The organism is Apilactobacillus kunkeei, assembly GCF_001308195.1.
Lineage (GTDB): Bacteria > Bacillota > Bacilli > Lactobacillales > Lactobacillaceae > Apilactobacillus > Apilactobacillus kunkeei_C.
In genome coordinates this window covers 1-49,621 of sequence record NZ_JXDF01000004.1, presented here as the reverse complement: position 1 = coordinate 49,621, position 49,621 = coordinate 1, and the positions used below count along the sequence as shown (strand labels likewise).

The 49,621-nt window shown below is 39.2% G+C and carries 37 protein-coding genes; 5 read left to right on the top strand and 32 right to left on the bottom strand.

The features are described 5' to 3' along the window. Positions 1–112 precede the first annotated feature (112 nt). From RZ78_RS00785 to RZ78_RS00730, 12 genes are all read right to left on the bottom strand, one after another. Positions 113–4,738 (bottom strand): LPXTG cell wall anchor domain-containing protein, encoded by a 4,626-nt coding sequence (locus RZ78_RS00785; RefSeq protein ID WP_054607802.1) that lies wholly within the window; start codon positions 4,736–4,738, stop codon positions 113–115. Between the two features lie 563 nt (positions 4,739–5,301). Beyond that, positions 5,302–6,546 carry an LPXTG cell wall anchor domain-containing protein gene (locus RZ78_RS00780; RefSeq protein WP_054607801.1) on the bottom strand — a complete coding sequence of 415 codons (1,245 nt, stop codon included), beginning with the start codon at positions 6,544–6,546 and terminating at the stop codon, positions 5,302–5,304. Between the two features lie 154 nt (positions 6,547–6,700). After that, positions 6,701–7,897, bottom strand: a complete 1,197-nt coding sequence (locus RZ78_RS00775; RefSeq protein ID WP_054607800.1) for an LPXTG cell wall anchor domain-containing protein — start codon at positions 7,895–7,897, stop codon at positions 6,701–6,703. Between the two features lie 159 nt (positions 7,898–8,056). Continuing rightward, entirely contained in the window at positions 8,057–10,081 is a 2,025-nt protein-coding gene (locus tag RZ78_RS00770) for a hypothetical protein (protein WP_054607799.1), read from the bottom strand. 154 nt (positions 10,082–10,235) lie between these two features. After that, complete coding sequence (locus tag RZ78_RS00765) at positions 10,236–12,200, bottom strand: hypothetical protein (protein WP_054607798.1); 1,965 nt, start codon at positions 12,198–12,200, stop codon at positions 10,236–10,238. Positions 12,201–12,354: 154 nt separating this feature from the next. After that, positions 12,355–14,454, bottom strand: a complete 2,100-nt coding sequence (locus RZ78_RS00760; protein ID WP_054607797.1) for an SPOR domain-containing protein — start codon at positions 14,452–14,454, stop codon at positions 12,355–12,357. Between the two features lie 150 nt (positions 14,455–14,604). Beyond that, positions 14,605–14,892, bottom strand: a complete 288-nt coding sequence (locus RZ78_RS00755; RefSeq protein ID WP_034530871.1) for a hypothetical protein — start codon at positions 14,890–14,892, stop codon at positions 14,605–14,607. Between the two features lie 89 nt (positions 14,893–14,981). Then, a complete protein-coding gene (locus RZ78_RS00750) occupies positions 14,982–15,836 on the bottom strand; it encodes a DUF4097 family beta strand repeat-containing protein (protein WP_054607796.1) in 855 nt (284 codons plus the stop codon). Further along, on the bottom strand, positions 15,823–16,431 hold the full coding sequence (locus RZ78_RS00745) for an HAAS signaling domain-containing protein (protein ID WP_054607795.1): 609 nt from the start codon (positions 16,429–16,431) through the stop codon (positions 15,823–15,825). The genes RZ78_RS00750 and RZ78_RS00745 overlap by 14 nt, the downstream gene beginning before the upstream one ends. A 2-nt stretch (positions 16,432–16,433) precedes the next feature. Next, positions 16,434–16,739, bottom strand: coding sequence for a PadR family transcriptional regulator (locus RZ78_RS00740; RefSeq protein WP_034530877.1), 306 nt, complete (start codon positions 16,737–16,739; stop codon positions 16,434–16,436). Between the two features lie 99 nt (positions 16,740–16,838). Next, positions 16,839–17,345, bottom strand: a complete 507-nt coding sequence (locus RZ78_RS00735) for a hypothetical protein (RefSeq protein WP_054607794.1) — start codon at positions 17,343–17,345, stop codon at positions 16,839–16,841. Positions 17,346–17,460: 115 nt separating this feature from the next. Beyond that, on the bottom strand, positions 17,461–18,867 hold the full coding sequence (locus RZ78_RS00730; protein ID WP_054607793.1) for a sucrose-6-phosphate hydrolase: 1,407 nt from the start codon (positions 18,865–18,867) through the stop codon (positions 17,461–17,463). Positions 18,868–19,129: 262 nt separating this feature from the next. Between RZ78_RS00730 and scrK the strand changes: the two genes are divergently transcribed. From scrK to RZ78_RS00715, 3 genes are read left to right on the top strand one after another with little or no spacing between them, the layout of a single operon-like run. Next, the gene (gene scrK / locus RZ78_RS00725; protein WP_053792353.1) at positions 19,130–20,026 is read left to right on the top strand and encodes a fructokinase ScrK; all 897 of its coding nucleotides are present in this window, start codon (positions 19,130–19,132) and stop codon (positions 20,024–20,026) included. A gap of 18 nt (positions 20,027–20,044) precedes the next feature. Further along, positions 20,045–21,400, top strand: coding sequence for a glucose-6-phosphate isomerase (locus RZ78_RS00720; RefSeq protein ID WP_054607792.1), 1,356 nt, complete (start codon positions 20,045–20,047; stop codon positions 21,398–21,400). A 15-nt stretch (positions 21,401–21,415) separates the two neighbouring features. Next, entirely contained in the window at positions 21,416–22,306 is an 891-nt protein-coding gene (locus tag RZ78_RS00715) for an ROK family protein (protein WP_053796163.1), read from the top strand. A 38-nt stretch (positions 22,307–22,344) separates the two neighbouring features. Here the strand turns inward: RZ78_RS00715 and RZ78_RS00710 are convergent, their stop codons facing one another. Continuing rightward, the gene (locus RZ78_RS00710) at positions 22,345–22,530 is read right to left on the bottom strand and encodes a CsbD family protein (protein WP_424580122.1); all 186 of its coding nucleotides are present in this window, start codon (positions 22,528–22,530) and stop codon (positions 22,345–22,347) included. Positions 22,531–22,708: 178 nt separating this feature from the next. On the opposite strand from RZ78_RS00710, the gene RZ78_RS07490 reads away from it, so the two are divergent. Then, entirely contained in the window at positions 22,709–22,879 is a 171-nt protein-coding gene (locus RZ78_RS07490; RefSeq protein WP_155451830.1) for a hypothetical protein, read from the top strand. A gap of 31 nt (positions 22,880–22,910) precedes the next feature. Here the strand turns inward: RZ78_RS07490 and RZ78_RS00705 are convergent, their stop codons facing one another. Genes RZ78_RS00705 through RZ78_RS00650 form a run of 12 tightly spaced genes read right to left on the bottom strand, consistent with a single transcriptional unit; the run spans position 22,911 to position 34,914 of the window. Continuing rightward, on the bottom strand, positions 22,911–23,891 hold the full coding sequence (locus RZ78_RS00705) for an NAD(P)H-dependent flavin oxidoreductase (protein ID WP_054607790.1): 981 nt from the start codon (positions 23,889–23,891) through the stop codon (positions 22,911–22,913). A gap of 26 nt (positions 23,892–23,917) precedes the next feature. Further along, entirely contained in the window at positions 23,918–25,204 is a 1,287-nt protein-coding gene (locus RZ78_RS00700; protein WP_054607789.1) for an NRAMP family divalent metal transporter, read from the bottom strand. 34 nt (positions 25,205–25,238) lie between these two features. After that, complete coding sequence (locus tag RZ78_RS00695; RefSeq protein WP_053791358.1) at positions 25,239–25,544, bottom strand: metal-sulfur cluster assembly factor; 306 nt, start codon at positions 25,542–25,544, stop codon at positions 25,239–25,241. Between the two features lie 9 nt (positions 25,545–25,553). Beyond that, positions 25,554–26,957, bottom strand: a complete 1,404-nt coding sequence (sufB, locus tag RZ78_RS00690) for a Fe-S cluster assembly protein SufB (RefSeq protein WP_054607788.1) — start codon at positions 26,955–26,957, stop codon at positions 25,554–25,556. Beyond that, entirely contained in the window at positions 26,950–27,408 is a 459-nt protein-coding gene (sufU, locus tag RZ78_RS00685) for a Fe-S cluster assembly sulfur transfer protein SufU (protein ID WP_054607787.1), read from the bottom strand. Before sufU ends, sufB begins: the two co-directional genes overlap by 8 nt. Continuing rightward, positions 27,377–28,627: a cysteine desulfurase gene (locus tag RZ78_RS00680; protein WP_054607786.1), complete on the bottom strand. Its 1,251-nt coding sequence runs from the start codon at positions 28,625–28,627 to the stop codon at positions 27,377–27,379. The genes sufU and RZ78_RS00680 overlap by 32 nt, the downstream gene beginning before the upstream one ends. Further along, a complete protein-coding gene (gene sufD / locus RZ78_RS00675; RefSeq protein ID WP_081006857.1) occupies positions 28,620–29,903 on the bottom strand; it encodes a Fe-S cluster assembly protein SufD in 1,284 nt (427 codons plus the stop codon). The genes RZ78_RS00680 and sufD overlap by 8 nt, the downstream gene beginning before the upstream one ends. Positions 29,904–29,923: 20 nt before the next feature. Further along, complete coding sequence (gene sufC, locus RZ78_RS00670; RefSeq protein WP_054607785.1) at positions 29,924–30,721, bottom strand: Fe-S cluster assembly ATPase SufC; 798 nt, start codon at positions 30,719–30,721, stop codon at positions 29,924–29,926. A 17-nt stretch (positions 30,722–30,738) separates the two neighbouring features. Then, positions 30,739–31,323: a 3-isopropylmalate dehydratase small subunit gene (gene leuD, locus RZ78_RS00665; protein ID WP_053791353.1), complete on the bottom strand. Its 585-nt coding sequence runs from the start codon at positions 31,321–31,323 to the stop codon at positions 30,739–30,741. Continuing rightward, positions 31,324–32,697: a 3-isopropylmalate dehydratase large subunit gene (gene leuC / locus RZ78_RS00660; RefSeq protein ID WP_054607784.1), complete on the bottom strand. Its 1,374-nt coding sequence runs from the start codon at positions 32,695–32,697 to the stop codon at positions 31,324–31,326. A 14-nt stretch (positions 32,698–32,711) separates the two neighbouring features. After that, positions 32,712–33,746, bottom strand: coding sequence for a 3-isopropylmalate dehydrogenase (gene leuB, locus RZ78_RS00655; RefSeq protein ID WP_054607783.1), 1,035 nt, complete (start codon positions 33,744–33,746; stop codon positions 32,712–32,714). Next, entirely contained in the window at positions 33,739–34,914 is a 1,176-nt protein-coding gene (locus tag RZ78_RS00650) for a 2-isopropylmalate synthase (RefSeq protein ID WP_054607782.1), read from the bottom strand. Before RZ78_RS00650 ends, leuB begins: the two co-directional genes overlap by 8 nt. A 799-nt stretch (positions 34,915–35,713) precedes the next feature. Between RZ78_RS00650 and RZ78_RS00645 the strand changes: the two genes are divergently transcribed. After that, a complete protein-coding gene (locus RZ78_RS00645) occupies positions 35,714–37,009 on the top strand; it encodes an MFS transporter (protein ID WP_191978820.1) in 1,296 nt (431 codons plus the stop codon). A 35-nt stretch (positions 37,010–37,044) separates the two neighbouring features. Here the strand turns inward: RZ78_RS00645 and RZ78_RS00640 are convergent, their stop codons facing one another. From RZ78_RS00640 to RZ78_RS07485, 7 genes are all read right to left on the bottom strand, one after another. Further along, positions 37,045–37,539, bottom strand: a complete 495-nt coding sequence (locus RZ78_RS00640) for a shikimate kinase (protein ID WP_054607780.1) — start codon at positions 37,537–37,539, stop codon at positions 37,045–37,047. A gap of 11 nt (positions 37,540–37,550) precedes the next feature. Then, positions 37,551–38,840, bottom strand: a complete 1,290-nt coding sequence (aroA, locus tag RZ78_RS00635) for a 3-phosphoshikimate 1-carboxyvinyltransferase (protein WP_054607779.1) — start codon at positions 38,838–38,840, stop codon at positions 37,551–37,553. Between the two features lie 11 nt (positions 38,841–38,851). Beyond that, on the bottom strand, positions 38,852–40,018 hold the full coding sequence (gene aroC, locus RZ78_RS00630) for a chorismate synthase (protein WP_054607778.1): 1,167 nt from the start codon (positions 40,016–40,018) through the stop codon (positions 38,852–38,854). 11 nt (positions 40,019–40,029) lie between these two features. After that, positions 40,030–40,269: a chorismate mutase gene (locus RZ78_RS00625; protein ID WP_054607777.1), complete on the bottom strand. Its 240-nt coding sequence runs from the start codon at positions 40,267–40,269 to the stop codon at positions 40,030–40,032. Positions 40,270–40,273: 4 nt separating this feature from the next. Further along, entirely contained in the window at positions 40,274–41,476 is a 1,203-nt protein-coding gene (locus tag RZ78_RS00620) for an MFS transporter (protein WP_237756968.1), read from the bottom strand. Positions 41,477–41,868: 392 nt separating this feature from the next. Next, on the bottom strand, positions 41,869–42,417 hold the full coding sequence (locus RZ78_RS00615) for a hypothetical protein (protein ID WP_155451829.1): 549 nt from the start codon (positions 42,415–42,417) through the stop codon (positions 41,869–41,871). Positions 42,418–42,562: 145 nt separating this feature from the next. Further along, positions 42,563–49,621, bottom strand: a 7,059-nt coding sequence (locus RZ78_RS07485; RefSeq protein ID WP_054607775.1) for a DUF1542 domain-containing protein, incomplete at its 5' end; no start/stop codon positions are given.

Here is a 49,621-nt window from a genome sequence, read left to right as displayed (position 1 = left end):
AATCCCCTGTAGAATACAGAAAATCAGTTGCCCAATTAAAGAGTTAGAAAGCTGCTTTTATTTATTTGTTCAAAATAATAGTTGCAGTTCCCTGGAGTCTTCTTTTTTAATGTTACTTGTTCTTTCTTCTTAATCCAAAGATTGACAAGATGAATCCTAGCACCATTGAGATTAGACCGAAACCGAATAAGTTACGTTGGTTAGTTTCATCACCAGTTTGAGGTAACTTACCTGCTTCTTTCTTGTCAGCAACTTGGCCACGATGACCATTTACTTCCTTAGCTGAAGCATTCTTTTCAGTTTCCTTGTTTGATGTCTTAGTAGTCTTCTTAGAAGCAGCCTTCTTTGCAACAACCTTGATATCGCCAAGTGACTTAGTTAGGTCAATTGTTGATGGTAATTGTGATTCGTCTGCTACCTTGTAACCCTTAGAAGCCAAGTACTTAACAAATTCTGCCTTAGTCATTGTCTTCTTTGAGCTTTCTACTTTAATAGTCTTGTTTGATCCAGCAACTTTAACGTTTTGAACGTAAACTTTGTTTGCTTGGTTCTTGTCTGCATCAGTTTTGCTTGATGCTTGGTTATTGTCAACATCAGTCTTGTTTGATGCTTGGTTCTTATCTGCATCGTTGTTGCTTGATGATTGAGTGTTGTTTGAAACGGCTTCGATGTCACTAACTGGCTTAGTTAAATCGATTGTTTCCGGTAGTTTTGATTCATCTGCTACCTTGTAACCCTTGTCATCCAATTCCTTAACAAATTCATCCTTTGTCATGGTCTTGTTTGCACTTTCAACCTTAACAACATCGTTTGAGCCAGCAACCTTAACGTCTTGTGCGTAAGTTTGTGCTGCTTGGTTCTTGTCTGCATCGCTGTTGTTTGATGCTTGGTTCTTATCAGCATCATTGTTGCTTGATGCTTGGTTCTTGTCTGCATCGCTGTTGTTTGATGATTGGTTCTTATCAGCATCATTGTTGTTTTCTGATTGATCCTTGTTTGATACCAATTCGATGTCACTAAGTGGCTCAGTTAGGTCGATTGTTTCTGGTAGTTTTGATTCGTCTGCTACCTTGTAACCCTTGTCGTTCAAGTATTTAACAAATTCGTCTTTTGTCATAGTCTCGTTTTGACTTTCAACCTTAATGGTATCGTTTGAACCGGCAACCTTAAAATCTTGTGCATAAGTTATGCTTGCTTGCCCCTTGTCCGCATCGTTGTCGTTAGATGCTTGGTTCTTATCAGCATCATTGTTGCTTGATGATTGATCCTTGTTTGATACAAGTTCAATGTCGCTAAGTGGCTTAGTTAGGTCGATTGTTTCTGGTAGTTTTGATTCGTCTGCTACCTTGTAGCCCTTAGCATCCAAGTACTTAACAAATTCGTCTTTTGTCATAGTCTTGTTTTGACTTTCAACCTTAACAGTATCGTTTGAACCGGCAATCTTAACATCTTGTGAGTAGCTAGTGTTGCTTTCATTCCTATTGCCTTCAACGTTTCCGGCTTTAGCAATGATTAGTCCCTTGAAATCGTCTGGGTTAGTCAAGTCTAGGGTATCATTCAAAGCATCTGGGTTCATTAGCTTGTAACCATCTGCTTCAACCCTGTTGATGAAGTCTTGTTTTGAGATAGTCTTGCTGTTTCCGCTCACTGAAATAGTGTCACCAGTACCAACAACACCGACGTTCATCTTGTAAGTTGTAAAACCTTCGATTAATGAAGCAACCTTCTTCATGTCATCTGAGTTAGTTAAGTTCAATACATCGTTTAACTTATCAGTATCAGAAACGTTTAGTCCTTGATCCTTTAATTGCTTGATTAAATCTTGCTTAGTGATAAGTGGAGTATCGTGTTTAACTACTGGTGACTTATTACCGTCACTACTGTTTAGTGTGTTAGTGTAGCTTGATGCATTTGGTGTAGCATCGTAAGCCTTACCAGCACTTAGGTCAACTGATGCTGGTAGTGAATCCATATCTGAAATTGTGTAACCTTGTGCTGAAACAGCGTTAACAAAGTCAGACTTGTTTAGGTATGAATTTTGTGAACCAACGTTTACAGTGATTTCCTTAGTAGTACCGTCACTTTGTTTAACGTTTAGTTGAACAGCATGAGCAGAAGCATTTGGAATAACCACTGGGTTAACGTTATCAACTGCAACACTTAAAGGATCGCTTAATGCTGATGGGTTCGCAACAGTGTAACCATTGTCTAGCATTGCCTTTACATATTCTGATGCTGAAAGTGAACCGTTAGCTGAAGGAACGTATACAGTCTTGTTAGTGAATGTACCGTCTTCGTTAGCTACCTTCACAGTTTGTGGGTAGTTAGTAACAGCTTGCGCATTTGGTTTTACATTAATTGAGTTGTCCTTAGTTAAATCAAGTGGGTAAGTCACACCAGCGTTATCAGCTAAAGCGTAACCTTGGGCAGCTAATTCCTTAGCTAGGTCGTCTTTATCGATAGTTGATGACTTAGAGTTGATGTTAACCTTAGAATTTGTACCATCTGGAAGTACAACTGTTAGTTGGTAACTAGTTGGTGCATTAGGGTTAGCAATTACTAATGGAGTAGTAATTGCACTCAAGTCGACTGAATCTGATAGCTTGTTCTTTTGGTCATCAGTTAGTTTGTAGCCCTTGTCTTCTAATGCCTTGATGTAGTCATCTTTAGACATAGTTGGTGTCTTGCTGTTGATGCTTACTGATACATCATGAGTTTGGCCATTGCCATCAGTGTAGGTTAATGATTGTGGATAGCTCTTAGTTTTTGTTGCGTCAGCATTTGGAGTAACTTCAATTGGATCAGTTGAATTTAAGTCAGTGTTTTGACCTAATTTAGCTTTTTCAGCATCTGTCAAAGTGTAACCTTGATCTGCTAAAGCTTTAGCTAAAGCGTTAGTATCCATGCTAGGATTGTCACTCTTAATATTTACAATAGCAGTCTTAGTTGTTCCATCGGCATCTACAAAACTAACAGTCTTAGGATATACGCTGTTTGAGTTAGCGTTAGGAGCAATTGTCAAACCAGTGTCACCATTGTTCTTGGTTAAATCAACCAGAGTGTCACCTAACTTGTTAATATCATCTTGTGATAGTGTGTAACCTTGATCTGCTAAAGCCTTTTGTAGTTCTTTAGGAGCAATTGTTGGGTTAGCACTATTAACAGTTAATGCGATTGGGTTACCGTTAGCATCCTTGAACTTCATTGCGTATCCTTCACCAGTCTTGTTAGTGTTAGAAGGTGTTGCAACTGTGCTATCAACGTAGATTGTAGCAACGTGATTACCGTTACCTTCATCTTTAATAGCTGGGTTTAACACGTATTGTGCTTGGAAGTTATCGTAAGTTTGTGAGTTAAATTGACTTGATAATGATGAAAGCTCTGGAGCATAATTTTGGCTCTTTAATGAGTTAACCTTGTCAGCGATTGAGATGTTGTCAAAATCAGTCACACTATCTTTTTGAAGTGAGTCAACAATCTTACCAGTACTCTTATCAACAAAGTTAATTGTTAAGTTTGAAACTGGAGCATTAACGTTAATCTTAACTGATTGATCCTTGTAGAATGCTGGAACAGCTTGGTTTGATACGATTGAGTTATTTGAATCTGGAGTAACACCCTTCTTAGTTACAGTGTTCAAAACATCCTTAATTGAAACCGGTTGGTTAATTGCTGAAGATGGTAGGTTTGTTGAGTACACAACGTTTCCGTGCTGGTCAATAAATGAAATTGGTAGAGAGTTCTTGATTAACTTGATTGCATAACTATCACTGTTTGCAAAATTAATAGGGTCCGGAAGGTCATTTGGATTTACAACTTGGAAACCTTGACCAGCTAGTCTTGCCTTGAATTGATCAGCAGTCAATGTTGATGAATTACTTGTGAATCTGGCTTTCATTCCGGTAGGATTGTTATTATCGTCGTCGATAGATAAAGTTTTTTGATAGTTAACATTGATAGTGTATGTTTCTGGTGCTGATTCTTGAGCTCTAAATGAATGAGTTTTAACCATGTCATTTGTAGGATCTAGTACTAAATAGCTAGGAACTGAATTAAGCACATCTGAAATATCGTATGGCGCATCATTATTAGCCTGAATTGTTTTAGAATATGCAACATTTTGATTTGAATCGACAAAGTTAAATGTTTTATCTGTTTTGATGTGGTAATCAGAGAATCTAGCACTGTAGTTACCATTACCATCGTCTTCAATGGTTGGATTGGTTGAAATACTTTCTGGATCAACACCCCAGTTGCTAATCATGAAATCATAGATACTTGAGTTACCAGAGTTTTGATTAGGGTAAGGGATTTTCTTTAAATCCAAGACAGTACTATCATAAGGAACTGTGACATCAAAAGGAACATAATCTGATGGGTTCATCACATTGTACACAACTACCTTAACTGTTTTAGTTGCGTTTGCATCATTACTTGAAGTTGAATTTGATGAACCACTGTTAGAGGTGCTACCTTGAGCAGTTGAGTTACTGCTTGCACTTGATGTTCCATTGTCGGAACTCGTTGTACTACTTTGTGAAGCTGAGTTGTTGCTTGTGTTTGATGTATTGTTATTATTGTTCGTTGTTGCGGCCTTTACATCGATAGGTCTATTGTCAGTATTTTGTGCTGCTTTAGCACCAGTGATTAACACACCGGTAACTGCTGCTGCGTAGATCCACTTTTTAGAAATCTTAGATCTATTTGAATTTTTATTATTGTCAAAAGATTGTTTCATAATTCTCCACATCCTCTTTCCGAAATCAAAATTTAAACTATCTGTCTTATTACGAATTAGATTATAAGGCTAAAAAATTTTAATTTGTACCCGATTTGATTGATTTTAAACCATTCTTAACTAACTTAATATTTAGCTAATCATTTTAATCTTTTTATAAGAAAATTAAGGAAAAATTTAGAAAAATTAAAAAACTGCTTTTAATGGCTTTTATATCAATGATTTCAAGGTGTTTTTGCAAAAGAACTCTTTAAAAGCTATAAGATACAAAAGCTGTTATATCAACGTTTTAAATATAAAGTGCAATTAAGCTTGTTGATCGATTTTCTTGCATAAAATTTTAAATATTTTTAGCAATTTACGGCTAAAAACGTCACTTTTTACTGACTAAAAATAAGTTTATGGTTAGGTTTTTTGGATAAAAAGTACAATTAATTAAACGAATTTAATGTCAATTTTAGATAATTGTTAAACGTTTTTTGCCAAAAAAATGCAAAAAAGACGACGAAATTACATACGTAATTTCATCGTCTTAATATTTATATAAAATTGAAACGTTTAACCTATTTGTTCTTTCTTCTTAGACCGAAATAAACAAAACCTAGACCTAGTGCAATGGTAGCAACGCCTAATGCGATTGCTCTAGCTTGGTTAGTGTTATCGCCAGTTTGTGGTAATTTAGCACGAACGTCCTTCTTTTCTGCAACTGGAGTTTGTTTAGTTTCCTTTGCAGCAGCCTTCTTTGCTTCACCCTTGTTTGCAGGATCAACAATCACCATTGTCTTTTCATCACTCTTTGGAGCTTGTGATGCAGATGATGAAGCGGTTGATGATTGTGCTGAACTTTCAGTTGAAGTAGCTGTAGTTGATGATGCATTTTCTGATGTAGCAACTGAAGAAGCAGCTTCTGATTTTACGTTTTGAGTTGCTGCGCTTGACTGCTCAGTTGAGTCACTTGATTGTGATGATTGGGTAACTTCACCTGATTGCTGAACAGTGGTTGTTGCCGCACTTGATTGTTCAACCGTTTTAGTAGATTCACTTACTGAAGCACTTTCCTTTTTGTCATCACTTGATGAAGATGATTGAGCTGATGAACTTGATTGACCTTGTGTGCTTGAAGCATCGGAAGTCGGTTGAGTGTTAGTTGTGGTTGTTGGCTTTGTATTTGATTCTGAAGTAGAGATATTCTGTTGTTCAGCCTTTTGAACTGTTGTTGGTGCAATTACGGAAATATTAAAAGTCGTTAATCCATTATCAACAGTTGCTGGGAAGTCTGTGTATGAATATCTATTTGATTGGGCCCATTCACTTAATTCCTTTGTACTAGTTCGAGTGTACTGAGTTACTTCTGGTTTAACTTCTGTATAAACAATATTACCGTTTTGATCAACTAAGTTGATTGTTAGTTTATGAGCAGGTTGCGTCAAATGGAAAGTATAATTTCCAGGTTTACTCATATCTAAAGCATCTGGAACATCATTTGTATCCTTACTAATACCAGGAAAGCTTGCTAAAGTTGAAAGAATTTGGTCTCTATTAACTTTTACGGGTTGAACTTGATAAGCATAACTAGCTAACGAAAATTCGTTACCATCAGCTGGCTTCTCAATTTGAGAGCCGAATTGGTTAACAAATGTAATTACTACTTTTGACGTTTGCCCAGTTTCATCCGCATGCACTGAGTATGTTGGCGCAAATTGGCCTACTTGTGTTCCAGTCAACAATACCCCTGTAATTGCTGAAACGTAAACGACCTTTTTAGTGTTCTTTAATAGTTTTGAACCTTTCTTATCGAACTTCATCATGCAACATCTCTCTTCTGTATAAAAATTTAATTACAATAGAATTAACTTTCTTTAATCATTATATATTCTTTTTGACTTTTTTATGTACTTTTTGTCTTATTTTAAATAAAAAAAGAAGACCCAACCGGGTCTTCTTTTCGTATTTATAGATAGATTATCTATTCTTTCTTCTTAATCCAAAGAATCCAAGAACAGCACCAACAATCATTGCGATGATACCAACACCGGCAATTGCTTGTTGGTTAGTCTTGTCACCAGTTTGTGGCAACTTGTTTGCTTCAGCCTTTGCAGGTTCACCAGCATTGTTACCAGCCTTTTCTGCACCTGGGTTTACAGGATCATAAATGACTGATGTCTTTTCATTTTCATTGTTAGCTTCTGACTTCTTTTCAGCCATTGATGACGCTACAGATGAAGCAACAGATGATTCAGCTGATGATGTGTTTGCGGCTTCAGAACTTTGGTTTTCAGCTTGTGATGAGGTAGTTGCTTCACTTGAAGCTTCTTCACTGCTTTGGCTAGCCTTTGAAGATTCAGCTGAGCTTTGTGTTGAGCTTTCTGCGCTTGATGCGTTTGAACTTTCAGCACTTGAAGATTCGCTGGATTGACTTGAACTAGCGGCGCTTGATGTTTCAGCTGATGAACTTTCACTTGAAGTAGAGCTTTCATTAGTGTTAGTTCCAGTTGAAGCAGCAGCTGATGATGTAGTGGTTGAAGCACTTTGTTTGCCTTCGTTATCGTAAGATGCGGAAGTTTGACCATGAATAGTAGTACCACTAGCGCTTGATACGTTAGCCTTTGATACTTCAACGTTGTATTGGTATTCATAGTTAAATGGATCTGTGTAACTGTAGCTGTAGTCGTTTGAGAATGGCTCAACTAAGTTTTTGATGTCAGTTGTACCAAAGTCAGTTACAGTGTATCCCTTGGTGGCAAGAACGGCACCGGTATCCTTATCAATGACGTTAACTGTCAAAGTGTGAGTTGGTTGATTCAAGGTGTAGTTGTATTCTGACTTGCTTAAATCAATGGTGTCAGGGATATCCTTGTCGTTCTTGATTTGGTCAGTGAAGTCATATGTCTTGTTGTTGTAGTGCAAAGTGTATGAAAGACGTGACTTTTGGAAGTTGTTGCTATCACTTGAAGCAGTTACGCCACCAAGTGAGTTCTTGTTTTGATCTTGGAAGTTAATTGTTGAATTGTATTTGTATTGATGTTGAGACGTATTGTTTGTGGTATCCGCCTTAGCTAAATAGTTACTGGATGAATTAGCATATTGGGCTCCAGCAAATAATACCCCAGTCATGGCTGCGGCATATACCCATTTCTTAGTATTATTGAATTTAGTCATAATACACAGCTTCTTTCCTATTTCTTTTTACAATTCTATTCTAGGAGCTTTTTGAACAAAGTGTATATTAATGCAGTGATTTTTACTCTTTTTTAAAAAAGGTTACAAAGTTTTTAAGGGCAAACTAAAAAGCAGGCCTATTCAGGTCTGCTTTAATTATTACTTATATTTCTTTACAAACTTAGTAGCTGCTTTCAATGAATTGTTAGCTTTCTTTAAAGCTTTTTGAACTTTAGCGGCTTTCTTCTTGTTGGCCTTTGAATGATTCTTCTTTAGTTTCTTCAATTGAGCAGTTAATGACTTAATTTGTTTGCTATCGTGATTGATAGTTGAAACGCTCTTGAAGTACTTAGTAACCTTTTCTTCCTTTACTTTTACTGATTTAAGTACTTTCTTTTCAATGGCTAATTTTGTTTGAAGTTTCTTGTAAGTCGTCTTTTGTTCTTTGGTAGCATGTTTTTTCATCTTTTTCTTCAAAGATTTCAATTTAGCTGTATCAGTCTTAACAGCATGTTCACTTTGTTTGTATGTCTTAGTAATCGTTTTTAGTTGTTCTTTGGTTGGTTTGGCATTTTCAGTCTTAGCTTTCACAACTGGTTTGGCAGTTTGTGGAGCGGGTTTTACTACCGGTTTTGGTGCTGGAGCCGGTGTTTTCTTTGTTTCGGGCGCTGGTGTTGATTTCGCTGTAGAAACAACTGGAGAAGCGGTTGAGTGTGATTGAACAGCTGGGGCAGCAGGTTGTTCGGCTGGCACAGATGATGGTTGTGCACTACTTTTTGCTGGTTCAATTGATGGTTGTGATGCAGATGAAACTACTGCGCTGCTCTTTGCAGATTCTACAGCTGGTTGTGATGCAGATGATTGCGGAGCTGCTTGTTGTGGTTGATTTGATTGTGAAGACTGAGCAGATGAAGATGCTTGTTGTTCTGCAGCTGCTTGACTCTTTGCTGCTGCACTTGATGCTTGTAGACCTGATAATGTATCCGTACTGTGGAATGTGTATGGACCCTTGGTTAGATCAATAAATGATGGCAAGTCTTTAACGTTATTAAAATTAACAAGTGAAGTATAGTCTTGATTTTCAGGGCCTAAGTTATTTGTGCTAACCAATTGTGATTCTGAACTACCTACAAGTAAAGATACAATATTATTACCGTCCGCTCCTACGACATTAACGGTAGTGTAGTACCCATCACTAGGGATCGTTTGTGAGGCATCTGAAACGTCTGGACTTGCATAGCCGTAGTCATATGTTTTAACATCACTTGGATTTGTTGGGGCAACGAATGTACTATCAGTAGTCACATTAATGGTTGCTGTATCTTGGTTATTTGATACATATTGTTGTCCTGGGTTAATAGAAATTCCATTGTCGTTAAACTTAGATGCATCGTCATAAAAATTAGTATGTCCATAGTTTGTGACTTGTCTAATCGTCTTAAAAACCGTTACATTATTTTGATTAACATAATTAATAGTTAAAGCATGGGTTGGTGCTACTACAAAAATGTAAAAAACATTATCCCCCTTATGTAACTCAGTAGGAGCTCCAATATTCGTGTTGATTGTTGAATCATAGGTCATTGGTGCACCATTACTTACAATGTTTAATTTGTACTTAGTTTGTTCTTGATTTAAATCATTCATAATTTTTTGATAGTCTGGATTATTGCTAGTATTAAAATCATACTTGTTACTATCAGTGCTGGAATACTTAGACTCAATATAGTTATAATTTTGATCCTTAATTTCAAAAATAAGCTTATTACTACCATTCAAGTCATTAGGTTCTTGTTCTGCCCCCGTTAAATTAACATAAAAAGTATTTGCGTCTGGATTTTGGGCATTTTCTTGCGTTGTCGGTGTATATGTATCTGAAATATTTGAGACATCATATCCTAGATCTTGAAGTTTTGTTTTGTAGTAAACAAGATTTATTGGTTTTCCAATATTCCCATTTACAAAGTCTGGAATAGCTTCACTATGGTCTTCTGCGTTGACAAATAAGATACTAACTTGATCTGATTGACTTGAGCTTTGTGTATCAGAAACTGTGTCTGCCTTTGTTTGAACTGATTCTACATATTGTCCCCCGATAAAAATTGCACCAAGTAAAATAGATGAGTACAATGCTTTTTTCCAATATCTAGAAACCTTCAAATTATTATCATTTGATTCCTTCATACAATATCTCCCCTAAATATAAATTGTTAAGAATTTATTAAATTATAACTGTATTATAATATATTTAATCAGAATTTAAAAATCGGATTATGTCGAGATTATTAATATCGTAAAAGCAAATTAAAAAGCAGACCTATTTAGATCTGCTTTTTTATTACTTGTAGTTCTTTACAAACTTAGTAGCTGCTTTCAATGAATTATTTGCTTTCTTTAAAGCCTTTTTGTCCTTGGAATATTTCTTCTTACTTGCCTTAGAATGCTTTTTCTTTAGTTTCTTCATTTGGGCAGTTAATGACTTAATTTGCTTATTATCACGACCGATGGTTGCAACACTCTTGAAGTACTTAGATAGTTTTCCTTCTTGAGTTTTTACTGAATTAAATGCTTTCTTTTCTGCAGCTAATTTTGTTTGAAGTTTCTTATAAGCTGCCTTTTGTTTCTTTGTGGCATGCTTCTTCATCTTTTTCTTCATAGCTTTAAGTTTGGCGGTGTCACTCTTAACTGCATGCTTAGCTTGCTTGAAAGATTTAGTAATTGCTTTTAATTGAGTCTTAGTTGGTTTTGCTTTAGCAACCGGCTTAGCAGGCTGTGGAGTCGGTTTGACTACTGGTTTTGGTGCTGGAGCTGGTGTTGGCTTTGGTGCAGGTGCTGGTGTTGATTTTGCTGTAGAAGCAACAGGTGCAGCGCTTGAATGTGATTGAACAACTGGAGCTGGTGTTGGTGCTGGTTGTGCACTACTCTTTGCAGGTTCAACGGTTTGTTGTGGTGCACTACTTTGGGATGATTGTGCCGATGGGACAGGTTTTGGAGTTGCAGAAGCTGAAGTTGGTTGTGCAGATGATTGTTGAACAACTGGAACTGAGGATGAAGTTGATTGAGAAGCTTGAGCTGATGAAGCTGCTTGTTGCTCAGCAGCTGCTTGACTTTGTGCTGCTGCACTAGATTGAGCGGCTTGTAGCCCTGATAATGTATCTGTACTGTGGAAAGTATATGGACCTTTGGTCAAATCAATGTTTGCAGGTAGGTCTGTTACATTATCAAAATCGATAAGTGAATCGTAATCACTGTCATCTGGATCTAAGTTTTCAGTCCTTACAGTTTGAGATTGATTGCTACCTACAATTAAGGATACGATGTTCTTTCCATCCGCACCTACAAAGCTTACAGTTGTGTAATACGCATCCCCATTTGGATTTTGTGAACCGTTTGCATCACTTACAGTAGTAACATCATCTGGATCTGGAAAAGCATAATTATATGAACCAACTTGAGTTGGGTCAGTAGGAATTTGGAATGCTTGATTTGTTGTTACATTAACAGTTGCCGTTGATTGATCATTTGCAACATAAGGTTGATCAGAGTTGATTTGAATTCCTGCGTTATCTTCACCAAAGTTTTTTTGGTCGTCATAAAAGTTAGTGTGACCATAGTTAGTAACTTGTCTAGTAGTCTTAAAAACAGTCACATTGTTTTGGTTAACATAGTTAATTGATAATGTATGGGTTGGTGCAGTTACACTAACCGTAATAACGTTATCTCCTGTTTGAAGACTTGGTGTATCAATCTTTCCATTATCAGTACTATTGCCATTAAGCGTAAACTTATCTTTTTCTTGTTTTAATTCATTAACAATTGCAGTTGAATCATAATTATCACTATTGTTTGTACTATCGTACTTAGATTCAATGTAATTACCGTTTTGATCCTTAATTTCGAAGATTAGTTTGTATTGACCACTAAGGGTGCTGGGTTCATTTTTAACGCCGATTGGTGTAACAGAATAAATCTTCGCATCAGAACCTGTGGGAGTATATGTATCTGGAATGTTTGATACATCATATCCTAAATCTTGAAGTCTGATTTTAGCATTTACTAAGCTTGATTGTTGTCCAACATAGCCTTTAACAATAGGATGTTGAAGATTGTTGTTGTTAGCTACATCATCAAAAATAACTTTTGATGGAACTGGTTGATTGGCTTTTTGAGTAGTATCTGCACTTGCGTGAACTGTACTTACATATTGTCCACCAACAAAAAACGCACCCAGTACAACTGATGAGTACAACGCTTTCTTCCAATAGTTAGAAACTTTTAAACTATTATCATTTGATTCCTTCATACAATATCTCCCCTAAATATAAAATATTAAGAATTTATTAAACTATAATCTCATTATAATACTTTTAATCAAAATTTAACAATCAGATTACATAGGGTTATTATTTTTCGTATAAACATACAAAAAAGCAGACCTATTTAGATCTGCTTTTTTATTATTTGTAGTTCTTTACAAATTTAGTTGCTGCTTTCAATGTTTTGTTAGCTTTCTTTAAGGCTTTCAAGTCTTTTTTGTACAATTTCTTACTTGTCTTAGAATGCTTTTTCTTTAGCTTTTTAATTTGAGCAGTTAATGACTTAATTTGTTTACTTTCGTGATTGATAGTTGAAACACTCTTGAAGTACTTAGTAATTTTTCCTTCTCGAGTTTTTACTGAATTAAATGCTTTCTTTTCAGCGGCTAATTTTGTTTGAAGTTTCTTGTAAGTCGCTTTTTGTTTCTTTGTGGCATGCTTCTTCATCTTTTTCTTCAAAGCTTTAAGTTTTGAAGTATCAGTTTTAACAACATGTTCACTTTTTTTGTATGTTTTAGTAATAGCTTTTAATTGTACTTTAGTTGGTTTTGAACTATCAGCCTTAGCTTTAACAACCGGCTTAGCAGATTGTGAAGTTGTTTTAACTGCTGGTTGTGGTGCTGGAGATTGTGTTTGCTTTGGTGCTTGTGCAGGTTCTGGTGTTGCTTTCTCTGTAGAAGTTACTGGTGCAGCAGTTGCGTGTGATTGAACAACCGGAGCTGGTGTTGGTGCTGGTTGTGTACTACTCTTAGCAGGTTCAGCAGCTGATTGTTGTTGATTACTTTGAGCCGGTTGAGAAGAATTCACATCACTCTTAGTAGTTTGAGGTTCAGTTTGTTGTGAATTGTTTTGGGCTTGTTGTTGATTTGAGTTTGAAGGTGTTGAAGTTGATTGTGAAGAATCTGTATCACCTTTAGTAGTTTGAGATGTTGATTGTTGTGTATCATTGCCATTTGTTTGTGATGAATTACCAGAGTCTGATGCACCTGGAAATAGATCTCTATATGTTAGGTTCGTATATGCTGTATAAGGACCCTTCGTTAAGTCCATAAGTTTAGGTAGTCCTGTGATTGTATAGTTATTTCTATTTTGATTTTCAAAAAATGCTTCAAAGAAATTTTTAGAATCAACTATTTGAGATTGTGAGCTACCAGCTATCTCCGATAAAATGTTCTGGCCATCGCTTCCGATTAAATCAACTTCTGTATGATATCCCGTCCTTAATGGATTATCATGACCTACTCCAAGATCATAGACTGGCTGTGGGTATCCATAGTCATAAAATGAGTCATAGCCACTTTTCCCAGATGAGGTTACATTAATATTTGCTGTTGTATCAGTGTTAGGAATGAATGTTTGTCCATCGTTTATGGTAATTCCGTTTTTATTTAACAAAGATTCATCGCTATAAAAACTTGTATGACCATAAGATGTAACTTGTCTTTGAGTGGAGAAAACAATATTGTTGTTTTGATCAATATAGTTTATTTTCAAAGTGTGTGTGGGAACTACTACGTTAGCGTAGGTTACTTCATAATCCTGAGAATATTGTGGAATATTACCTTCGCCGTAACCATTGTCATAATCATAATCATTGGATGTTGGAATTTCTATTTCTGGAATCTCATCACCATCAAGATACATAAGTGGATTTAATAAATACCCATCATTCTTTATCCATGGCCAACTTTTAGAGCTACTTTCTGTATCATTATTACTATATTCTGTATAGCTTTTAACCAAGTTATAGTTTTGGTCGATAGCAGTGAATAGGTATTTAAACTTAGTTGATTTGTCTGCTTCCATTTGTTTAAATCCGATTGGCTCTACATTAAATGTATAACTATCACCTGTTGGTGTATAGGTATCAGGAATAGATGATGAATCAAACCCAAGATCTGATAATTTAATTTTTGCATTTCTCATATCAATTGGTCTGTTTTTATATCCCTTAATAACTAAATCATTAATATGCGGATTAGCCCCCGAAACATATTGCCCCTGTGATGGAGTGATATCGTTAAAGTGAACTTCAGCATTATAATCGTTATGTTCACTAGAATTCAAATAAAAGGTTTGATTAATAGGATACTCATCCACATTACCTGTAGATGTCTCATCTACTCCGTCCGCATGAACATGTACCGAGTTTGCAAACTGCATACTAACGGATACACTTAACAAAAGAACAGGCATAAACAGTGCTTTCTTTAATAAATTGCTAATATTACTTCCCTTCATACAAAAAATCCCCCTAAAAAATAAATTAATTTTTCATTATAATATAATTATATTATATTTATTAATTTTTTAATAGATTATTAATAGGTATTATCATCACCTATACATACGCACAAAAAAAGACCGACTCAATCGAGTCGGTCTTATTCTTTAAATATTCCACTTACCGTCTACCTTTTTGAACTTAGGTGCACGGTGCTTTTTAATATCTTCTTCAGCTTCACTTACAGCTTGTTCACGAATGTCTTCTGAGTATTCGGAAATCATATCAATGAAGTCGTCGTCGGTGATATTTTGATCATTTTGGCTGTTGTATTCTTCCTTACTATTCTTTAATAGCACTTGGCCAATCTCTTCGACGTCAGCGTCACTTAAGTCTGAGTAGACAGCTACCCATAAATTATACATGTAATTAAAAACGATTTTATCGTTAAACACGTTATTGTCCCTCCTGATATGATTTACATTATTATACTTATAATTTTACTATATTTGCTAATAAATTTATATGCTATATCGTAAAATGATTATTCTAACACCGTAATTGTCCCTGTATTGGACTTGAATTGGTATTGCTTGTCGGTATTAACCGCCTTTACCGCTGTTTTCACAGTTGGTTTAGGACCTGATGTATTCACATCTAGTCTGGCATCTTCAGATTTCTTTAGCTGTGCAAAGATGTTACCAGTGTCGGTATTAACTGAAAGATGGCTTTCAATTGTTGGTCTGTCGATATTGACATCCCCTGTAGTTGACTTGATTGCTAATGATTTAAAACTACTATTGTGTAGATCAACGTAGTTGTCTCCGGCATCAATTTGGCTAGCATCCCCATTGAATGTACTATCGGCGATTGAGACACGGTCTTCAATGCCGCGTACGCGAATGGATTTAGCATTAACGTCCTTGATTTTGACGTTCCCCCATCCGGTAACATCCAATGGTGACTTATTACTGTAGTGTTTTAGTTTTAGACTGAAACGATTATCTAAACCATCAACCTTAGTCAATTGGTGACTAGGCACAGTCACTGTCACAAACGATAGTCTTGATAGTTCACCCATTTGAAAGTTGGTTGAGAAGCTACTTTCGTTATTGTCCTGGCGTAATTCCAAAGTCCCATTTTGCACCTTATATACTAGTGGATGATCCTTTGAATCAGTGGATGTGATGGTAAACTCACTACCGGATTTTATTGTTAGGTTGATGTTTCCATACGCGCTAATCTTATCGTATGCCTTCACCGGTTTGGTGTATGTCTTATCCATATTACGACTAAAGAAAATATCGGTGATACTTTGGTCGGACTTAGCGTATCCGATTGAAAAGACGATTCCTCCAGCAACGATTAGACCTAATCCGATTAGACTAAATTTCTTCATTGTTGACTCTCCCTTCATCATTGCCATATCTTAGGCACTTCTTGTATGTCCAGATTGTGACGTGTTGAATCCAGTTGGCCAATCTTTTCACTAACCATTTTGATAATGGATATAATTCCATGGATAGACCAAGGGAGAATAGTGCCATCCCTAATACCATGATGCTTTCAAACAAGTGACCTGTGATGTTGGTCACACCCCATACCGTTGCACATAGAAAAACGATAAAGCTCAAAATTAATACTAATACCACCGCAAGCACCATTAGGCTGGCTGCCAAAACAGCACCAAAAATCACTAGGATTAGACTAATTACGACTGGAATTAATAGTGGGCTGGCAAACAATGCCAAGATCACAATTGATGGTAATTCCCAGAACTTTTGTGGTGTTGAACTATCTGAATTGTTGATAGAAATATCGGCACGAATTTGTAGTGCTAAACGCTTCGGTGCGCCCAATTCCTTCACACATTCCTCGTATGTATTTAAATTCCCGTCAGTTAGATAGTCGGTGTAGTAGCTGATAGCGTCCATCGCATCTTGTTCGCTAAGTTTCTTCAAGTGTTGAGTCAGTTCCTCGATATACTGATTCAATTTTATCCCCCCATTAAATCATCGATGCCGGTCTTAAACGTCATCCATTCTGTCTTTACTTCTTCTAGCTGTGTCTTTCCTGCTTCAGTAATCCGGTAATATCTGCGGTTACGGCCTTCAAACGATTCGTCGTATGTGTCGACCAATCCTTCTGATTTTAAACGGCGCATGACCGGATACATTGTCGAATTAGAAACATTAATGGACTCTTGAACTCGCTTAGTAAGTTCATATCCATACATCTCTTCTTGTTCCAATAGACCCAAGACACAACCATCTAATAGCTTTGTTGCTACTTTAATGGCCATTTGAACATCTCCAGTTATATTTCAAATTATATTATATGACATATAATATTATACAAAAATAAAAAAAGCAACTAGAAATTTAATCTAGCTGCTTTTCATTTAAAACCGGTCTGAGTATTTATCGGCTAATTTTTCTGTTCTAAAAAAGCCAACCTTATCTCCGGTATTATTGTTTAGCATCACTAATGTTTCATGTCCTCTGTACTCACCATATCCATAAGTCGTCTCTGGGTCGGTCGACTTGCTGGTCCCCCATGGCTTTGAGAAGTATTCATTGTGACCGTTTTGTCTGTAGTATCCGCTGTAGACCGGAGTAAAAAACGCTCCTTTACGCACTTTGACATTCTTGGCGTTAATACTATAAATCTTGCTTCCGGTTTCTGATCCGTTACCATCCACGAAAACGGCCTTCTTTTTATCAAAGGAAATCGACATGTGATAATCTTGACCATCAATTTCTTTTTCACCATACCAGGTTCCACGAATGCTCTTTGGATTAGATCTAATGTATTGGACTTGCGCTGAGGCTTTGGTGGTTGAAAAACTAACGGCAATGAATGCAAACATTATTAACACTATCAATTCGATAATGCTTTTCAGCTTCATAAATGTATCCCCCGATACGTAATTATTAAAACTCTATTATGATTATATTATTAAGTATTGATTAAGTCGATAAAAATAAAAAAGGCAACCAGAAATATAACTAGTTGCAGTTTTCTTACATATTACCAATCTTGTTTTGTTTAACACTCATATTTTCACTATTAACCCTGACTTCATTCCCGTCGTGGAAGAATTGTCCGGTCATGGTAATCTTGCCGCCTAGGATGTAGATTTCAAATACTGTGTTGTCTAAATAAAAATCAACTGATGAAGCTTCACCCTTGAATGTGCGCATTGAAGTATCTTCACCGACATTCTTGCGTTTCAATGTCCATTCTTGGTCACTTTCATCGTATGACAAACGAAGATAGCTATCTTCTGATTCCAAGTTCAAATTGAAGTGTTCATCAAATGGTGCCGCTTCAATGTGTTTTTGTAAATCAGTGTTACTTGCTTCATCTTCTTCGATTAATTGTTTGAATTCTTGAACTGGGCGTTGAGTTAAGTCACCATCTTCAATGTGTAATTCCCTTACCATTGAAAGTTCACCTTCCCAACCTTCTTGATCGGATAGGTATTCGGTATCAGGCAAACCAATCCAACCGACAGATAGCAAGCGACCATCGGGAGCATTCAATACTTGAGTGGCGTAGTAGTCGAAACCTTCATCAAGTTGTTTCATTTCCGAAGGATTAATCAATTTCATTTCTTCGAAATCCAAGTCATCCGCAACAATGTATGCGTTTGGGTGAACGTTGTCATAATGGAATTCGTGTTTGTCGGCACCTTGTGGGCAGAAGATTACTACGACTTTTCCATCGATGAAACCAACATTTGGACATTCAGCCATGTAGCCTAGGTTGTCAGTTCCAAGATCTAACTTCTTGTATAGTTCCCAGCCGTTTTCAATGTCTTTAGTGCGGTAGGTTAGAATTTCACCGGCATTATCGACGGTTTGGGCACCCAAGAATGCGTAGTAGTAGTCGCCGTTCTTAATGACTTGGGGGTCTCTGAAGTGACCGGTAACTCCAGTTGGTTCACTTTCAATCAATGGGTGATCTAGTTTTGAGATATTATTATCGTCATCCATCCAAGCACCTAATTGGTAAGGATGTCTGGCCATCTCTTCACCCTCAAATGTGTTTCCGGTGTACATCAAGAATAGCTTGTCGTCAACGTTAATGGCACTACCGGAATAACATCCATTACGGTCAGAATATAAGTCCGGCACCATTGGATTGTCGATGAACTTCCAGTGAACTAAGTCATCTGACACCATGTGTTGCCAACTCTTTAGTCCATGAACAGCACCGTATGGGAATGCTTGGTAGAACAAGTGCCATTGGTTATTGAAGTATGAAAAACCGTTGGGGTCATTCAATAAACCGGTTTGAGTAGTAATGTGGTATCCAGGACGCCAGTGAGATTTAGCAATCTTTGTTTCCAATTTATTTAACACTTCTGGGTCCCAATCTTTGTATAATCGACCTAATCGATCGATATTCCAGTACTTTGTATCCATTTCTCTAGCCTCACTTTTTTCGTATTATTGTGTCTAATTGTAGCAGGTTTACGGGTTAAATGAAACCGTTTACATTATCTTTATAAAATCTTTAAAAAGCCCGCCATTGTAGTTATATATCCATGACAATTGATTTTTAAATTCTTAACCTTTTTTTAACTATTTTTTACTTGTATTTAGAAAAATCGGGTCCATAATAAAAATTGGGAGCGCATTCAAAAACTAATACTCCCCATAGAAAAAGGTTAAAGGAGATTCAACTATGAAATTTGGTAGCATTGAAGCAGGCGGAACAAAATTTGTTTGCGCCGTAGGTAATGAAAACTATGAAATTCTTGACAGTGTGAGAATTCCTACCACCACTCCTGATGAAACATTAAGCAAATGTATTGAATACTTCGAAAAATTCGACGACTTAACCGCCATGAGTATTGCGTCATTTGGTCCCATCGAAGTGCGCACAGACTCACCAAAATATGGTTATATAACAGACACACCAAAACCAAACTGGTCCAACACTAACTTCTTAGGAACAATGAAGAAACATTTCGATATTCCTATTTTTTGGACTACTGATGTTAATGGTTCCGCTTATGGTGAATACATTACATCAATTAGAAATCATAATCCATTACAAACACTGGTATACTACACTTTCGGTACTGGTGTTGGAGCCGGAATTATCAATGAAGGCTCATTCATTGGTTCTCTAGGTCACCCTGAAGCTGGACACATTTATCTAAAACGCCACCCAGACGATTTAGACTTTAAGGGATTATGTCCATACCACCACAGCTGTCTAGAAGGTCTAGCAGCTGGTCCTACTTTTGACGTTCGTTGTGGTAAGAAAGGTAAAGATGTTCCTATGGATGATCCTGTATGGGACATCATGGCTTACTACATTGCCCAAGCAGTAATGCAAGCTACCCTATTCATCCGTCCACAAAAAGTTATTTTAGGTGGTGGAGTAATTTCAGAACCAGTTATCAAGAAAGTTCGTGAACAATTCAAGGAAATGTTCAACGACTACGTTGAAGTTGGCGACTTAGACTACTACATCACTATGCCAGCATGTGAAGACAACGGTTCAGCTACAATCGGTAACTTCGCATTAGCATCAAGACAATACTACAAAGAAAACATCGTTAAAATTGATTAATCGATGGAGGAACATAAAATGAAACGAGTTGAATTAGACACCAAAGGTCTAAAGTCCTTTGTGCAATCAAATGAATTAAAGGAAATCGCCCCAATGGTACAAACCGCCCGTGACTTATTAGTTCACGGAACCGGTGTTGAAGCCAAAATGGGTGACTGGGTAAACTTACCAGACGAATACGATCCCGTTGAATTCGACCGTATTAAAGACGCTGCCAGAGACATTCAAGAAAAATCAGATGTCCTAGTTGTTATCGGTATTGGTGGTTCATACCTAGGTGCCAAGATGGCATTAGATTTCCTACACGGCAGTTTCTTCAACTTAGAAGGTACTGACAAGCACCCTCAAATCTTCTTCGCAGGTAACACAATTAGCCCTGCTTACACTGCCGACTTACTACGTGTAATCGGTGATCGCGACTTCTCAGTTAACGTTATTTCTAAGTCAGGTACCACTACTGAACCAGCAATGGCATTTAGAATCTTCAAAGAAAAGTTAATTGAAAAATACGGTGAAGAAGAAGCTAACAAGCGTATTTACGTAACTACCGACGCTAAGAAAGGTGCTTTACACGATGAAGCAATCGATCAAGGCTACACTAGTTTCGTAATCCCTAATGGAATTGGTGGAAGATACTCAGTACTAACTCCGGTTGGTCTTCTTCCAATCGCCGCATCAGGTGCTAACATCGATGATTTAATGGACGGTGCACACGAAGCTCAAGTTGCATTAAAGGACGCTCCTTTATATGAAAACGACTCACTTCTATACGCTGCTTACAGAAACATCTTATACCGTAAGGGCTACACTAATGAAATCCTTGAAAGTTACGAACCACATCTTCGTTTCCTAGCCGAATGGTGGAAACAACTTGCGGGTGAAACCGAAGGAAAGAACTACAAGGGTATCTACCCTAGTTCAGCTATCTTCAGTACTGATTTACACTCATTAGGTCAATACATCCAAGAAGGGATGCGTAACCTAATGGAAACAGTTGTTGAAATCAAACAACCTGCTTCAAACCTAGGTATTCCTGCCAACGAAGAAAACTTAGATGGTCTAAAGTACTTGGAAAACACTACGATGGACGAAGTTAACAAGACTGCAAGAGAAGCCGTTGTTATCGCCCACACAAACGGTGGCGTACCAAACATGTTGGTAACCGCTGAAGACAACAGTGAAGCTACTTTAGGTTACTTAATCTACTTCTTCGAATTTGCGATTGCAGTTTCAGGTTACCTAAACGGTATTAACCCATTCAACCAACCAGGTGTTGAAGACTACAAGCAAAACATGTTTGCCCTACTTGGTAAACCAGGATACGAAGAAAGACGTAAGGAAATTCAAGAACAAGATAACGAAAAATTTCACTAAAAAGAGGCGTTGAATATGTTATTAGGGAGTCTCTGTACCACTGATCACAACCAAATGGTTTGTGCTGTTGGTGACGGTAAGTGCAATATCTCAGACTGGATTGTAATTGATTTAACTGAACCTCAAGAAACTTTGAAAAAAGCTATCGACTACTTCAAAGGTTTTGACGATTTAGCAGCTATTGGTATCTCATCATTCGGTCCTTTGGAACTTCGTACTTACTCTTCTCAATACGGTTATATTAAAGAATCCTCCCGCCCTAACTGGCAAAATATTAACCTATTGGGCACATTCAAACATCATTTCAATATTCCAATCTCATTTACAACTGATGTTAACAGCCGTGCCTATGGAGAGTACATTAGCTCGATTCTAAAAGATGATCCTATCTTGAGTCTGGCATACATCACAATCAGTGATGGTGTCGGTGTCGGAATTGTAAACGATGGAAAGTTTGTTGGACACATGGGAAGCCCTGAAATTGGTCATATCATCCCCCAAAGAAACGTTAACGACCAAGACTTCAAGGGAACCTGTCCATATCAAGGTGACTGTTTAGAAGGACTTGTATCAACCAAGGCCATCGAAGCCAGAACTCACCAACGCCCACAAGAAATCTCAATGTTTAACCCCCTATGGGATACTGTGGCGTTCTACATCGCACAATCCGTAATTCAAACCACTGTCTTCATCAGACCACAAAAGGTTATCTTAGGTGGTAGTATTTTAAACGAAATAGAATTAGGCAAGATTAAGGAACAATTCAAGAAGCTATTCGATGGCTACCTTGATGTCGGTGATATCGATCAATACATCACCCTTCCTAGTCAAGACGCTGACAAGTTATCAATCATTGGTAACCTTGCTTTAGCAAAACAACAATTCTACTCAGAAGACATTAGATAAATAAAAAAGACGCCGCAATGGCGTCTTTTTTATTATGTTTACTTGTTTTCATTTTCACGTTGGCTACGACGTTCTTCTGACTTGCGACGAGCTTCATCGAAGCTGTCCTTAGCCTTACCGAAGAAGTTTTGTGCCTTACCCTTTAATTCATCTAGCTTGCTACCGGTGGCCTTACCTTTTAGTTCGGTTGCTTTACCTACAATCTTGTCTTTTGTATTTTCCAAATTCATAATATCACCTCAAGATATAGATTGGATAAATTCCTTTATCTGCCCCTATCATAGAACATTTCACCTGTAATAGTGGTAAAGATTTTACTAAGATTATGTTACAATTTTGGAATTGGTAAAGTTGCTCGTTTAAAGATATAATAAAGACAAATATATTTGGAGGGTTCCCCCAATGAAAAACATGAACACAATCATGATGATTGTCCTATTATTAATCAATTTAGCGCTAATTAGTAACGATATCCTACCGCACACTCCTTCCGGTACTATCTTTCACATAATCATAATTATCGCTTTATTCACCACCGTTATTTTATGGATTAGAGATCGTCATAAAAAATAAAAAGGCTGCTCGTTTGAGCAGTCTTTTTTATTTAACTAATTCTTTCTCGCAAGTATTCACCAAATTCCGCAATAATCTCATCGACAGACACGCGCTTGGAGATGCTATCAATATGATTATTCACGGAGATAATTCCACCTTCAATATTTCCATCAAGCATCCCTGTCTTCATACCACAAAGCTTTTTAATCTCTGTGTTTACATCAATGGGATTACCCTTATCAACATAAATATTATGTAGTTGTTGAGCTTTTGATGTGTTAATTGAACGAAGTTTAGATGAAACACTAATCAAATCGCCTGATTTGGAGCTAATAATTAGGTCTTTAGCAGACTCTGAGATTGGTGATTCTTTGGTGGCAATGAATAATGTTCCCATGAACAAACCACCAATTTGATATGAACTAAGTGCATTAATATCATCGATGCTATTAATACCACCTGCCGCAAATAAAGGAACGTGGATGTGTGGAATCACTCGTTTGATGATTTCAGCTGTCGTTAATTGTTGTTGTGGAAGTGATCCACCGGCCTCACATCCGGTAGCCACTAAGATATCAGCTCCGTTTGCTTCTGCTTGCATCATGTTTTCAATAGTTGGGGTAATTGGACGGTGAATTATAATTCCGCCATGATGCTTAATTTCATCAAACACTATTTTATTCGGTACGCCAACCGTCACATAGTACTTGATGTCCTCCGCAAAAGAAACTTCCAACATTTTTTGCACGTAATCTGTAATGTCATCCATTGCATCATGCATAACAATGTTGATTGCAAATGATTTATCGGTTAGCTTCTTAGCTTTTTGAATCTCGATCTGCATCTTTCTAGCAGCATCTGAAGCGTTATCAGCTCTTTGGTGTTGACCTGCATTTGCGCCTAATACTCCTAGTCCACCAGCATTTGAAATTCTGCTGACAAAATCAGCGTTTGTGATCCACGACATTGGTCCTTGAATGATGGGATATTCTATATTTAGAATTTCCATCGCCTTTGTTTGCATACTCATATCTACTCATCTCCAAAACTCTCAATCTATAGACCGAAGACCGGTCCAACCATATATACTCCAAATCCCATTACGATTAGTGAAAAGGCAATCGTCAAAAACTTGTAGATGCCCTTCATTCTAAATTGTTTTGGTAGTGCTTTGCTTTCTAGAACTAGTAGGAAACCAAGTACGATTGGAATCATCAATGCATTTACCACTTCAACAGTAATCGCTGTAGAAACAAGATTCTTATTGAACAATACTAGCCCGGCACTAATCATTAGGGTAATGGCATACATTGTGTAAAAACCAATATTGCTCTTATTTACTCTTTCATTCAAAGAATGGCGCCAGTTCAATACTTCGGTCATGCCCCATGTTCCGGCAAGTACAACGACGATTGCAGCTACTAGCGCTCCACCCAATATGCTGGAACCTAGTATCGCCTTTGCATTTTGAATGCCGATAAAGTTACCCATCGAATATACCAAGTCACTGACTGTATCTTCACTGGCCTTCATGTGTGTTGTGAAGACGGTAGCAGCGAACAATACAACAAAACCAATCATGATGCCTTGGGTAATGAATGTTCCAACAAATGTGTCAGTTTGTTCTTTTTTAATCATGCTTGGTTTTAGGTGCTTGTCGACGACGGCACTTTGTTGATAGAAAATCATCCAGGGCATAATCACGGATCCAACGTTTGCAGCAATTAGATAAACGTAGGAAGAATCATGAATTGGAACTGATTGAATTCCTTGCATAAACGAACCCATATTAGGATGAACCATAAAGATTCCAATGATGAAGGTTAGTTCGAAAATGCCGAATAGAATTCCAATCTTTTCAACGCGACGATAGCTTCCAGCGAATCCGATTAGAATCAATACAGCGGTACTCATTGGAACGGTGACGAATTTGGAGATTCCAAATAGTTCTCCGACACCGGCAATTCCAATGAACTCTGTCAACAATGCGCCAATACAGGAAATCATTAGTGTAATAGCTGAAATATAGGCCCAATATCTACCGAAATATTGTCTTATTAGTTCACCATGACCCTTCTTGGTGATGATTCCTAATCTTACTGTGATTTCTTGAACCATGAAAAGAATCGGAATCAATGCAATCTGTGGCAATACCATGGCATAGCCATAGGTTGCTCCCGATTGTGCGGCAGTAATCAAACAACCAGCATCAGTGTCGGCTAGCATCACAATTAAACCTGGTCCCACCACCATCATCCATTTCTTTAGTTTATCCACCCAGCTGCTTGCCTTTACTGCAATGTTTGTATTCATTGCTTCACTAGTTACTGCACTTGCTCTCATACCACCACTTCCCTTCTATGGTCATTTTTAAAATTTAGTGTATTCCAAGTTGTAATCTTGCTTCCCTGGACATGTTATCTATGGTCCAGGCAGGTTCGAAGATTAGATTAACTTTGACGTCATCAATTTCTTCAAACCCAATTAGTTGTTCCTTAATTTGATCGAATAAATAGTCACTTAATGGGCAGCCCATGATTGTTAATGTCATGGTGACCACACATTGTTTGTTGTCATCGACTTCGACTCGATAGATTAAACCTAAGTTCACGATATCGATATATAATTCAGGGTCGATGACGCTTTCTAAAGCATCAATGTATTTATTTCTTTTGATTTCCATTTGCTCCTCCTAACCGATTGAACCTTCCATTTCAAAACTAATTAGGCGGTTCAATTCAACAGCGTATTCCATTGGAAGTTCCTTGGTGAAAGGTTCAATGAAACTCATGATAATCATTTCAGTCGCCTTTTGTTCGGTAATTCCTCTAGACATCAAGTAGTACAATTGTTCTTCTGAAATCTTGGAAACCTTGGCTTCGTGTTCCATTGAAACGTCACTGTTATAAATTTCGTTATAAGGAATTGTGTCACTGGTTGATTTGTCATCCATGATGATGGTGTCACATTCAACGTGACAATGTGATCCAGCACTTTCCTTGGCAAAGCGAACCTTTCCTCTGTAATCAACGGAGCCACCATCTTTTGCGATGGACTTTGAAATGATTGATGAAGAAGTTTCCGGTGCGTTGTGAATCATTTGAGCTCCTGTATCTGAGCGAATGTTGTTACCAGCAACCGCAATTGATAGCATGGTTCCCTTAGCACCACGACCGTTTAGATATACTGATGGGTATTTCATGGTAACCTTTGAGCCTAAGTTTCCATCAACCCATTCCATGACGGCATCTTCTAGCGCTTGCGCACGCTTGGTTTCAAGACTGTAAACGTTGTTTGACCAGTTTTGAATTGTTGTGTATCGACAATATGCATGTGGTAATACGTTTACTTCCACCACGGCGGCGTGAAGACTGTCGGCATTATAGGTAGGTGCAGTACATCCTTCGACGTATTCCAGATGGGCGCCTTCATCAACGATGATTAATGTTCTTTCGAACTGACCTGACTTAGCAGCATTGATTCTAAAGTAGGTTTGAATCGGTGCTGATACTGTGACCCCCTTTGGTACATAGATGAAGGTTCCACCCGACCAAACGGCTCCGTTTAATGCGGCAAACTTGTTGTTGGTTGGTTTGATTAACTTACCGAACCACTTCTTGAATAGCTCTGGATACTTCTGTAATGCGGTATCGGTGTCGGTGAAGATGACCCCTTGTTTGTCTAATTCATCCTTCATGTGATGGTAGACGGATTCTGATTCGTATTGAGCTGATGAACCAGCTAAGTACTTTCTTTCCGCTTCCGGAACCCCTAATCTATCGAATGTTTCCTTAATCTTATCTGGAACATCATTCCAATCACGGTACTTCTTATCGGTCTGCTTTTGGTAGTACTTCATGTGTTCCAAATCAAGACCGCTTAAGTCAGGACCAAATGGTGGATCTTCTATTTTTAGATATGTTTGATAACACTTTAGGCGGTAATCTAACATCCATTCGGGCTCGTTTTTTTCTTTGGAAATCTGTCTGATAATATCTTCATTGATTCCTTCACCTGTTGAGAAGAATGGTTTGATATCATCATGGAAACCAAATTCATAATCTTTATCGGGTAGAACTTCAGCGATATCAGTCATATGAAATCACTCCTTTATAGTCATTAATTAGTTTGTCTGTGGCATGCCATCCTAATGTCGCGCATCTGATTCTGGTGGGAAACTTCGCCAAATCACTTAATAATCTGGCATCCCCCAGCATCTTCTTATCGGCATCATCGATATCTTTTTTGATGATGTTGTCGGAAAAGGCCTTGATGATTTTTTTGGCGTCGTCGACGTTTTTCCCCTTAATCTCTTGAGACATGATGCTAGTCGAGGCCTTAGAAATGGTGCAGCCAACGCATGTGTACTTAATATCTTTAATCACGTCGTCTTCAATATTGACGAAAACCTTAATAATATCTCCGCAGCTAGGATTTCTTAGTTCAACGGAACCGGTGCAATTATCCAAAGAACCAAAGTTTCTAGGGTGCATTGAATGATCGAAGATAACGGATTTATATAATTGATTCATCCTGTCGATTCCCATTGGCAAAGAACTCCTTTACGTTGATTAAGGCTTCAATGAACCTTTTGACATCATCTTGATTGTTGTAGAAGTAAAAGCTAACTCGGACGGTGGATTCCACTTCCAAGTAGTCCATCAATGGTTGCGCGCAATGATGACCCGCTCTTACTTCGATGCCTTGTAAATCAAGGCCGGTTGCTACATCGTGGGGATGAATTCCTTTGATGTTAAATGTGATAATGCCGTTATGATGTTTGAAATCATCTGATCCATAAATCGTGATTCCATCTATCTTTTGCATCTCTTGCATGCAGGACTGCGTAAGTTCTTCCTCGTATTCATGGACGTTGTCCATCCCGATTGAATTTAGGTAATCAATCGCTGTGCCTAAGGCAATCGCTCCGGCAATGTTGGGTGTCCCAGCTTCAAACTTATGTGGCACCGGTTGAAAAGTTGCGGATTGTCTTGAGACAATATCAATCATTTCACCGCCAAACTGAACTGGGTCCATCTCGTCTAAGACATCCATCTTGCCGTATAGGACACCAATGCCAGTTGGTGCTAACATCTTGTGTCCGGAGAATGCTAAGAAATCGCAATCAATATCGGTTACATCCACTGGCATGTGTGGTGCGGCTTGGGCTGCGTCGACTATCATCTTGGCACCCACAGCCTGGGCCATCTTAGTAACCTCTTTAACTGGATTGGTGGCACCCATGACATTTGATACCATCGCCATCGATACGATCTTGGTCTTGTCAGTAATCTGACGTTCGGTATCGTGTAAGTCGATTTGGCCATCATCATTGACCTGGACGTACTTTAATTTGGCTCCCGTGCTTGCGGCAACCTGTTGCCACGGAATGATATTACTGTGGTGTTCGGCCACGCTGATGACGATTTCATCGCCAGGCATTAATCTGTCTTTCGCGTATCCATTAGCAATCCAATTTAATGATTCGGTTGTTGATCTGGTAAAAACGATTTGGCGATCTGATTCAGCATGGATGAACTTGGCGACTTTTCCTCTGGCTTGTTCATACTCATCGGTTGCTTGAACCGAGATGCTGCTGACACCGCGATGTACATTGGCGTTAGTGTTGGTGTAATAATCAGTAATCTTGTCGATAACCACTTGGGGTTTTTGTGTGGTAGCGGCACTATCAAGATAGATCATCGGTGCGTCGTTAATGCGACGACTCAAGATTGGGAAATCTTCTCTTATTGAAGATTTATCCATTGGCTAGTTTTCCTTCAATGATATTAATCATTTGGTCCTTAATGGCTTCTGATGGAATGTGAGAAAGAATGATTCCTAGGAAACCTCTAATTACCAATTTCTTTGCTACCTCGGGTTTAATCCCGCGACTCATTAGATAGTACAATTGACGTTCATCAATCTTACCGATGCTGGCCTTGTGACCGGCAATTACGTCGTTTTCATCAATTAATAAGATTGGGTTAGCATCACCTGTCGCTTCATCTGATAACATCAAAACACTGTTTTCTTGTTGGTTGTTGGCACCATGAGCACCATGGGCAACCTTCCCGATTCCGTTAAACACAATCTTGGCACGATCTAAGATGGCGCCTCGTTGGCTAATTTCACCATCAGAATGTTTACCATAGTTAGTCACTCTGGTGTTGATGCCTTGTTGTTGACGGCCATTAGCTAATGAAACGATTCTGGTATTACCCTTCGAGCCTTCACCGTTTAAATCGGTGGAAACGTCTGAAATGGTATTTCCATCATTGAATGAACCAATCATCCAGTTCATCTTCGCCTTTCTACCAACGTCTGAATGGCGCATCACGTAGGTGATATTTTGTTCACCCATGGCATCTAATGCGAAGAATTGAACGTTGCTATCGTCCTTGGCGTAGACATCGATGTTGACGTGTGAGACCTTCTTGTTGCTACCGACACTGCCTAATTTTTGGACAACATCGAACTTACTATTCTGATCTCCGACAACGATTAATCTGCTAAAGGTAGACTTGGTTTGGTAATTATTTTCAATCATGTAGACACTGATGGGTTCCTTTAACTCAACGTTCTTGGGTACATAAATGAAGATTCCATTATTAATCATGGAGCTTTCAAGGCAGCTTAAGCGGTTGTTTTGCATCGCTTCGTTCTTAGTGAAGTATTCTTGAACAATTTCCGGATACTTGCTAATCGCTGTCTTAAAGTCACAACAGATCACTTTGTTTTGAATCATTTCATCATTTGGGTGCATCCCAATCGTCTTGGTTCCCATGGTAGTAATGCTGTAGTTAGCGATTTCTTTTTCGATGTGATTATCAATCACCTGTTCTTGATTCTTGTCATCGTTATTAGTGCTGATGAACTTCCAAGCGTGATAATCCATCTTATCAATTTGTGGTAACTGCTTAGTTGCCATCTTTTCAAAGGCGTCACGACGGAAATCAGTCATCCATTCTGGTTCTTGATCAAATGTTGAATCTTCGATCATTTCCGGACTCATTTGACGCATGAATTTATCTTTTATCATTGGCCAATCCCCCTTATTTATTAGACATCTTCATCGGTAAGATTAATGTCTAATCCAAGTTCGTCTCTAAGTGAGGCATATCCATTATTTTCTAGTTCGGCAGCTAAGCTAGAGTCACCGGTCTTAACGATTCGTCCGCCCATCATGACGTGAACGAAATCTGGTTTGATGTAGTTTAAGATTCTTTGGTAGTGGGTAATCATTAATGTTCCTAATTCCTTGTTATCCATGGAATTAACACCACGTGAGACAACTTGGAGTGCATCAATATCTAGTCCTGAATCGATTTCGTCTAAGATTGAAAACTTAGGTTTAATCATCATCATTTGGAGAATTTCGTTACGCTTCTTTTCACCACCGGAGAATCCTTCGTTTAAGTAACGATCCACCATTTCTTGGCTCATGTTTAAGATTTTCAAACTGTGGTCTAATTCATCGATGAATTCACCAACCGGCACTGGGTTGTCTTCACTTCTTCTGGCGTTGACCGCTGCTTGAATGAATTCCGCATTGGTAATTCCTTTGATTTCTGCCGGATATTGCATGGCTAAGAATAAACCAGCACGTGCTCTTTCATCGACGGTCTTATCTAAGATGCTTTCCCCATCGATTAAGATGTCCCCTTGGGTGATGGTGTAGTTGGAATTACCCATGATGGTTTCGGATAAAGTAGATTTACCGGTCCCATTGGGTCCCATGATGGCATGGGTTTCCCCGGTTCTAATGGTTAGGTTGACTCCCTTTAAAATCTCTTTGGATGTTTCTTCTTCCTCGTCAATGAAACTTACGTGTAAATCTTTTACTTCAAGTGTGGTCATAATAAACGCCTCCAATATTAGTTAAAGTCAGGAATGTGACTTTCGTATTCTTTAATTTCATCCATCATGTTCATCGTGATGGCGATATCATCTAATCCGTTCACTAGTTTGTATTTGATTCGTTCATCAATGTCGAAGAAAAATTCCTTGTCGTTGATTTGAACCTTTTGATCGATTAAGTTAACGGTAATTTTTTGTTCTGGTGGAACGTTTGCTAAGTATTCGCGTTGATCCTTAGGTAATTTAATTGCTAAGACCCCGTTCTTAGTACTATTCATATAGAAGATGTCACTGTATCCACCAGCAATGATGACCTTAAATCCGTAGTCCTTTAAAGCCCAAACAGCGTGTTCTCTAGATGAACCACAACCAAAGTTTTCACCGGTGACTAAAATTTGCGCACCCTGTCTTTCTGGTTTATTTAACACAAAGTCAGGATTAGGAACGTTGGGTTTTAAATAACGCCAATCGTATAATAAGTCCTTCCCAAAACCAGTCTTTAAGATGTTCTTTAGGAATTGCTTTGGAATAATTTGGTCAGTATCAATGTTGTCATTCATTAATGGCACTGATCTGGCTGAGAAAATTTTGATGGCATCCATCTAAATCGCTTCCTTTCTAATGTCGATAAAGTGACCGTGAATCGCTGCGGCAGCAACCATTGCGGGACTTGCTAAATGGGTAATTGAACCAACCCCTTGGCGTCCTTCAAAATTACGGTTCGAAGTCGATGCACAATGGATGCCGGCAGGAACATGGTCGGGGTTCATCCCTAGACAAGCCGAGCATCCTGGCTCACGCCATTCACAACCAGCATCTTTGAAGATTTTATCGATGCCTAACTTTTCAGCGGTTTCCTTAATCGTTCTAGATGCTGGAACCACCCAGGCGGTGATGCCTTCAGCGATATGGCGACCCTTTAAAATGCTGGCCGCAATCTTCAAATCGGATAATCTACCGTTGGTACAAGAACCAAAGAATATCCATTTCAAATCGACATCCTTAAGTGATTGACCCGGTTGTAAATGTACATAGTCGTAAGCCTTTTGATCATCTGCGTTCTTAATCTCTGGAGTGGTCTTATCAATTGGGATGGCCATTCCTGGGTTGGTTCCCCATGAGACAAATGGTGCTAATTTGGTAGCATCCAAGTCGATGATTTTGTCGTATGCACTTTCGTCATCTGTGTAGAATTGTTTCCAGTGGGCAATCGCCTTTTCCATGTTCTTTGGTGCGTATTTACGACCGCGAACATATTCATATGTCTTTTCATCAGAAGCGACACATGCCATCTTGGCACCACCTTCGATGGCCATGTTACATAAAGTCATGCGTTCTTCCATTTCCATGTTTCTGATGGTGTCACCGTAGAATTCGGCACCGTATCCAGTTCCAAAGGCAACCCCTTCTCTGGCAATCACGCCCATGATGACGTCCTTGGCATAGACACCCTTAGGTAACTTCCCGTGAACGCGAATTCCCATCTTCTTGGGTTTGTTTTGCCATAAAGTCTGGGTAGCTAAAACGTGTTCGACTTCACTGGTCCCAATCCCAAAAGCGATGGATCCAAATGAACCGTGGGTGGCAGTATGTGAATCACCACAGACAATTAACATTCCTGGTTGGGTCAAACCTAACTGTGGTCCAATTGCATGAATGATTCCTTGGTCGGCATGGCCCATGTCGGCAACGCGGACGCCAAAGTCCTTACAGTTTTGACCTAATGTTTCAATTTGTTTCTTGGAAATCATGTCCTTAACGTTGAAGATATCAACGGTTGGAACATTATGGTCCATGGTGGCAAATGTCTTATCGGTTCTTCTGACCGGACGGTTATTTTCCCTTAAACCTTCAAAGGCTTGGGGTGAGGTAACTTCATGAAGTAAGTGCAAATCTACATATAATAATTGCGGTTCACCCTCTTTTCCTTTAATCACGTGTTGATCCCAAATCTTATCAATCATTGTTTTAGCCATTTTGATTCCCTCTTTCATATGTTATCGATGACTGCATCAGTAACTTGTTCTGTCTTGTAGTGTCCACCTAAGTCCGGTGTAACAGCGCCATCTGTAATCACTTGATTGATTGCTTGATAAATCTTTTGTGCTAAGTCGTTGCGGTTAAACGAGTTGGCTAACATCATTGCCACCGAATTAATCATTGAAAATGGATTGGAAACGCCTAATCCGGCAATGTCTGGTGCTGAACCATGAATTGGTTCGTATAAGGCCGGACCGCCATCCCCGATACTCATTGATGGAATGGTTCCTAATGATCCGGTAATTTGTGCCGCCTCATCGCTTAAGATGTCACCGAATAAGTTCTCGGTTAAGATGACATCGAATTGACCAGGGTTACTGATAATCTTCATCGAAGCAGCATCAACGTAGCAGTAATCTAATGTCACATCCGGGTAATCCTTGGCAACCTCTGCGACAACTTCTCGCCAGAACTTGGAAGTATCTAAGACGTTTGATTTATCAACTAACGTCACGTGATGGCGTCTTCTTTCCGCCATATCAAACGCGATTTTGGTAACTCGTTTGATTTCCTCTCTGGTGTAATACATCGTATCTAAGGCTTGGAAGTCGTCCTTATGACGTGGAGTGCCAAAGTAAATCCCACTGGTTAATTCCCTGACAATAACGAAGTCGACATCATTTGCATTCTTAATTGGTGAATATTGCGTCATCGCTTCAGAAATGTTGGTAGGTCGGATGTTGCTGTATAGGTTCAGCTTTGATCGAATCTGTAACAATCCTTGTTCCGGTCTTTTTTCAGCGTGGTCCCATTTCGGTCCGCCAATCGCTGATAGTAGGACAGCATCACTTGATTGGCATTTTTCGATGGTTTTGGGCGGCAGTGGATCACCGCATTCATCAATCGCTTCGCCACCAAAAGGGGCTTCAACAATCTGATAATCGAATCCATATTTATTAGCAATGGCTTCTAAGACTTTTAGTCCGGCATTCATAATTTCAGGGCCAATGTAGTCACCCTTTAGTACTGTAATCTGATTAGGCATGAGACATCACTCCTACTCTTTTCATAATTATTTTTAAGTCGTTGTCGTCAATAATTGCTTTATGGTCGGCAACACTTTTGAAGACTGGAAAAATCTTCTTCATTTCTTCTTTTGAAACATCGAAACCGATATTTTGTAATTCTTGCATGACCGCGTGTGAACCAGATAGTTTACCTAAAACGATGTGGGTCGCATCCATTCCAACAGATTGTGGAGTTAAGATTTCGTAGGTGCTGCGATTCTTTAACATCCCGTCTTGGTGGATTCCCGATTCATGTGAGAATGCATTGTTTCCAATCACCGCTTTATTGTTTGGAATCGCCATCTTAGTAAATTCACTGATCATATCTGCAGTTTTTTTAGTTTCTTTTAAATTAATGTTAGTGGTGAAATGGTAGTAATCATTTCTGACCATGAATGCCGCCGCAATTTCTTCTAGCGCTGTATTTCCAGCACGTTCACCAATTCCGTTGACGGTTCCTTCAATTCTTGAGGCACCGTGTTGAACTCCGGCGATTGCGTTTGCGACCGACATTCCTAAATCATCATGACAATGAACGGAGAAGACTACGTCGTCAAAACGTTCAACGTTTGCTCTTAAGTAATCGAATAACTGGCCAAACTCGATTGGATTGGTATATCCAACGGTGTCTGCAATGTTGATAACACTTGCGCCAGCATCGATGGCTGTATTGATTGCTTCTACTAAGTAGTCAGGTTCAGTTCTGGTTGCATCTTCAGGTGAGAATTGAACGATGTCGAAGAATTGTCTAGCATAGCTAACCCATTTATGAATGGCAGCTAAGTTTTCTTCTTTGGTCATGTTCAATTTGTATTCACGGTGAATTGGGCTAGTCCCGATAAAGACATGGATTTGTTTGTGCTTAGCATTCTTGGTTGCTTCCACACATGCATCGATGTCGCCTTGTTTGGCTCTGGCTAAACCAGTGACGCAAACTCGATTAACACTCTCCGCTACTGCCTTCACGGCTTTAAAGTCATCCTTTGAAGCGACTGGAAAACCAGCTTCAATGACGTCGACTCCCCATTTTTCCATTTGTTGAGCAATCTTTACTTTTTGATCAATGGAAAAGTTCACTCCAATGGTTTGTTCACCGTCTCTTAGTGATGTATCAAAAATCTGAATCTTCTTATCCTCTTTTGTCATAACAATTCCTCCATTTCATCTATAAATAAAAAACGTCCTAACTATCCCAAACCATTTAAATGGTCAGAATAGAAAGGACGCCTAACGTGGTACCACCTTTATTCGCTGATTACTCACATAACCAGCCTCATTGAGTACTTTCTCGAATTCACATTCACCAGATATATACTCAGACATTGATAATGGTAGTCGCACCAGAATTTCTCGAAAAAAATTCATCATAATATCGACTTTTCGATTTAAGTTAATGCATTGTCACAGCAACCAATGCTCTCTTTAAAAAACTTAAGTCTAATTTCTCGGTAAATTAGATCACATATTTTAGAATGCTCTTCGGCGTTATCAATTTATCATTATTTTAAAATGATAATGATTATTGTTTGCGCCTCTGAGATTGTGAATAGAATAACACCCCGAGAAAAGTTTAAAAGTCATACTAGATATAATAGTACAAGTTGTAAAAGAATTTAAATCCTATTAAATAAACGTTTGTAGCGTGTCAATGATCAAAAATACCCCTTATATTAAACTTTCTAATGGTAGAATAAGCAAATTTTATATCCCTTCACTTTTCACAAACTTTCACTTTATAGACATACTGTCTAAAACTTGTTTTAACACCGATTTCACGCCCTTTTTCGTTTTATTTAGAATGGTTATAAACAAATAATTCACATGATTTAGACCAATTTTAATTTGAAATAAAAAAACTCGAGGAATATACTCAGTCTGAAATTATGAATGGTCATGGATAAATGGGATAAATCCAACATTTTTTTATCACGAAAGGATAATGCTTATGATCAATATGATTGATAGCCAGAATAATCTTGGCGAAAGAATGGACTCTGCAAAAGAATCACCTTTGTTTTTTAAGGTGTTTAGTTTAGTCGGAGTCGGACTACTGCTGGATAGCTCAGACGTTTATATGGCAAGCAATGTTAACTCATCAATTGTTACCACCCACTTTGCTAGCCTGACACAGGGTTCAATGTTCTTATCTGCCGGATTTTTTGGTTTATTTATCGGATCAATTATTACTGGATTTATCGGTGATTACTTTGGTAGACGCAGTGCATTTCAATGGAATCTATTAATCTTTGGGTTCGCAACATTAATTGCTGCCTTCTCTCCTAACATCTATTTCCTAATCTTTATGCGCTTCATTGCTGCAATCGGATTAGGTGCGGAAGTCGTTACCGGGTTTGCGATGGTTAGCGAATTTGCTCCCGTTAAAAACAGAGGTAAATGGAGTGGCTTTGCCTCAGTGATTGCCAACCTGGGGGCACCTTTTGGTTTCTTCTTGTCTACTATTTTGATAAGTCGATTCGGTTGGCGCTCAATGTTCATCGTTTTAGGTGTATTCGCGCTAATTGTTTGGTTCATGCGTCGTAATCTACCAGAGTCACCACGTTGGCTAATCAGTCATCATGATGACAAGAAAGCAAACGTCATTATCAACCAACTAGAAAAGAATGGCCACTATGATAAGAACCAAATGAAGAAAAACGACAACGGTCACATCAGTCGCTTCAAAGGTACCATCATCGCTACTGTCGGTGTGTCCGCTACTTTGCTTTGCCAATACATGTTCACATCATGGGTACCAACCTTGTTATTGAGTCGTGGACTAAACATCGTTCACTCAATGTGGTTCTCCACCATCATGATGACAGGTGCTCCCCTTGGTGCATTGATGGGAGTAATCCTAGTCGATGTGATTGGTAGAAAGAAGACAATTGTTCCTTCTTTTGTACTTATTGCGGTTGCCGGAATTATGTATGCTTTTGAAACTACTAGTGCCGGTATTTTGATTAATGGTTTTGTACTAACCATGCTTATGTACCTATCAATGGCCAGCAACATCTCCGTATATGCTCCTGAACTATTTACCACTGACTTTCGATTCAGAGGAAATGGTTATGCAAACGGTGTTGCTAAACTATTGACGACACTTTCCCCTTACTTTGTTCTTTGGATTATTAAGGCTCATGGGGTTACATCCCTATTCATCGCTATCTCTGCGATTGCCATCTTTGCTTCACTATTCATCGCGATTTTTGGTCCAGAAACAAAGAAAACATCGATTCAATAACAAAATAAAAAGGCTGCTCGTTTGAGCAGTCTTTTTTATTTGCTTAGGATATTTAGTATTTCGTCTGCCACCTCTAAGGGTGTCTTGTCATCGGTAAAAATAGTGTGGTCGGATAGCTCGTTGTAGATGACGTCTCGTTCATGCTTCAACTCGATAATCCCATTTAACCCGTGCTTATCTACTAGTGGACGGCCCTCGTTTTCACTTAGCCGACGTTGGATGGTCTCGTCTTTGGCATCCAATAAAAAGACCGGCAAGTCCATGTTCTTGATGACATCAACGTTGTAGATTGGCGTACCTCCACCAGTCGCTAAGATGCCGTTTAGACTAACCGATTGTTTTAAAACCTTGGTCTCAACTTCTCGAAACTTTTCTTCACTATTGTCTTCGAAGAAGTCGCTAATCGATTGGCCAATGTGGTCGACAATCAGACTATCCAAGTCCATGAATTTCACGTTTAACTTCTCGGCTAATAACTGGGTGACGGTGGTCTTACCACTGCCCATGAATCCAATAATAATTGCGTCCATCCCGACACCTCCTAGTCTGATAAATTTTGTAAGTGGTCGAAGAATTGTGGGTAGGAAATGCTAATCGCATCTTCGCCATTCAATTGCACGTCAGTATCTAATAACAGTGCTGCCACCGCCAAAGTCATCCCGATTCGATGATCACCGTGACTGTCCAATGAGGAATCGACTACCTGCCAATCCTTGGCACCATCGATTGAAAAACCATCGGGTAGTTCTTCAATGTGAATGCCGATTTTGCTAAGTTCTTCTACCACCGTCTTGATGCGGTCAGTTTCTTTAAAACGCAGTTCCTCGGCACCGGTGATGGTGCTATGACCATTAGCTCTAGCAGCCAATAAGGCCACCAAGGGTAACTCATCAATCATCAATGGGATACTTTCTTCATTCACTTCGATTGGTTTTAAATCCGGTGTGTATGTCACTTCAATGTCGGCGGTTGGTTCACTGCCGTTGGTTTGATTAAGTAGTTTTATGTTAGCACCCATTTTGATTAATACGTCTAAAATCCCAGTTCTAGTGGGATTAATGCCGACGTTTTTCAACACAATGTGTGAGTTTGGTACCAATGTGGCGGCGACCAAGAAGAATGCGGCTGATGAGATATCGCCAGTAACATTGAGGTCCTGTGCGGTTAATTTAGGTTGGTGATGAACAGTAATTGCATTGCCGTGTCTTTCAATCACACTATCACCAAACTGATTCAGCATCGTTTCGGTGTGATCTCTGGTCACCTGTGGTTCGATAATGACACTGTCCTCATCGGCATTTAAAGCAGCCAGGATAATCGCACTTTTGACCTGCGCACTCGCAATTGGTAAGTCGTATTTCACCGCCTTGATATACCCAGGATTAATGGTCATTGGTAAGTGGCCGTCGGTAGTTTCAATTGAGGCACCCATCATTGATAACGGTTCACTCACGCGTTTCATCGGTCGTTTGGATAATGAGTCATCACCAATCAATTCTGTGGTGAACTTTTGGGCGGCCAATAGGCCTGATAGTAAACGGGTGGTGGTTCCGGAGTTCCCCATGTCTAACTTAGTTTGCGGTGCTTGTAATCCATTCAAACCGACGCCGTCTACAGTTAGTTCATCCCCAGCTAAATCAATTTTTACGCCCATTTCACGGAAGGCATTGATGGTGGAAATACAGTCGTCGGAAGCTAGGAAGTGATGAATGTGACTGGTGCCCTCACTGATGGAAGACAGGATGACACTGCGGTGAGAAATGCTTTTGTCACCTGGAACTGCTAGGTCGCCATGCAAACCAGTATTCAGATTTACTACTAATTTTTTCATCGCTTTTCCTCCTAGAATTCCTTAATTTCTTGTCTGTAATCCTTTAGTTGTCTGGTTAATCTTTCCATGTTGCTGCCGTCGAAAGTTTCGGTAATGATATTGGCAATTTCAATCGCAATTACACTTTCAATCACGATGGAAGCCGGAACAATCGCCGTTACGTCTGAACGTTCGATGTTGGCCTTGCTGACTTCCTTGCTGTTAACGTCGACACTCTTTAAAGGTTTGTATAGTGTTGGAATTGGCTTCATTGCGGCTTGGACAATAATTGGCATTCCGTTGGTCATTCCACCTTCGAACCCACCAAGATTGTCGGAGTCTCTAAACCAACCCTTTTCTTCGTTCCAGTCGATTGGATCCATTACCTGACTACCAAACTTGGTAGCCGCTGCGAATCCTTCACCGATTTCGACCCCCTTCATGGCATTCACACCCATTGCGGCGAACGCTAGACGGGCATCGAATTTTTGATTCCACCCAGTGTAGCTACCCAAACCAGCTGGGACGTTTTCGGCAACGACCTTGATAATTCCACCAAGGGTATCACCATCACGTTTGGTTTGATCAATCATGGCGTGGACTTCATCGACCTTGTCTTCATTTAAAACGCGTAGGTCATTGTTCTTAATCTTGTCTTCGATTTCAGCTACCGGTAGTAGATGGTCAACGTCGGCGTTAACTTGGCCAATTTGTTTGACGTAGCCCACAATGTTGATGCCTAATTGTTCTAGTAGTTGTTTGCAGATGGCACCGATAGCGACACGCATAGCGGTCTCTCTGGCGGATGAACGTTCCAAAACGTTTCTAAAATCGCGGTGGTTGTACTTCATCCCACCAACTAGGTCGGCATGACCAGGACGGGGACGAGTCACCTTTCTGACTGAGTTTTCCGCGGTTTCTTCTGCAGTTGGGTCCATGATTTCGTTCCAGTGCTTGTGGTCTCTGTTCATCACGGTTAATGAAATTGGTGAACCCAAGGTAATCTTGTGGCGAACCCCACCGGTAATTTGAACAACATCGTGTTCTATGGCCTGGCGGTTACCACGACCGTAACCACCTTGGCGTTTGGCTAGTTGATCGTTAATCGCGTCGATATCTAGTTTTAATCCTGCTGGAACACCTTCTAAGATTCCAGTTAATTGCGGTCCGTGTGATTCTCCTGCTGTGATAAAGTTCATAGTTGATTCTCCTATTCGATATTTTTAGCTTGTTGCATGATTTCTTCAAAGACGATTTTGATTTCTTCGCCGTACTTTGTTGCGGTGGATTCAATCCCCGCTAGAACCTCTTGTTCTCTTTTTTCGTCTAAGATTGGGAGATTGTTTGCACGCTTAATCTCGCCAACCTTCTTACATAGTTCAAAGCGTTGTTCTAACAACTTGATAATCTCGTTATCAATGTCGGTAATTTGTTTTCTGATTTCTTGCATGGCCCTACTCCTTGTTGGATTTCATAATTATCATTACTAAAATCACGAAGACTGAGCTGATTAGTGAGATTAGGATGCTGAAGTTGAATGCTAAACCAATGCCCTTGGTTGATAGGAAACCAGTTACCAATGGGACGGTTAGTGAAGCGATACTACCGAAGAAGTAGAAGATTCCGGTGATGGCGCCTCTGTGCTTAGGGAATAGTTTCATGAAGATTGTTAGACCAGTTTGCATTACCCCTCCAGCTGCTGAGAAGCCAAATACTAGACTGGCCGCTTCAACGACTAGCGTTGTTGTTGCTAGGTTAATCACGACAAGTGCTAATAAAGCGGTCAAGTTCAAGATAACGACTAGTAGTTCTTCACATGATTTTTGTTTCAAAATAAATGAAATTACTAACACCCCGGTAATTGATCCGATACTGTACAAGGAAAGTAGGAAGTGTGAGGTAATCGCACTTAGGTGAAGCACTTTTAGGCCGTACAAAGTAATCCATTGGGTGAAGATAAGCATTAAAGCCATTGAAGTGTATCCGTATACCAGTAATCCGATAGTGGCAAAAATCTTCTTTACCTTGCTGATAGATGAACTAATCATTTCCATGCTGTCGTTAATTTGTTGAATGTCTGGGAACTTGATACTTAGGATGTTGACTAAGTTCAAAATCAAGATGGTCGCAGGAAGAATGAATGAAATTCCAAACCATAAATGTCTGCTATCTAGGAAAAAGACTAGTAGTGGTAGGATGAAATCCCCCGCTGACATGAAGGCCTTGATTAACACTGTCGACTTACCTGAACCATTGTTAATTTCAACCAAAGTGGTGTAGGTTCCAGCATCCAATGCTGAGTTCCCAACACCTGCCAAGATTGCTAATATGTACGCGAATACAATGTTGCTAGCAAATGGCATCGCAGATAGGAAGATGATGTATAAAATCATGCCAATTAATACGAATGTCTTTCTGTTTAGTCGATCGGATAGGATTCCTGTGATTGGGTATGCAATCAGACGGCCAATTCCGATACCGGAAATTACGTATGACACGACTGCGATGGAAGTTGACCAGCTATGTGCCAGTGACAACATGTTTTGCATCAAGATTACCAATACCATGCCATGCACGAAGTAATTGATGAATAACGCTAAAGATAATCTCTTCTTACTTGTAATATGAATATTGTGATCCTCATTAATCATTTCCATTTTTAATTCCCCCTGAAGTAAAAAAACGCCGACTAGACAAAATCTAGTCGACGTTTTCTAAAAGAATATAATTTATGGTTATACCTTCGACTAGATTTTTTAGTTAATCATCTAATCGAACGGTTAGTATTCGGGCGAACTCCCACTTAACAGCAACTCGATTAGACTTTACAGGTATCTAATCGAATTTGTTATAGCAACTTCGTTAGATACAAGCATCATGTGCTTGCATCCAACAAATCAAATGCAAGCACTACATAAAGTACCAATAGTTGCTATAATAACTGGCTGCTAAGTTCTTCATAAATTACATCCTCCTTCGGTTTTAAATTAAAATATCATTAAATTATCATTAGAGAAAGCATAATTCTAAACGCAATAATTGTCAACGTTTATTTGCCAATTATTTTATACAGACACCAAATCATGGTAGGAGAAAAACGTTTAATCACTTCAAACTGACTACCGTCAATCCCTTGATTCGTCGAGCTTTCAAACCATTCCTCACTGACAATCGCATAGGCATAATCACCGCGTAAAAAATTTTTCAGTGCTTCTGGTTTACTGGAAACGTAGTCATGGATTAAATCGACGTCAAAATCATGTAAGAACGCTGATGTAGCAGGGTGTAAAACGACTTTTTGATTATCTTGGTGTAGATTATGCACCAAAATCATCGGCATGGTCGGTAGGAAAAAAGTATCGATAATCTTTAGTTGATCGACGTATTTGTAGTTATTATCGACCCAGTTATCATTACTTTGCGCACTGCGGAAAGCCACTGGTACCAACATATATTGCCCTTTTAGTTTTGCTAGGTCACTATAAATATCATCAAAACTAGCGTGTAGTCTGATATCCACTTCTTGTCTTTCTGCAAGATACTGGGCGGCTTGATAGCTATCGGTCTGCTTAGGGCCCAATGTATTGATAATCTTCATCGTCATCACTCAATTTCTCTAATCGTTTTCTAATAATTAATTATACTAAGTGGATTTTCCTAGTTTGTCAAAATAAATATAAAAAACGACCCACCAATTACTGGCGAGTCGTTTTTTCGTTTGCCTAAATCATTTTAAGCAAATGTTATTTAATTTTTTGAACTAAGTTCTTGTTAGCACTGATGTAACTACCATTAGTTAATTGCAATCTGTAAGTAGTACCAATCTTATTCACTGCTTTAACGTTCAAAACAGTTCCGCGTTTGTATGACTTAACAGACTTAGTTAACTTAACGTTCTTGTAGGCACGGATTCTAGAACCGATTACGCGAACCGAACGTACCTTGCTGCTGTAGTACAAAGGTTTTACGTATGAAGGCTTAGTGGTGATGTAACCCCACTTCTTGTGATCTACTCTAAATAGTCCCTTCTTGTTACGAACGATTTGGTATACCTTGTATCTCTTTAGTCCATTCTTGTTGGTAGTTTCGCCAACAATTCTGAACATCACAGCGTTTGGACGAGCTTGCTTCTTGTAACCTTGGATTCTGTTCTTGTGACTGAAGTTAACACTTGAGTATCTGTAGAATCCTTTAACCATGTAGACGTTACGTGGTGTTGTTTGCTTACGAACCAAGTTCTTGTTAGCGGTAATGTAGTGACCGTTAGTTAATTGTAATCTGTATGTGCTACCGTACTTCTTGACTGCCTTGACCTTCAAAACAGTACCGTGCTTGTAGCCCTTCACAGCCTTACTTAACTTAACGTTCTTGTATTCACGGATTCCCTTACCAATAACCTTGATTTGTTGAACGTTGCTACGGTAGTACAAAGGTCTCATGTAAGAAGGTTTAGCGGTGATGTAACCCCACTTCTTACGGTCCACTTTGAATGAGCCGTTCTTCTTAACAACGATTTGGTATACCTTGTATCTCTTTACACCGTTCTTGTTGGTAGTTTCACCGATGATTCTAAACATTACAGCGTTTGGACGGGATGTAGCCTTGTAACCTTGAACACGGTTCTTCTTAGTGAAGGTAGTGCTTAGGTATCTGTAGAAGTTCTTAACCATGTAAACATTACGTGGAATAGTTTGTTCAGGACCACTTCCGTTGTTTTGTTTCTTAACATGTTGAATATCCAAGATGTGTAATTGTGGCAAAATCCTAGCTTTAATGGTATCTGCATTTCTTGATGAATCAATTTCTGCTTCAGCATTGACCTTGGCACGTTCAAGATTCTTCTTTTGACGTGCCTTTTCAGCACTGCTCAATGTTTTATCAGCATCAATTGCCGCTCTAACCTTGTTGGCCTCTTCTTCAATTCTTGCCTTTGCAGCTGATCTTTGAGCATCCAATGATTGACCGGCAACATGATCTGCATCAATCTTTGCGTTGGTGTCGCTGATGATTTGGTTAATGCTATCAGCATTAGTTGCATTATCAATAGCTTGTTCACTGGCTGCTTTATCAGCGTCAACTTTGGCCATTTGAGTATCCTTTTCAGATTGAGTCAATGTGGCATCGTTTGCGATGTCATTCTTAACCTTAGCGGCCTTGGCATCTAGGTCAGCCTTAGCGGCACTCTTTTGGTCATCAACTGGTTTGCCTGGAACATAGTCAGAAGCAATCTTAGTATTACCATTGCTGATAGCTTGGTTAATGCTGTCAGCGTCTGGTGCGTTGTCGATGGCTTGTTCAGCGGCAGCTTTATCAGCATCTACTTGAGCCATTTGAGCATCCTTTTCTGCTTGGGTTAGAGTGGCATCATTTGCGATGTCATTCTTGATCTTGGCAGCTTGGGCATCTAATTGAGCCTTGGCGTTGCTCTTTTGGTCTGGTAGTGAAGTCTTGCCTGGAACGTAATCGGCATCCATCTTGGCATTGCTATCACTGACTGCTTGGTTAATACCATCAGCATCTAAAGCATCTTCGATAGCCTTTTCTCCAGCGGCCTTATCAGCATCTACTTGAGCCATTTGGGTATCCTTTTCTGCCTTAGTTAATGTGGCGTCATTTAAGATATCGTTCTTAACCTTAGTAGCTTCTCCTTCAAGTTTAGCCTTGGCATTAGTCTTTTGATCACTCAATGAAACCTTACCTGGTACATATTGAGCATCAATTTCTTCAACACCTTGAGCAGTCATTGCATTGATGTTGTCAGCATTAGTTTGAGCATCAACATTGTCTTGGGCTGCCTTGTTCTTGGCATCCACATTAGCCTTTTGTTGTGCTTTTTCAGCACTAGTCAATGTCTTGTCAGCATCAATGGTTGCCTTGGTCTTGTCAGCTTCAGCATCTAGTTGCTTCTTAGCTGCGTCCTTTTGGTCAGTTAGTGACTTACCTGGAACGTGATCAGAAACGATAGAGTTATTGCTATCAACCAATGCTTGGTTAATTGTATCCGCGTTCTTGGCATCATCAATTGCCTTTTCTCCAGCAGTCTTGTCAGCTTCAACCTTAGCGATTTGTGCTTCCTTTTCTGCTTGGGTCAATGTGGCGTCATTTGTGATGTCTTGCTTAATCTTAGTAGCTTGGTCTTCCAATTGTTTCTTAGCAACAGATTTTTGACTATCTACTGGTGTGCCTGGTACGTGTTCCTTATCAACTTGAGCGTTAGTATCACTAACTGCTTTGTTGATGTTATCAGCTTCTGTGGCATTGTCGATAGCTTCTTTTCCGGCTTTGACATCGGCATCAACCTTAGCCTTTTGAACGTCTTTTTCATCACTGGTTAAGGAGTTATCTGCGTCGATATCACTCTTAACCTTGGTTGCTTCAGCATCTAGTTGAGCTTTGGCGTTGTCCTTTTGAGTATCTACTGAAGTTCCTGATTGATGATCGTTAGAAATATTGTTGTTTCCATCAGCAATTGCCTTGTTAATGGAATCAGCATCTGTGGCATCATCAACCGCTTTTTCAGCAGCAGTCTTGTCTGCATCTACCTTAGCAACTTGGGCATCCCTTTGTGCTTGAGTTAATGTGGCATCGTTTTGGATGTCTTGTTTAGTCTTAGCAGCTTGTGCTTCTAATTGTTGCTTAGCGGCAGACTTTTGATCATCTACTGATGTGCCTGGTTTATGATCAGCATTAATCTTACCGTTACCATCACTAACTGCTTTGTTAATGCTATCTGCATCTTTGGCGTTATCAACTGCATTTGAAGCTTCATTCATATCTGAAGTTGCTTGAGCTTTTTGAGCATTCTTTTGGTCGGTAGTTAATGTGTCATCATCGAAGATTTGTTTAATTAAATCATCTAATTTTTGAGATAGTTGTTTCTTAGCAGCAGATTTTTGATCTGACAATGGTGTTCCTGGTGCATAGTTGTTATCAACATTTCCAATCATTCTGTCAGATAAATCATTGATATCGTCTGCATTAGTTGCTGCATCAATGTTCTTCTTAGTATCTTCTGCTTCACTATCAACCTTGTTCTTTTGTGCTTCTTTTTCTGCACTGGTTAAGGTGTTATCAGAATCGATTTTATCTTTTGTACTTTTAGCTGCAGCATCAACCGCATTTTTGGCGTCAGATTTTTGCTTATCTAATGATGTCCCTGATTGATGGTCATTAGAAATTTTATCGTTTCCATTGCTAATTGCCTTATTAATATCGTCTGCATTTGTAGCAGCAGATACAGCTTTTTCAGCAGCAGTCTTGTCTGCATCTACCTTATCTGTTTGTTCCTTCTTTTGGTCAGAAGTTAATGTTACATCATTTTGAATATCATTCTTAATCTTAGCTGCTTGATCATCTAATTGCTTCTTAGCAGCATCTTGTTGATCCTTAACTGATGTACCTGATTTATGTTGACCATCAATATTAGTATTACCATCTTTGATTGCACCGTTAATTTCATCTGCATTTGAAGCATCATCAATCTTAGCTTGGGCAGCTTTGTTAGCATCATCAACATTCTTCTTTTGTTGTGCTTTTTCGGCACCGGTCAAAGTGTCATCAGCGTCAATAGCTGCCTTAACCTTATCGGCTTCAGCATCCATTTGTGACTTAGCATCATTCTTTTGGTCAGCCACAGACTTACCTGAATGGTGTTCACCATCAATCTTTTGGTTGGTACTGTCTACGGCTTGTTTGATACCTTCTGCGTTGGAAGCAGCGTCAATAGCCTTCTTACCAGCGTTAACATCAGCATCAATGGCTGCCTTTTGAGCATCCTTTTCGGCTTGACTTAAGGTGTTGTCAGCATCAATAGCTGCCTTAACCTTGTTCGCTTCTGTATCTAGGTCATTCTTCTTAGCTGTCTTTTGATCAGCTACTGCTTGGCCTGAAGTGTGGTCAACATTGATTTTACCTGTAGTGTCACTGATTAACTTGTTGATGTCATCGGCATTAATTGCGCCATCAATGGCCTTTTCGCCAGCGTCTCTATCAGCGTCAACCTTTGCGCTTTGGGCGTCTTTTTCAGCTTGAGTTAATGTTGTATCGTTTGCGATGTCTTGTTTAATCTTAGCTGCTTGGTCATCCAATTGCTTCTTAGCAGCAGCCTTTTGATCATCAACTGATTCACCTGGTACATGGTCACCATTGATTTTATCGTTACCAGCATCAGTGGCTTTCTTGACACCTTCAGCATCTAAGGCAGCGTCGATTGCCTTTTCAGCAGCTTCCTTATCAGCTTCTACCTTAGCAGTTTGAGCATCCTTTTCAGCTTGAGTCAATGTGTTATCGTTTGCGATATCTTGTTTAACTTTGGCTGCTTGGTCGTCCAATGTCTTCTTATTACTTGCCTTTTGGTCATCTACCGATGCATGTAAAACGTGGTCGGCAGCAATCTTATCTTTGTTGTCTTTAATCAAGCTGTTAATGCTATCAGCATCAGCTGCGTTGTCGATTGCTTGTTTGCCGGCATTTGTATCTGCATCAACCTTGGCGCTTTGAGCATCCTTATCAGCTTGAGTCAATGTCACATCATTTGCGATGTCTTGTTTAATCTTAGCTGCTTGAGCATCCAATTGTGACTTGGCAGCTGCCTTTTGGTCGGCTAAACTCTCACCTGATTGGTGTACATCATCAATGTCGGACACACTTTGAGTGATTTGGTTATGGATGTCATCCACATTTGTTAAACCATCAATCTTAGCTTGTTCAGCAGAGCTTACACTATCAACCTTGTTCTTTTGATCAGCCTTTTCATCACTAGTTAAAGTTGGGTCTGCATCGATTGCCGCTTTAACCTTGTCAGCTTCAGCTTGAATAGCTGCCTTAGCGTCAGCTTTTTGATCAGCAATTGGCTTACCTGGTTGGTGATCTTTTTCAATAGTTCCATTCCAATCGCTAATTGCTTGGTTAACACCATCGGCATCTTTAGCATTGTCAATTGCTGATTCAGCTGATTGTCTATCAGCATCAACCTTGGCCATTTGGGCATCTTTTTGACTTTGGGTTAATGTGGCATCGTTTGCGATGTCTTGCTTAATCTTGGCAGCTTGGGCATCTAATTGAGCTTTTGCATTAGCCTTTTGGTCAGGTAATGAAGTCTTTCCTGGAACATATTGAGCATCAATATCTTTGATACCTTGGTCGTATGCAGCCTTAATACCATCAGCATTAGTTGCAGCATTAATCTTAGCTTCAGCAGCTGCCTTTACGCTTTCCACATTACTCTTTTGTTGGTCTTTTTCTTTACCAGTTAATGAAACGTCAGCATCGATTTGGTTCTTAACCTTGGTTGCTTCAGCATCCAAGTTAGTGTTGTTAGAATCCTTTTGATTATCAACTGAGCTTCCTGGTTGATGGTCTTTAGCGATTTGACCACTGTTATCACTTAGTGCCTTGTTGATGCTATCAGCATCAGTAGCGTTTTGGATTGCTTGTTTACCAGCGGCTGCGTCGGCGTCTACCTTGGCAGTTTGAGCATCCTTTTGCGCTTGAGTTAATGTTGCATCGTTTGCGATGTCTTGTTTAACCTTAGCTGCTTTTTCATCTAATTGGTTTAAAGCATCTGATCTTTGACTGTCTACTGGTGCCTTGGAAGTGTGATCAGCATCAATGTTGCTTGTTCCATCACTGATTGCTTTATTAACACTGTCGGCATCACTTGCATTATCAATTGCCTTTGATGCGGCATCTGCGTCGGCATTTACCTTAGCAGTTTGAGCATCTTTTTGCGCTTGAGTTAATGTTGCATCGTTTGCGATGTCTTGCTTAATCTTGTTTGCTTCATTAGTAATTTGTGACTTAGCGGTAGATTTTTGCGTATCTAATGGTGTACCTGATACGTGTTTGCCATCAACGTCTGTTATACCTTGCTTCTTTGCTGTATTGATATCGTCGGCATTTGTTAAACGGTCAATATTACTTTGGGCCGCGGCAAAAGCTGAATCTACAGCACTATTTTGATTATCTTTTTCTTCACTAGTCAAACTGGAATCGGCAGCAATAGCAGCTTTTACCTTGTTGGCCTCAGCTTGAATAGCTTGTTTTGCAGATGCCTTTTGATTATCAATTGCCTGGCCAGGTTGATGGTCTTCTGCCATATTTGAATTACCATCATCCAATGCTTTATTAATGCCATCAGCATCAGCAGCATTATCAATTGCTTGCTCAGCAGCAACTTTATGAGCTGCTAACTGATTCATTTGGTCATTCTTTTGATTTTGCGTTAATGTTGCATCATTTTCGATATCACTCTTAATCTTGGCTGCTTGCGCATCTAATTGACTCTTAGCATTAGCCTTTTGGTCCGCTAGAGATGTCTTACCAGGAATGTATTGATTATCAATATCTTGGATGCCTTTGTGCCATGCAGTATTAATATCATCAGCATTGGTTGCCATATCAATAGCAGTTTGATCAATTGATTTAGTGCTGTAAACATTGGCCTTTTGCTTTGCTTTTTCATCACTAGTCAAAGTATTGTCAGCATCAATTTTTTGTTTGACCTTGGTTGCTTCAGCATCCAGTTGGGCTTTTGCATTGGATTTTTGATCGGCTACTGATGTCTTACCTGCAACGTATTGAGCATCGATGTCTTTGATACCTTGTTGAGATGCCGTTTTGATATCATCAGCATTGGTGGCCTCGTCAATCTTACCTTGATAAGTTGACTTTTCACTATCTACATTAGATTTTTGAGTTGCTTTTTCTGAGCTAGTTAAACTATTGTCAGCATCAATTTCTTGTTTGACCTTGGTTGCTTCAGCATCCAATTGGGACTTCGCATTAGATTTTTGGTCAGATAG

Bases quoted from the DNA above. Each gene is read 5' to 3' on its own strand.
- RZ78_RS00785 (WP_054607802.1), bottom strand. From the start codon at position 4,738: ATGAAACAATCTTTTGACAATAATAAAAATTCAAATAGATCTAAGATT.
- RZ78_RS00780 (WP_054607801.1), bottom strand. From the start codon at position 6,546: ATGATGAAGTTCGATAAGAAAGGTTCAAAACTATTAAAGAACACTAAA.
- RZ78_RS00775 (WP_054607800.1), bottom strand. From the start codon at position 7,897: ATGACTAAATTCAATAATACTAAGAAATGGGTATATGCCGCAGCCATG.
- RZ78_RS00770 (WP_054607799.1), bottom strand. From the start codon at position 10,081: ATGAAGGAATCAAATGATAATAATTTGAAGGTTTCTAGATATTGGAAA.
- RZ78_RS00765 (WP_054607798.1), bottom strand. From the start codon at position 12,200: ATGAAGGAATCAAATGATAATAGTTTAAAAGTTTCTAACTATTGGAAG.
- RZ78_RS00760 (WP_054607797.1), bottom strand. From the start codon at position 14,454: ATGAAGGGAAGTAATATTAGCAATTTATTAAAGAAAGCACTGTTTATG.
- RZ78_RS00750 (WP_054607796.1), bottom strand. From the start codon at position 15,836: ATGAAGAAATTTAGTCTAATCGGATTAGGTCTAATCGTTGCTGGAGGA.
- RZ78_RS00740 (WP_034530877.1), bottom strand. From the start codon at position 16,739: ATGGCCATTAAAGTAGCAACAAAGCTATTAGATGGTTGTGTCTTGGGT.
- RZ78_RS00735 (WP_054607794.1), bottom strand. From the start codon at position 17,345: ATGAAGCTGAAAAGCATTATCGAATTGATAGTGTTAATAATGTTTGCA.
- RZ78_RS00730 (WP_054607793.1), bottom strand. From the start codon at position 18,867: ATGGATACAAAGTACTGGAATATCGATCGATTAGGTCGATTATACAAA.
- scrK (WP_053792353.1), top strand. From the start codon at position 19,130: ATGAAATTTGGTAGCATTGAAGCAGGCGGAACAAAATTTGTTTGCGCC.
- RZ78_RS00720 (WP_054607792.1), top strand. From the start codon at position 20,045: ATGAAACGAGTTGAATTAGACACCAAAGGTCTAAAGTCCTTTGTGCAA.
- RZ78_RS00715 (WP_053796163.1), top strand. From the start codon at position 21,416: ATGTTATTAGGGAGTCTCTGTACCACTGATCACAACCAAATGGTTTGT.
- RZ78_RS07490 (WP_155451830.1), top strand. From the start codon at position 22,709: ATGAAAAACATGAACACAATCATGATGATTGTCCTATTATTAATCAAT.
- RZ78_RS00705 (WP_054607790.1), bottom strand. From the start codon at position 23,891: ATGAGTATGCAAACAAAGGCGATGGAAATTCTAAATATAGAATATCCC.
- RZ78_RS00700 (WP_054607789.1), bottom strand. From the start codon at position 25,204: ATGAGAGCAAGTGCAGTAACTAGTGAAGCAATGAATACAAACATTGCA.
- RZ78_RS00695 (WP_053791358.1), bottom strand. From the start codon at position 25,544: ATGGAAATCAAAAGAAATAAATACATTGATGCTTTAGAAAGCGTCATC.
- sufB (WP_054607788.1), bottom strand. From the start codon at position 26,957: ATGACTGATATCGCTGAAGTTCTACCCGATAAAGATTATGAATTTGGT.
- sufU (WP_054607787.1), bottom strand. From the start codon at position 27,408: ATGGGAATCGACAGGATGAATCAATTATATAAATCCGTTATCTTCGAT.
- RZ78_RS00680 (WP_054607786.1), bottom strand. From the start codon at position 28,627: ATGGATAAATCTTCAATAAGAGAAGATTTCCCAATCTTGAGTCGTCGC.
- sufD (WP_081006857.1), bottom strand. From the start codon at position 29,903: ATGATAAAAGATAAATTCATGCGTCAAATGAGTCCGGAAATGATCGAA.
- sufC (WP_054607785.1), bottom strand. From the start codon at position 30,721: ATGACCACACTTGAAGTAAAAGATTTACACGTAAGTTTCATTGACGAG.
- leuD (WP_053791353.1), bottom strand. From the start codon at position 31,323: ATGGATGCCATCAAAATTTTCTCAGCCAGATCAGTGCCATTAATGAAT.
- leuC (WP_054607784.1), bottom strand. From the start codon at position 32,697: ATGGCTAAAACAATGATTGATAAGATTTGGGATCAACACGTGATTAAA.
- leuB (WP_054607783.1), bottom strand. From the start codon at position 33,746: ATGCCTAATCAGATTACAGTACTAAAGGGTGACTACATTGGCCCTGAA.
- RZ78_RS00650 (WP_054607782.1), bottom strand. From the start codon at position 34,914: ATGACAAAAGAGGATAAGAAGATTCAGATTTTTGATACATCACTAAGA.
- RZ78_RS00645 (WP_191978820.1), top strand. From the start codon at position 35,714: ATGATCAATATGATTGATAGCCAGAATAATCTTGGCGAAAGAATGGAC.
- RZ78_RS00640 (WP_054607780.1), bottom strand. From the start codon at position 37,539: ATGGACGCAATTATTATTGGATTCATGGGCAGTGGTAAGACCACCGTC.
- aroA (WP_054607779.1), bottom strand. From the start codon at position 38,840: ATGAAAAAATTAGTAGTAAATCTGAATACTGGTTTGCATGGCGACCTA.
- aroC (WP_054607778.1), bottom strand. From the start codon at position 40,018: ATGAACTTTATCACAGCAGGAGAATCACACGGACCGCAATTAACTGGA.
- RZ78_RS00625 (WP_054607777.1), bottom strand. From the start codon at position 40,269: ATGCAAGAAATCAGAAAACAAATTACCGACATTGATAACGAGATTATC.
- RZ78_RS00620 (WP_237756968.1), bottom strand. From the start codon at position 41,476: ATGGAAATGATTAATGAGGATCACAATATTCATATTACAAGTAAGAAG.
- RZ78_RS00615 (WP_155451829.1), bottom strand. From the start codon at position 42,417: ATGAAGATTATCAATACATTGGGCCCTAAGCAGACCGATAGCTATCAA.